44 protein-coding genes and 1 pseudogene (1 of these 45 cut by a window edge) are annotated in these 42397 nt (G+C 22.5%); 16 read left to right on the plus strand and 29 right to left on the minus strand.

Translation table 4 applies throughout. From position 1 onward, the window contains the following. Together SPIRDC1_RS03475 and SPIRDC1_RS03480 are read left to right on the plus strand one after the other, a co-directional pair. Positions 1–175: the 3' portion of a hypothetical protein gene (locus SPIRDC1_RS03475; protein ID WP_174480443.1), read on the plus strand. The gene continues 92 nt to the left of window position 1, outside the view; only the last 175 of its 267 coding nucleotides appear in the window; its start codon lies beyond the left edge, outside the window; it ends in the stop codon at positions 173–175. Between the two features lie 280 nt (positions 176–455). Then, positions 456–1109 (plus strand): type II toxin-antitoxin system death-on-curing family toxin, encoded by a 654-nt coding sequence (locus tag SPIRDC1_RS03480; protein ID WP_174480555.1) that lies wholly within the window; start codon positions 456–458, stop codon positions 1107–1109. A 667-nt stretch (positions 1110–1776) separates the two neighbouring features. Here the strand turns inward: SPIRDC1_RS03480 and SPIRDC1_RS03485 are convergent. The 12 genes and pseudogenes from SPIRDC1_RS03485 to SPIRDC1_RS03550 form a co-directional block, all read right to left on the minus strand. Next, positions 1777–2676, minus strand: coding sequence for a hypothetical protein (locus tag SPIRDC1_RS03485; protein WP_174480556.1), 900 nt, complete (start codon positions 2674–2676; stop codon positions 1777–1779). Positions 2677–3010: 334 nt separating this feature from the next. Then, positions 3011–3364, minus strand: a complete 354-nt coding sequence (locus SPIRDC1_RS03490) for a hypothetical protein (protein WP_174480557.1) — start codon at positions 3362–3364, stop codon at positions 3011–3013. A 1193-nt stretch (positions 3365–4557) separates the two neighbouring features. Beyond that, positions 4558–4706, minus strand: a pseudogene (locus SPIRDC1_RS09995) (transposase); the annotation flags it as partial. A gap of 1232 nt (positions 4707–5938) precedes the next feature. Next, entirely contained in the window at positions 5939–7300 is a 1362-nt protein-coding gene (locus SPIRDC1_RS03510) for a hypothetical protein (RefSeq protein ID WP_174480560.1), read from the minus strand. Positions 7301–7302: 2 nt separating this feature from the next. Then, positions 7303–8772 carry a phage terminase large subunit gene (locus SPIRDC1_RS03515; RefSeq protein ID WP_174480561.1) on the minus strand — a complete coding sequence of 490 codons (1470 nt, stop codon included), beginning with the start codon at positions 8770–8772 and terminating at the stop codon, positions 7303–7305. Positions 8773–8776: 4 nt separating this feature from the next. Then, positions 8777–10681 carry a hypothetical protein gene (locus SPIRDC1_RS03520; RefSeq protein WP_174480562.1) on the minus strand — a complete coding sequence of 635 codons (1905 nt, stop codon included), beginning with the start codon at positions 10679–10681 and terminating at the stop codon, positions 8777–8779. Between the two features lie 43 nt (positions 10682–10724). Then, positions 10725–11072, minus strand: a complete 348-nt coding sequence (locus tag SPIRDC1_RS03525; RefSeq protein WP_174480563.1) for a hypothetical protein — start codon at positions 11070–11072, stop codon at positions 10725–10727. Positions 11073–11075: 3 nt separating this feature from the next. Continuing rightward, on the minus strand, positions 11076–11555 hold the full coding sequence (locus tag SPIRDC1_RS03530) for a hypothetical protein (protein ID WP_174480564.1): 480 nt from the start codon (positions 11553–11555) through the stop codon (positions 11076–11078). An 8-nt stretch (positions 11556–11563) separates the two neighbouring features. Continuing rightward, positions 11564–12475 (minus strand): hypothetical protein, encoded by a 912-nt coding sequence (locus SPIRDC1_RS03535; RefSeq protein WP_174480565.1) that lies wholly within the window; start codon positions 12473–12475, stop codon positions 11564–11566. Beyond that, complete coding sequence (locus tag SPIRDC1_RS03540; protein WP_174480566.1) at positions 12475–13272, minus strand: hypothetical protein; 798 nt, start codon at positions 13270–13272, stop codon at positions 12475–12477. The genes SPIRDC1_RS03535 and SPIRDC1_RS03540 overlap by 1 nt, the downstream gene beginning before the upstream one ends. Then, positions 13241–13528 (minus strand): hypothetical protein, encoded by a 288-nt coding sequence (locus SPIRDC1_RS03545; RefSeq protein ID WP_174480567.1) that lies wholly within the window; start codon positions 13526–13528, stop codon positions 13241–13243. Before SPIRDC1_RS03545 ends, SPIRDC1_RS03540 begins: the two co-directional genes overlap by 32 nt. 2 nt (positions 13529–13530) lie before the next feature. Continuing rightward, a partial coding sequence (locus SPIRDC1_RS03550; RefSeq protein WP_233214965.1) for a hypothetical protein occupies positions 13531–14217 on the minus strand: 687 nt, incomplete at its 5' end. 436 nt (positions 14218–14653) lie between these two features. Here SPIRDC1_RS03550 and SPIRDC1_RS03560 point away from each other — a divergent pair. After that, positions 14654–15796 carry an Mbov_0401 family ICE element transposase-like protein gene (locus SPIRDC1_RS03560; RefSeq protein ID WP_174480570.1) on the plus strand — a complete coding sequence of 381 codons (1143 nt, stop codon included), beginning with the start codon at positions 14654–14656 and terminating at the stop codon, positions 15794–15796. Between the two features lie 358 nt (positions 15797–16154). On the opposite strand, the gene SPIRDC1_RS03565 is transcribed toward SPIRDC1_RS03560, so the two are convergent. Continuing rightward, positions 16155–17066 carry a DUF3137 domain-containing protein gene (locus tag SPIRDC1_RS03565; protein ID WP_174480571.1) on the minus strand — a complete coding sequence of 304 codons (912 nt, stop codon included), beginning with the start codon at positions 17064–17066 and terminating at the stop codon, positions 16155–16157. Positions 17067–17207: 141 nt separating this feature from the next. Here SPIRDC1_RS03565 and SPIRDC1_RS03570 point away from each other — a divergent pair, with 141 nt between their 5' ends. After that, entirely contained in the window at positions 17208–17486 is a 279-nt protein-coding gene (locus SPIRDC1_RS03570) for a SemiSWEET family sugar transporter (RefSeq protein WP_174480572.1), read from the plus strand. 6 nt (positions 17487–17492) lie between these two features. On the opposite strand, the gene SPIRDC1_RS03575 is transcribed toward SPIRDC1_RS03570, so the two are convergent. The 5 genes from SPIRDC1_RS03575 to SPIRDC1_RS03595 all read right to left on the minus strand — a co-directional run bounded on the left by SPIRDC1_RS03575 (position 17493) and on the right by SPIRDC1_RS03595 (position 20749). Next, positions 17493–18266, minus strand: a complete 774-nt coding sequence (locus tag SPIRDC1_RS03575) for an alpha/beta hydrolase-fold protein (protein ID WP_174480573.1) — start codon at positions 18264–18266, stop codon at positions 17493–17495. Between the two features lie 16 nt (positions 18267–18282). Then, entirely contained in the window at positions 18283–19026 is a 744-nt protein-coding gene (locus tag SPIRDC1_RS03580) for a hypothetical protein (protein WP_174480574.1), read from the minus strand. A gap of 207 nt (positions 19027–19233) precedes the next feature. Beyond that, positions 19234–20067 (minus strand): hypothetical protein, encoded by an 834-nt coding sequence (locus tag SPIRDC1_RS03585; protein ID WP_174480575.1) that lies wholly within the window; start codon positions 20065–20067, stop codon positions 19234–19236. Continuing rightward, a complete protein-coding gene (locus SPIRDC1_RS03590) occupies positions 20042–20305 on the minus strand; it encodes a hypothetical protein (protein ID WP_174480576.1) in 264 nt (87 codons plus the stop codon). Before SPIRDC1_RS03590 ends, SPIRDC1_RS03585 begins: the two co-directional genes overlap by 26 nt. A gap of 156 nt (positions 20306–20461) precedes the next feature. Beyond that, positions 20462–20749: a hypothetical protein gene (locus SPIRDC1_RS03595; RefSeq protein WP_174480577.1), complete on the minus strand. Its 288-nt coding sequence runs from the start codon at positions 20747–20749 to the stop codon at positions 20462–20464. A 109-nt stretch (positions 20750–20858) separates the two neighbouring features. Between SPIRDC1_RS03595 and SPIRDC1_RS03600 the strand changes: the two genes are divergently transcribed. The 4 genes from SPIRDC1_RS03600 (at position 20859) to SPIRDC1_RS03620 (ending at position 24131) form a co-directional block, all read left to right on the plus strand. Continuing rightward, entirely contained in the window at positions 20859–21047 is a 189-nt protein-coding gene (locus SPIRDC1_RS03600; RefSeq protein WP_174480578.1) for a hypothetical protein, read from the plus strand. A 471-nt stretch (positions 21048–21518) separates the two neighbouring features. Further along, positions 21519–22703, plus strand: a complete 1185-nt coding sequence (locus SPIRDC1_RS03610; protein WP_174480580.1) for a hypothetical protein — start codon at positions 21519–21521, stop codon at positions 22701–22703. A 14-nt stretch (positions 22704–22717) separates the two neighbouring features. After that, the gene (locus SPIRDC1_RS03615; RefSeq protein ID WP_174480581.1) at positions 22718–23077 is read left to right on the plus strand and encodes a hypothetical protein; all 360 of its coding nucleotides are present in this window, start codon (positions 22718–22720) and stop codon (positions 23075–23077) included. Positions 23078–23135: 58 nt separating this feature from the next. Further along, positions 23136–24131: an IS3 family transposase gene (locus SPIRDC1_RS03620; protein WP_174479968.1), complete on the plus strand. Its 996-nt coding sequence runs from the start codon at positions 23136–23138 to the stop codon at positions 24129–24131. A 132-nt stretch (positions 24132–24263) separates the two neighbouring features. Here the strand turns inward: SPIRDC1_RS03620 and sepF are convergent, their stop codons facing one another. From sepF to SPIRDC1_RS03655, 7 genes are all read right to left on the minus strand, one after another. Further along, complete coding sequence (gene sepF, locus SPIRDC1_RS03625; RefSeq protein ID WP_174480582.1) at positions 24264–24548, minus strand: cell division protein SepF; 285 nt, start codon at positions 24546–24548, stop codon at positions 24264–24266. 6 nt (positions 24549–24554) lie between these two features. Next, positions 24555–25709, minus strand: a complete 1155-nt coding sequence (gene ftsZ, locus SPIRDC1_RS03630; RefSeq protein ID WP_174480583.1) for a cell division protein FtsZ — start codon at positions 25707–25709, stop codon at positions 24555–24557. A gap of 35 nt (positions 25710–25744) precedes the next feature. Next, positions 25745–27025 (minus strand): cell division protein FtsA, encoded by a 1281-nt coding sequence (locus SPIRDC1_RS03635; RefSeq protein ID WP_174480584.1) that lies wholly within the window; start codon positions 27023–27025, stop codon positions 25745–25747. A gap of 21 nt (positions 27026–27046) precedes the next feature. Next, on the minus strand, positions 27047–27997 hold the full coding sequence (gene rsmH / locus SPIRDC1_RS03640; protein WP_174480585.1) for a 16S rRNA (cytosine(1402)-N(4))-methyltransferase RsmH: 951 nt from the start codon (positions 27995–27997) through the stop codon (positions 27047–27049). A 5-nt stretch (positions 27998–28002) separates the two neighbouring features. Beyond that, the gene (mraZ, locus tag SPIRDC1_RS03645) at positions 28003–28434 is read right to left on the minus strand and encodes a division/cell wall cluster transcriptional repressor MraZ (RefSeq protein WP_255495907.1); all 432 of its coding nucleotides are present in this window, start codon (positions 28432–28434) and stop codon (positions 28003–28005) included. Between the two features lie 303 nt (positions 28435–28737). After that, positions 28738–29085: a BspA family leucine-rich repeat surface protein gene (locus SPIRDC1_RS03650; RefSeq protein WP_174480587.1), complete on the minus strand. Its 348-nt coding sequence runs from the start codon at positions 29083–29085 to the stop codon at positions 28738–28740. 216 nt (positions 29086–29301) lie between these two features. Further along, on the minus strand, positions 29302–30297 hold the full coding sequence (locus SPIRDC1_RS03655) for an IS3 family transposase (protein WP_174479968.1): 996 nt from the start codon (positions 30295–30297) through the stop codon (positions 29302–29304). Positions 30298–30913: 616 nt separating this feature from the next. On the opposite strand from SPIRDC1_RS03655, the gene SPIRDC1_RS03660 reads away from it, so the two are divergent. From SPIRDC1_RS03660 to SPIRDC1_RS03685, 6 genes are all read left to right on the plus strand, one after another. After that, positions 30914–31909, plus strand: a complete 996-nt coding sequence (locus SPIRDC1_RS03660; RefSeq protein WP_174480588.1) for an IS3 family transposase — start codon at positions 30914–30916, stop codon at positions 31907–31909. A 108-nt stretch (positions 31910–32017) separates the two neighbouring features. Next, a complete protein-coding gene (locus SPIRDC1_RS03665; RefSeq protein ID WP_174480589.1) occupies positions 32018–32608 on the plus strand; it encodes a hypothetical protein in 591 nt (196 codons plus the stop codon). A gap of 136 nt (positions 32609–32744) precedes the next feature. Then, positions 32745–33515, plus strand: coding sequence for a ParA family protein (locus tag SPIRDC1_RS03670; RefSeq protein ID WP_174480590.1), 771 nt, complete (start codon positions 32745–32747; stop codon positions 33513–33515). A gap of 2 nt (positions 33516–33517) precedes the next feature. After that, a complete protein-coding gene (locus tag SPIRDC1_RS03675; protein ID WP_174480591.1) occupies positions 33518–33838 on the plus strand; it encodes a hypothetical protein in 321 nt (106 codons plus the stop codon). Positions 33839–34108: 270 nt separating this feature from the next. Then, positions 34109–35446: an FAD-binding domain-containing protein gene (locus SPIRDC1_RS03680; protein ID WP_174480592.1), complete on the plus strand. Its 1338-nt coding sequence runs from the start codon at positions 34109–34111 to the stop codon at positions 35444–35446. A 379-nt stretch (positions 35447–35825) separates the two neighbouring features. Continuing rightward, positions 35826–36578 (plus strand): hypothetical protein, encoded by a 753-nt coding sequence (locus SPIRDC1_RS03685; RefSeq protein ID WP_174480593.1) that lies wholly within the window; start codon positions 35826–35828, stop codon positions 36576–36578. Between the two features lie 55 nt (positions 36579–36633). On the opposite strand, the gene SPIRDC1_RS03690 is transcribed toward SPIRDC1_RS03685, so the two are convergent. Both SPIRDC1_RS03690 and SPIRDC1_RS03695 read right to left on the minus strand, forming a co-directional pair. Next, positions 36634–37629, minus strand: a complete 996-nt coding sequence (locus SPIRDC1_RS03690; protein WP_174479968.1) for an IS3 family transposase — start codon at positions 37627–37629, stop codon at positions 36634–36636. A 58-nt stretch (positions 37630–37687) separates the two neighbouring features. Beyond that, complete coding sequence (locus SPIRDC1_RS03695) at positions 37688–38335, minus strand: hypothetical protein (RefSeq protein WP_174480594.1); 648 nt, start codon at positions 38333–38335, stop codon at positions 37688–37690. Positions 38336–38434: 99 nt separating this feature from the next. Between SPIRDC1_RS03695 and SPIRDC1_RS03700 the strand changes: the two genes are divergently transcribed. Further along, positions 38435–38995, plus strand: coding sequence for an inorganic diphosphatase (locus SPIRDC1_RS03700; protein WP_174480595.1), 561 nt, complete (start codon positions 38435–38437; stop codon positions 38993–38995). 46 nt (positions 38996–39041) lie between these two features. On the opposite strand, the gene SPIRDC1_RS03705 is transcribed toward SPIRDC1_RS03700, so the two are convergent. Continuing rightward, entirely contained in the window at positions 39042–40037 is a 996-nt protein-coding gene (locus SPIRDC1_RS03705; protein ID WP_174479968.1) for an IS3 family transposase, read from the minus strand. 424 nt (positions 40038–40461) lie between these two features. On the opposite strand from SPIRDC1_RS03705, the gene SPIRDC1_RS03710 reads away from it, so the two are divergent. After that, on the plus strand, positions 40462–40767 hold the full coding sequence (locus SPIRDC1_RS03710) for a hypothetical protein (RefSeq protein ID WP_174480596.1): 306 nt from the start codon (positions 40462–40464) through the stop codon (positions 40765–40767). 144 nt (positions 40768–40911) lie between these two features. Here the strand turns inward: SPIRDC1_RS03710 and SPIRDC1_RS03715 are convergent, their stop codons facing one another. Then, positions 40912–42114, minus strand: coding sequence for an IS256 family transposase (locus tag SPIRDC1_RS03715; RefSeq protein WP_174480607.1), 1203 nt, complete (start codon positions 42112–42114; stop codon positions 40912–40914). Between the last annotated feature and the right edge of the window lie 283 nt (positions 42115–42397).

Raw genomic sequence — 42397 nt, forward strand, 5'->3', positions numbered from 1 at the left:
TGGAGATTTTACTTTAAATTTTAAAAGTTTGCATATTGATAAAAATAATATTGAAGAATTTGAAGAATTATTAAATGATTATAATATTAATAGAAAAATTTGAGAAAAAATAGAAAAATGTAAACAATGTCATCATCATAATTCTCAAATAGAAATTGATGATGAAGATGAATAAATTAACTAATTTATCTATATTTAATATAGAAAATATGATATAATTAATTTATAAAAATAGGTTTCCGTATATTAAATCGTAAGTTAAGAATTCGGTGAGCGTAATTAACTCTAATGTAATAAATAATGAAATATTTTCCTAATTTTTAAAGAAGATAGCCGTAGAAATAAATTTTTAATTTTATTTTGTAGAGCGGTGATATATGATGAATTTCATGTCTTCTTTTTTTTATTTTTTTAATTTATAATATTAAATATAAAAAAAATAAAGGTGGTTAAAAATGAAAAGATATTTTATCTTTGGAATAGCTAATAAAACAAAAGATAAAATAATACATGAAATTGCTTTTAATCGTTCAAGAAATTTAATGTCAAAAAAAGGTAAAAATACAGTTATTATTCATACTAATAATTATTCAGATATAAAAATAAATATTGGTGAAATAAAAATTAATTTTGATAAAGAATTTCATGAAAATTTACTAAAAATAGTAACTGAAGCAATATATTTAGTTAAAGAAACTCATACTTCTTATGGAATGGAAAAATGTGATTACAGAGAAAGAGATAAAGGTGGAATAAGTTCTACATTATATAGTTTGACTACAATATGGTATCATAATAGAAAAAATATTGATATATTAGACTTAGCAATTGATTTATTAATTAGAATATGTACAGGACATTTAATTTTTAATGGAAATAAAAGATTATCTGTAATTACATGTAGTATATTTTTAAATTCAATGGGATTATATTTAAAATGAAGTAGTGAAACACATGCTTATTTAAAATATTGAGAAGATTTAATGACCAATATTGCAGATAATAAATATGGAAAAGATATAAATGAAATAAAAGAAAATAAAGAACTTAATATTAAAAATTTATTTTTAAATTCTATAATGATAAGTAATAAATGAATTTGACAATAAATTATTTAAAAAATGATATAATATATACACATATAAAAGTAAATAGGTGGTTTTAATGACAAAAAGAAAACAATTTAAATATAATGAAAAAATAATACAAAATGCAGTTAAAAATGCTTATGAAGATGAAAAATTAATTAAAATAGTAAAAAGATTAGAAAAAAAGTAAAAGTTACCAATAAGGTAACTTTTTAATTAGGTGCCAACCTAACAACAGAACAGTAAGAACTTTTTATTTCATATACTTACATAAGTAAGTCTCTTAATTATACATTATTTAAGATTGTGGGGAAATATTATTTTGGTTAGATTTTCTTTTAAAATGTATTTTAAATGTAAATATTTTTTTAATTTTATTTCAAAAAGTTTTTCAAAATCTAAATTCTGGATTTTGATTTTTATATAATAAAACACAACCTATTACAGTACCAATAATATTTAAAGAAATAGTTAATAATAATATCCCAAAGGGATTATTATTTTTACATTTTATTACACCAAAAATTAATGTTAAAATTAACACAACGATATATATATATATTGATATTATAATTCCTCCAATTAGTTCTGGATTAATATTATTAGCATATTTCATATTTTATTCCTTTACAAATTATTTTAATTGAATATAAAAAAATTATAACAAAAATAATACTAAAAATATAATTTATCTAGAATTAAACACAATTTTTGAAATGGTTAATTTATATTTTTTAACTAATATATTTTTTTCTACTCAAGTAAATCCCTCTGGTTGAATTTGAAAATCTGCTCCTTGAATTTGATTTATTATTGGAAATAATTGTATTTTTCACTTAAAATCTTTATCAGATAAATCATAAAAACCTAAATAAGTAGAATTTTCTGAATTCATATTTATATTTTTATCATAACTATAATTAACTTGAGAATATAAACTATTTTTTGAAATTTCATATAAATTATTAATATTATTTGGTATTAAACCTATTTTTGAAACCCCAACATATTGATTAATCCTTGATGATACTTGATAATATTCTATTTTAAAATCTTCAAATACTTTCATTTTATTTTCTTTAGTGTAATAAAATAATTCACTTAAATTATATGATTTAAATAATGTTTGACTTTTATTAGGAATAAAATTTTCAGTTGTTATTATATTATCATAAATTATTTTTGGTCATTCTTCTGTTTCATATTCATAATGTAAATATACATCTACACTTTTATAATATCTTTTTAAATCATTAAAAGTTTTGATTAATAATGTAGGGTCTAAATAATATTTAAAATTAATATTTATTTCTAATGGTTTTATTAAAGGTATGTTATTTTTAATTCAATTTGTATCATCTTTATAAATTTCTTGATTATTATGCATTAAAATATTTCAATTTTGTAATATTATTTCAACACTTGGATTTGTTGGAATTATTACAATTTGTTTTGCTATATTTTGTGGACTTGGTGGTAATATTTTTGCTGGATAACTAAATGTTGTTTCTTCACTTTCTGAATATTCATCATGATTTAATTTATATAAAGTTGTTCAATTAAAATCATTACCAGTCAAATAACCCATATTATTATATCTAAACTGAGCAACTGATATTTCATTATAATCACCTTGATAAGTAAATGGATTATCACTATAAAATGTATGTCTTTCTTCACCTTGATGTAATGATTGAGTTACAATTGTATCAATAATATAAGCATAATTTGAACCATCAATAACTCCATTTGCTGTTGGATTTCATTGACATTAAAAATGAACATTGCCTATTCAAAATTGAAATACAGCAATTGCTCATTTTATGATAAAATTTGAAGACAGAATTAATCTGAACTAGTACTTTGTAAAACAAAGAAACACAGATTACTAAAAAGCCTCTATTTAAGATTGTGGGGAAATATTATTTTGTTTTATTTATATCTTCAATCATACTTATTAAATCTTGTTTATCTTTAGAATTAATATTTATTTCTTTTCATGATCTACCTTTATTTTCAATTTTTAACAAAATATTATCTTTATCATATTCTACAGTAAAAAATCTTTGCTTAAATAATTTATATTTTTTATTTTTAATATTACTATCTTTATTAGCTAATAAAGACTCATTTAAATCTGGCATATAAAATCATCCTTTATGAATTAAATGATTATTTTTTTTAAAATTAATTTTTATTCATTCATTATATTTAGTTTTTCATTTTACTTTTAAATTATCATTGTGATAAATTACGGATAATGTTTTTTTTTTCATTACTCTATTTCCTTTCTTTTTGATAATAAAAACATTATAGCAATATTATCTTGCATTTAATACTATTTTATAAATTTTTGCATTACCATTACTAATATATTTTATTCCATAAGCATTTTCAAGACCTGTTCTTCTATATTCTCCTTGAATCTTACCTTGATTAATAAAAACATTAATTTTTCAGTTCAAATTATCATTTGAATTACTTAATATATCAAATCCAATAGCATTATTATTAAATTTAAAATCAGAATATTGAAATAAACTAAACTCATAATTCAATAATTGGTATTGATATTTTTCTTTATAATATGCATAACTATGACCTCCATCATTATTAATCATTGGTATAAATTTTTGCTCTTTATTAATACTAGGTATTGAGTTTGAAAATATTAATTCTTTTAGATTAATTTCTATTGAGCTATTTAATTCTTTTGATGGATTAAAACTTTCTGTAGGATTAAAGTTTGAATCATTATTATTGTTGATTTTAGTAATTGTTTCAATATTATAACTATAATATATAGTTACACTTTTATAATATCTTTTTAAATCATTAAATGTATTAATTAATAATGTTGGGTCTAGTTTTGATTTAATATCAATATCGATATTATTGGAAACTGGATTATTACTATCAAATCATTTTTGAATATTATTATAATTACCGCTACCGTCTCATTTAATTAAAGATACATCATTATAATTTAATATTACATTTATGTCTGTATTAAAAAATAATGTTTTTGCAATATTTTGAGGACTTGGTGGTAATATTTTTGCTGGATAACTAAATGTAGTTTCTTCACTTTCTTCATATTCATCATGATTTAATTTATATAAAGTTGTTCAATTAAAATCATTACCAGTCAAATAACCCATATTATTATATCTAAACTGAGCAACTGATATTTCATTATAATCACCTTGATAAGTAAATGGATTATCACTATAAAATGTATGTCTTTCTTCACCTTGATGTAATGATTGAGTTACAATTGTATCAATAATATAAGCATAATTTGAACCATCAATAACTCCATTTGCTGTTGGATTTCATTGACATTCAGTATCTTCATTAGTTAATGGTGAAGCAATATCTAAAAATTCAGTATCTTCTGCTAAAATATAAACTTTATTATTTTTCTTTTGTGATAAATCAACTGTACTTATTTGTTCTTTTACTTCTNATGCATAATTGATGTTCAGTTTTAGGATAAACTGATTGTATTGCCTCTGACATGCCTGTTAAATTATCACTACAAGCAATAAGAATATCATTTAAGCCTCGATTTTTCATTTCTGTAAAATTATTTATATTTCATTCACTATCTCAAAAGAATTTTGCTTTACCAATAGCATCACCATTACTTTTAATTGCTAATTCTTTATTACATGTTAATATTCCTTGAAAATCTTTTTGAGCTAACATATCAAATTTTCTTGCTTCTAAAAATTTTTGTCNCACCATTACTTTTAATTGCTAATTCTTTATTACATGTTAATATTCCTTGAAAATCTTTTTGAGCTAACATATCAAATTTTCTTGCTTCTAAAAATTTTTGTCATGTATCATAATGAGTAAATCCAGTTGGTTTTGCGTCCATAATATTATAAAATGTAGTTTCTGGATGACTACTTGTTGTTATTTTATCATTTATTCCAGCAAGTAAACCACCATTATTTTTAACTTCAGTTGTAGATTTTTCATTATTACCAGCAATAAATAATCTTCTTGAAGCAAATACTTTACTTTCAAATATTTCTTCATTATTTTGTTGTATTGGTTCTTGACCTTGAATTATTGGTCTTCCATAATAATAACAACTTGTTAATAATTCTAATCCATAACTTTGTCTATGACTATATCTTACACCAATATCACGCATTAAAGTACGATTTAAAGTTACTTTTCCTTGTTGAATAGTTGGGAAAGCATAACCACTACCTGGGCTTGCATATTGTACAAAATCAAGTGTATTTTGACCACTAGAAACTACTCTATCATTTAAACTACTAAAAGTTAATACTTGCATACTAAATGCACCATTATAAGGACTATAATAATTTGTTACATTTGAAATATATAATAATTGTCTATCTTGATTTTTACCACTATTACCACCAATATTTTCATTTTCATCATTAAATACACAAAAAAATTGTAAATAATCATCAATTGTAATATGTTCTTCAAACATTACTAAAGTATATTGTCTTTTTGTTTGTACTGTTTTAAATATTTGATTATTTGGTAAATTACTAAAATCAACACCACTTGTATCATCAATTAAATAAGCATTTCAATAATCTCCTATTTTATATTGTTTTGTATAAAATTCATCTTGACCATTAACTTTATGTGTTTCTTCATTAATTTTACCTTTATTTTTTTGATATATTTTTGTACTATTTTTTCAAATACATACAACTGGAGTAGTACCAGTTAATATTAATTCATATTGTCCAAAATCACTAATTTTACTATTAATTGGTTTATAACCAGTTTCAGTTAAAGGAATTGCTCCATTATTAATAACAAATGGAAATATTTTTCAATAACTACATCTTTTAATTAGCAATTGTTGTCTTTTTAATTGAAGATGTAGATGTTTCATTAATTGAATTTGTTGATGTATCATTTTCATTTTCTCCTAATAATTTTATTTCTTCTTTATCTTCTTCCATTATTTCTTTATAATGTTTTTTTGCTTGTTGTTTTGTTACTTCATCTAATTCAGCAATAGCTTGTGTATATGACATTGTTCTATCTGCTAATCTTTGACTAATCATTTCTTGTTTTAATAATTGGTCAGTCATTGCTATAGGTAAAAATTTAAAACTATAAGGTCTATCACCCTTACCATTTCATAATTTTTCATAAATTAATAACATATCAAAAAATCTATAAAAATAATATGAATAATGACTTATTTTAGTTTCTGTTGTTTCCATATCATTTTTATTATTAAATAATGATTTAGTTTTATTTTCATAATTTACACCAGAAAATTCATTATAATCATATCCAGCACCATTTCATATATCTTTACCTAAATCATCTTTATCTAAAATATAATTACTAGCTTTAAAATCACCTTGTATAACTTCCATACCACCAGCACCAGATTTATTATAGCCAGCAGTACCAACATTAACTACAATATTTTTTTTAGGATTATCAATAATTTTTCCATGTTCAATCATATTTTTAACAGTTTCATTATCAAATGCACCAAATAAAGTAGTAACATTTAATTCTCTATCAACATTTCTTTGAGTATAAGATTTATGATAATATTCAATTAAATTTCAAACTGGATAAGTATCTGGATATGCATTTAATGTTGTTGAATTACCATAAAAATTAACCATTGGTAAATTTGTTATTTCTAATATTGGTAAATAATTTCAAGGATTTTTAATTTCATAACTATATTTTGGTATTAAATTAGGTTTTAATTTTGTATGTGCTGTTCCTAAAATAATTTCTTTTTCATTTTTATTATCATTTTTATAAGTTTCAAATCTTATTTTTCCATTTTCAGCAATTACTCAAGTTAAAGTTGCACTATCTGCTTGTTCATTTATAAAAAAGAATTCTGCACATTGTTCTTCTTCATTATATTTAGCAACTCTACCAGCAAATGAATTAGGTAATACTTTTAAACTTGTACTATTATCTTTATAAATAATTGGCATTATATATACTTTTCCAAGTAAACTTTCTTGAATTCCAAATTTATATAATTTTTCAAATCATTTATCACTAATAATTTTATTAGTAAAATATTTTAAAATTTCATCTTTTTCACTATCAAATAATAAACCTTTACCTAATCATAATTTAGTTGATTTTTGAGCAATTCTCATAGGAATATCACTATATCATTCTCTTCTATTACAAGAAAGATATTCTAATGGATTATTCATTTTTATCACTCTCCAAATTTATTTTTATTAATTAATAATTCATTATTAATATTATTAATTAATCATTTCATTTTATGCATTGAAGCATACATTCTTGCATCTCAACAATTATCATATAAATCAAGCATTTGTGGTTCATTGTTTGAATTTTCTAATTTAGATTTTGCTAATCATTGCATTTTTGATAATTCTTCATGTGTATTAGAACATCTTTTTCAATTAATACTTAATATACCTTTAATCATACAAATAGTATCTCAATCAATTCTATCTCTTAAATACATTGTAGTTTTATCTACTGGAGTAAAATTTAATCAATTTATTTTTCTTTTTTCTACTTCTTTTTTTAAAATATCAATAACTGCTAATCCACCACTACCATAATCAACATAACAAGTAAATCCAAATTTCATTGCTTGAAATTTAATACTTTCATCTAAATAATAATCAATAATATTATTTGCTAATTCATAAGTATCTTTAAATTTCATAATAGCATTACTATGATAAAATTCACTTTCTTGATGTATTCTTCTAGTTTTTTCATTTTCACCAATAAAACATAAAACAGCAACAGTAGGATGTGCTTGTGAACTTGTAGCAAAACCTAAATCTAAACCACCAACTATTTCATTAACATTAAAATCTAATTCAGTTTTAAGTTTATCTAAATATCTTGCAAATATAGAACCAGTTAAAACACTAGGTACACCATAATATCAACTTTGTGCTTTAATAGGGTCTAATTCTTTTAATTCTTCTAAATCATTAATTTTATCTTGTTTTAAATTATGTTCATTTAATTTTCAATTTGAATAATGAAATAATTTAAACATTTGATTTTCTTCTATTGATTTAATTTGTTCATTATTTTCTTTCATTAAATCTAAATTAAAAGGTACACGTTTATTCATATATTCAATAAAATATTGATAAATATTATCTGGATTACAACTTCTAATTTTAATAGTTTTTTTAGCATTACCTAATGCAAAAGTAATTGCTTGAAATTCTGCTTGACTAAATTCATTTGCTTCTTCACATCATTCAATTGCTAAATCAAAACCTTTTATTTCACTTCTAGAAAGCCCTTTAAGTGGTATTCTATCATTACTATTACTATATACACCCATAACTCTAATAAATGATTTACTACCTTTAAAACGAAAATCTGCTTGTTTATTTGGATATTTTAAAGTAAAATCTTTATAATCAAAACCAATATTAATTAATGCTTCATCAATTTCTTTTGTTAATTCATTAATATCTTTATTTAATTTTCTAAAACAATATATAGCAATTGATTTATTAACTTTAATTGAAATTGCTATTAATATTGCTATTTCTTCTGCAATACTATATGTTTTACTAGAATATCTGCTACCACTTAAATTATATTCACTATGAGTAAAATCACTTTTATTTAATAATCAATAACTAATTTCATGCAAATAAGTAAATTCTTTATTCATAATATTATTCCTGTAATTCTTCTAATTTTAAAAGTTGGCCAAATCTTGTAGGGTCACTAACGATAGCAATGGTATCATTTTGCATTTGTAAAGAAATTATTATTCTATCATTAACTTTATCTCAATCCAAAGTTTGAACCTCTTTATTTAACTCACCATATAAAAATTCTTTACACATAAAAGCAAATTTTTTATTACTTGATTGACTTTCAAAATTATAATAAATTTTATATTTAGTATTTGATTTAAAAGTATATTTAATATGATTTATATTAATTTTTGTTCCTACTTCTTTTCATTTTGGAATACTTGGAATTGGATTATTTTTTAATTCAATATCTCAACAATTTTCTTCAATTTCATTTGTTTCTAAATTATTAGAAATAATTTTTATTGGTTTATTCATATTAATTTTATTTGGTGAAATAATATTTAATGTATTACTAGTAATTTTATAAATATTTTCATTATTTTCTTCTAATTCTTCTAATTTTCATAAATTACCGTTTCTTGTATTTCCAGCTAATCAAGTAAATATTGGAGTATTTGTTCTATTACAAATTAAATAAGGTTGAGAATGATTTATATCAAATGTTAATTCAGTATTACTTCCTTTTGAATAAATAAATTCTTCATAAATATAAATATCAGATAATATTAATGTTTGTCTTCTAATACCATAATTAAATCATATACGATATCTTTTATTTTCTTTACAATCATATGTAATAGTTTGATTAACTCCATTTATAACACTTGTAGCAACTATTAATCACTTTTCTTTATCTTGCTTTTTATCTAATAAATTATCAACATATTGTTTTGTAGTTGCATCTTTTTCTTGTTCTGGTTCACCTATATCAACAATTCTAGTATTATTTGAAGTAATAATTCTTTTTTCTTTAGGTTGAATAATATTTGGACTATTAGGGTCTACTTCTCATAATGATTCACTACTACCACCAGTAGCACTAATAGTATTAGTTTCTTTATCAATAGTAATATTTTCACCAGCAATTAATTTATTTTGTTTTTTATCTAATAAATTATCAACATATACTTTAGTTGTAGCGTCAGTTTCAAAAGTAGGTGTTCCAACATCAATAAGTCTTCTACCATTAACATCAATACCTTTATCATCTTTTGGCTTTATAAAATTAGGATTATCTTTATCAACTTCTCATAATGATTCATCACCACTACCAGTTGTACTAATAACTTTCTTTTCTTGACCTTCTTTACCATCAACTAATTTCATAGTATCATTACTAAAATATTTAGTAAATAATTCAATTGTTGTTAAATTATCAAATGATTTTATACCAGTAGTATCAATTCATACTTCAGTACCAATTAAATGTTTAGGATGTTTAAGATATATTTTTACTCTTGTATCATTTGTCTTTAAATTTATTAATTCTAAATATCTTGTAAAAGGACTATCTTCACCATAATTACTATAAAAATTACTAAAAAAATCATTTCTTTTAGGTAAAACATCTAAATTAAATCCAGTAATATTTGGATATTCTTTAATTTTTCTTAAACAATTAAATACTTCTGGAACAATATAATAAGGTTCATTAGGATTATTTTCACTATAAGTCATACCACCTTGACTAATACTTGATTGACCACGAATATAATTACTATCTTTTGTTAATAAAAACCTAACATAATATGCAGTTGCAGTTTGTATTTCATCAGTAAATTCTGTTAATGTAGTTTCTGGTCATTTTTTTGAAATCGAATGTCCACTTAAATAATCAATATTATTACTTGCAACTGAAATAGCAAATCAAATTTCATTATCTGGTGTTGTAGTATCATCAAATTCTAATTTATTAAAACCTTTTCAATTTTTAAATTCTTCAATTGTAATAAACATTAATGGGTCTTTAATAGCCATAATAATTTACTCCTTAATGTAAAATAAAGGGTATTTAAACCCTTTAAATTCCAACTTTAGTTGCTTTTTTCTTATCTTTTTCTGATAATTCTTTACGTTTTGCTCTTTGACTAATAATAGTGTTTTTAAATACTTCACTTTTTTCATCATCATTATTAAAACTATCAAGTAATTTAGCAATTGATGTAGTTTCTAATTGTAATTGAGAATTTATTTGTTTAATATTTTCAATAATAAATTGAATTTCTTTATCTCTTTTTAATTCTTTTGCTAATTTATTTTTCTTTGATTTTTTAATTTTTTTACTAGATAAAGCTAATCCTCCTGATACAGCTATTCCAGTAGCTATTGCTCCACATATTGCTGATATTCATTCTATTGAAAAATTCATTTTTTATTCCACCTTTTCTTTTTTTATTTTTCTTATTTCTTTTTCTATTTTTGGTAAATATCAAATAATAATTAATATTAAAATTGGTATTATTTTAATTATTAAATTTAATATAAATTTAATTCTTGGTGGTGTTTTATTTGGTAAATGATGTAATCCAAATCCACCAATACTAGGTATAATTGTTAATCAAATTGCATTACCTCAATTATTTTTTCAATCTACATGTTCCATACCTAATTTAGTAAATGATAATCATTTAGGTAATATTATTGTTTGTGGTAATGTACTTCATAAAGTAATAATTAAAGATATTAATATAAATGATAATAAATTAATTGAATCTAATTGTTTTTTTCTTAATTTTTGAATATCATTTAATAAACTAAAATCATATATTTTTCTATCTTTAATATAATCTCTTCTACCACGAGTAAAAGGAATTAAATAACTAGTTTTTCACTCTGGTTTTTGAATTTCCATTCAATCACCTACTTTCATGTTTTATAAAAATTAGAATTTCTTTTAATTTTTATATATTTTCTTTTATGTAAAGAATTTTTTAATAATTGTTTTCTTTCATATCTTCATTGATTACTTCCTATTTCATTTTTAGATAAATTTTTATATTCTTTTAATTTAAAAAAACCTTTTTCTAATCTATTAATAAAATGCATAGTTTTTTGTACATTAATATTATTTGGATAAATTACACTAGTATCTTGAGACCCATAATATTTACCTTTTTTAGCTAATTCACTTTTAACATATTTTCTTAATTGACTTGGTAATCATTTTCTATTTCAAAATTTTCAAAATATTGTTCCAGCACCAGAACCATTTTTACCTTTTGCTTGTGTCATTAATATTCATATTTCTTGTGGAAATGTTGGATAAGTATATGGACCATATCATATTTGTCTTTTATCATTATCACTTTGAAATAATGTTGTTAAAGTTCCAATTTTTAAATTTTTATTATCAACAATAAATCTTCCTTTTTTAAATCATGAACTTGATAATACTTCTCATGCATTTTCTGGTATTTCTTCTTCATTTTCTTTAAATAAATTATCAAATTTATTTACATAATTTTTAACTATTCTAATTTCTGTTGGCATAATAGAATTTTTAAAACTATTTATTGGATTTTTAAATTTATTAATTTCATTTTGTAATATAGATAATTCAGTTGGTTTTAATATACTTGTTAATTTTTTAAGTATATTGGGATTAAAAACACTATATGGTTGATGTATTTCTTTTTCACTAATATTTTCATTATCAAATACTGCTTTTAATGATTGATTTTTATAATAAGTTTTTAAAGCATTTATTAATGCTAATTTAATATCATTACTTACTAAAGCATTGTATATTCATTCAATAATTAAAGGATTCATTATAAACTCATGTGATTATAATCTCAATTTAATGAAGCATTATCATGATTTAATGGCACTTCGCTCATATTATCACTACCATAATATTGACTTGCAGTTTCACTATTAATAGTAAATCTATTATCATTAATTAATCTTGCAGTTTCATTATTAAATGCTGTTTCTTGCATTTCTTCAACATTATGATTTGTTTCCATAGGTAATAAATTATGAATAATTTCAGATGCACCAGCAATAATAGTTGGAACTGCATAAGCATTATTAAAATCATTATTAATACCCATAGCAACACCACTTGAAATTAAACATCCACCAGTTGCCATATTACATATTTTTCTTATTACTTCAAATCTATTAGGTATTAATTCACTTAACCCACCAATTAGATTTGATATACCATAAATATTTAAACTAATATATGTATCTCAATCCATTAAATTATTATCATTATTAGTAGTTAATAATAAATCATCTGGAAATGGATTAGGATTTGGATTAATTGAAGAATTAGTAAATTTTGCATAATTAACTAAACCAATAGTCCCTAATCCTAATAATATTTTTTTACTTGAATTTAATATTTTCTTTTTAGTACTTGGCATTTGATTTAAATTTCATATATCTAAACCTAACTTTTTACTAAATAATAAAGCATTAATACTTCCTAATATTGGATTACTAATAATTTGACCATAATAAGCACTTGTACCAATCATTGCTGATAATGGACTTATTCCAGTTCTTATTAATTTCAATAAAGTATAATTATTTGATTGTACATTGGTGTCATTTGGCATTTTCATTTACTCCTTTTAATAAATTAGTTTGTTTTTCTATTTTAATAATTACTTTACCTTCACAATGTATATTATCTCCTACACATATTGCATAACTATCATGTACATCACTTACTATAAAATAATCATTTCTTAATTTAGGATATTCATCTAATAAAATTGCTCTTATATCATTACTACTTGTTAAATCTTGTGGTTTAGCAGAATAAATAATAATATGTGATTTTTCATTAAAATATTTATATATAAATTCCATAATTATTTTTTAGTAAATTCTAAATTTACTACTCCATAATATTCAGTATTATTACCAGTCATAGTAGCACTTGTGGATTTAACATCACTAAATGTTGCTTTACCTTTTTCATAACCAACATTACCAGCATTTAATATTGCATTTTCTAATTCATCATTAGTAGGAGTTGTTCCTGCCATAGTAATTTTTCCTAAATTTCTATAATAAATAACATCTTCTAAATTTAATTTATTAATATCATCATATAAAGTTGATTGATAAGTTGCATTTTCATTTTTAGGATTAGTTAAAAAATCTTTTGCTCTTGCTTCTTTAATTTCTTCAACTGTAGGCATAGTTGGTCTAATTAAATACATTAAATTTGGTCTAATAGCACTTGGTAATGCAAATAAACATTTACCAATAATTTTAATATTATCTGTATCATTATCTAATTTTTGTCTTATTTTAGTAAATGAAATAGGCATACCTCACATATATCTATTAACTACAAAACCATGTGTATTTTTTAAACTATAATCTTTTTCTAAATGCATGGCTTTTTCAGTATCATGAATAAATTCTTGTTCTAAATAAAAACTTTCTCAAAATTCCATACCAGCAATTAAACTTGTATATCTTCTACCATATGCTAATGTATCTGCTGAAATTTGACTATAATTTAAAACAGTAAATGCTTTTGATAAACCNCTTGATTATCTATTAAATCATCAAACATCTCTCTATGATTTGTTCTTAAATAAGCTCATTCATATTGAGGTACTTGTGTAACATTTTTTAATCTTGCAATTCCTATTTTAAGACATGCTTTATCATACTCTTTAACAAAATCTTTTTGTCATTTTGTCGACCTTCTTCGGCAATCAAATATATATTTATTATCCACATTTAAAATATAATTTAATTCTTGTTTAGTACATTTTTTTAAATTATCTTTATTTTCTCTTAAATATTCTTGTATCTTTTCTTTATAATTACCTAATTCTTTTCTTTTTGCTGGCATATTTATCACCTATATTCAATAATTTATATACTAATTATAACATTTTCATAAAATCATATTTCACCACTTTAATAATAATTATTACTATAATCAAGTCATAAATTAAGAAAGGAAATAATATTATGAATTTTCTTAACAATGAACTTAATTATGATGAACTTGATAATCAAATTAAAAATAATGGTTTAAATTATTTAACAAATTTATTAAAATCATATGATGATTTTTGACATCAAAATATATATGATAAAACTAAATATAAATATGTTAAAACTGCTCCAAGAAGTCCAAATACTCAATATGGTAAAATAAATAATTTTTATCGTAGATGTTATTTAATATTAGAAACTAATGAATATTATTATCCTTTAGATAATTATATAAAAATTAAAAAAAGAAAAAGAACACTTACAAGTTTAGAACATACAATAATAAAAAATTCAGGTAATGGTAAAAGACAAAGTGATGTACAAGATATATTAAAAAATAGTAATTTTTCAAAAACATATATGACTAATGTAATGAAAAATGCAATAATAGAAGTTGAAGAAATAAAAGAGAAAAAAGTAGTTTTACCAACTGAAAAATTATTTGTAAATATGGATGATTGTTTTATAAGTTCTTTATTTGATAATAAAAAGCAAAAAAATCGTATTCGAACAATTAGTGCAAATAAAGGTAAAGATTTAGAAAAATCTACTAAAAGTAGAAATGTTTTAAAAGATAAAAAAATTACTTATATGAAAACTAAAAATGGTCAAAGAATTAAAAGACAAGAATTAATTGATAAAATTTATGAATTTCTTAATTTACAATATATTTATTTTAAAAGTAGTTTAGTATTTATTGGTGATGGTGCGCCTTGAATTAAAACTACTGCTAAAAAAGAAAATATTCCTTATGTAATTGATAGACATCATGCATTTAAAGCACTTAAAAAAGGATTTATTTTTAATAGAAAAGTAGATAATAAAAAATTAACAAATGCATATAATTTATTTATTAATGGTGAATATTATCAATTATTAGATTTTTTAAAAGAAAATAATGTTAATGAAGAAATATATAAATATTTTAAAAATAATAAAGAAGGTGTTATAAATCAAAAAGAAAATTGAAATCAAGGAGTATGTGCTGAAAGTGATGTATCACATTTAGTTAAATCTTTAAAAGGATATGGTGCTAAAATTTATAATGATAAAGTTCTTGATACTATGCTTATAATTAATTCAGCAAGAATTAATAAATTAAATCTTTTACTTTAATTTTTTAAAACTTAATAAATCTGAACCTAAATAGTTAGGAATTTTTACTTTATATTATTTAAAATAATATTCTAAAATACTTGATTATTTACATAAAAAGGTATATAATATAACCAACAATTAATAATTTAAAATTGTCTTTTATTTAAAGAAAATTAAATTATAACTATTAACTTTACTCACCCTCAATAATTTGAATTTTTTGTTTGATATTTAACTTGTTAATTACTAATGCTATTTGTTTAATTTTATCCATTATTAAAAATCCTTTCATGTCAAAATTAGTGTTAATTGTATAACACAATTGTTTTTCGAATACATTCAAGTTTTTTTTAAATTAATGGTCTAGTAAAAAGGGCTAAGTAGCAAGTAGCGAACTATTATCAGAACCAATATTCATATAAGGAAACATTAGAGTGATTTGATTTTTATTAACATAAATACGTGGTATTTTTTCTTGTGCATTTGCTAAATCAACCATTTTGCTCATTACTTTCGGCGCTAATAACTTTCTTAACTTAATTGGATCACTATAATCAAGAGCAAATAACTTTTCAAATGCTGCTGATTCAAGTTGATCACCACGATTTGAACCCATAATTCTTGAACCTAATGTTTCAGGAACAATCGTTGTTATTACATCTTGTATATCAATTAAACACGTAAAATAAAGATATCGATTATATGTAGTACTAGTAGTTGTAGTTTTTCCTGTCTTGTAAGTTCTAGTAATCTTTTCTAACGTTGTTCCACAATTAAAATTTTTATCATTAATACTACCAATAATAACTTTTTCAGTTCAAACACGATGATTAAAATCACTACCAATAACTAAGAATTTTTGTGGTACAATGGTAAAATTATTAGTAACATTAGTAATTTCAACTGCTTTAAAAGTAGAATTAACTGCCATTTTTAAATAATTAATATTATATTCTAAAAATTCTCGTTTTATTTTTTTAGAAAAAGTTTGTCCAACTGTTACTAACAATGTTCCAACTAAAATAAAAATAATACCAATAATAACTATTACTAAATAAAATGTGCTAGACACTTTTTCAGGTAATAAACTAGTCAGAAAAATTATCCCTAACATAATAGTAAAAAAACCTAATGCCAAAATAATATAAGCAATAATTTTATATACATTGCTTATAAACATTCGCTTAAAGGAAGTATTTAAAATCTTGTTATAAATTGAATGTATATTTTCTTTAATAATTTTTAATTCATTCTCATTAAACTTTATAATACTATTATTTCTGCTCATTTTTCCTTCCATATATTAATTTATTTAATTTATTAAAATAATTATACTTAAAATTATTATTTTTACTATCAACTTAACCATTAATATCTTATAATAACATTTAGAATAATAAAATATAGTAAGAATTTAGGAGAGAAAGATATGGAACTTACAATTAATATTTTATCTTGGATTGGAGCAATTTTAACTAGTATTGTTTTAATTCCTCAAAGTTTTAAAATAATTCGCACCAGAGATACAAAATCATTATCATTATATATGTATATTATTTTTGTACTATCAGCAATAACATGAATTATTTTTGCAATATTGTCTAATCAACTTGCTATTATTACAACTAATACTATTGTATTATTTTTTGCAAGTATTATTTTAATTCTAAAAATTAATAATATTTTTAGAAAAAAAGAAAAACCATAGTTTCAATTAGGTAATAAGAATTAAAGAATTTTCATTAATATATTTAATTCATCATTTAAAACCATGACTACCATTTTCATCAATTACTAGATTAGTAGTAATTTTTCTATTAGTTAATATTTTTTTTAATTCAATAGTATTACTTTCATAATTTGTTACTAATTTGCCTTCAAAAAACTTTGGTTCTTTTTTTCCTACCCATAGTTCAACTGTTAAAGGTTGATTATTATTTAAAACTTTAGTTTTTAAATCTTCAATAATTTGTGAATTAAATCAAATTGCTGGCGAAAATAATAATAATTTTGTAAATTGTAATTTTGATAAATATAACATTTGTAAACAAAAATATGCTCCCAAAGAACAACCAATGGCATTTAAATTTTTAATTTTTAAATTAAACTTTTTAATAACAAATGGTATAACCTCATTAATAATAAATTCTAAGTAATTTTTACCATTACCACCAAGAAAAGCAATGTTACTTTTTTTTAATTCAGGAAAATATTTTGTCATTAATATTTTTACATCATCATTGGTATAAGTTGCTAAATCATTAAAACGAGTCATATTATTGGTACTACCAATACCAATAAAAATACAATTACTATTATTTTCAAATAAAATATTACTATTAAGTAACATATCTTTACCATCAAAAACTAAATAAACTTCATAAGCAATATTTTGATCATAAATAGAAGGTAAAGCAATAATAATATCTTTATTAATGTTTAAAAATTTACTTTTAATATTTTCAACTTTTATATCATAATTATTCATATTTTTTCTCCTTAATTTATTGATAATTTCCTAACAAAGAATAATTCATTATTCTAATATAAAAATTAAAATTAGTTTGTTCTAAGCGCATAGCACATTTAACCAATTCATCTAAAATTATCAACTTATTAGTAAATAAAGTTTCATATGAAAAAAAAGCTTTTAAATTTAAATCAGTACTATCTTTTGTCAGCAATGTTTTTCTAGTTTCTAAATCCAACAAATAAAATAACATTAATAAACTTCCAAACTCAAAATTATTTTTTATGTTTGTTTCATTCTTAGTTAAATTAATAAAAATATTACCACTAATATTTACCAATCTTTTAATTATTAGCAAACTTTCTTTTTTCAAATTAGAATTATTTACCAAAAAATCAGGTAATACTACTTTTGAAGTATCATCAAACCAAACTTTTATTTGATCTTTACATCCAAGTAATAATAAAAGTTCCTTGGCATTTTGATAATCATCTAACTGTTTTTCTTGACGCTTAAAAGTAGGAATTAAAGCAGAAATAGTTAATATAAAATTTGCAACTAATCTTAAATATTCTTTATAAGAAATTTTATTGAAATATAAATAAACACTTATTATTTTCATAAACATTAAATTTTGATTACTATTAAATATTAAGTTATAAGTATTACGATAATCTTTTGCTTTTAAATGACCTAATTTTTTTTTAATTTCGCGTTTAAAAAAATAATTACTTTTTAAAAGCAAAAGATGGTTAAATAATCGATATTCGGGAATCATTTTTTTACTTCCAATCTAATTATATATTTTTAAATTTAATCTTAAAATAATTATAACATTGAAATAAATAAGTAACATTATGTACTTATTTATTATATTTAATTGCCAATAATATCATTGATAATTAATTATATTTAATATATAAAAATAAAAAGTTATTTTAAATAATAACTTTTTAAATTCATTTTTAACTAAAATCTTTTTTTCTTATAAATAATTTATTGATTTCAAAGAAGAACTTAATTTTTCTTCTGCTTTATCTTCATTTGGCAAACTAAAACAAGATTGATTTTTTTCAATATCTGTTTCAAAACCAAGATCACTATATTGACTATTAACTCTTGAAATTAATTCTTTTTTACTAGAAAAAGGATTGTCTTCATCAAATTGCTTTGATATTTCATTTTCTGAAATAAAATTTAATTTATCAAAAATTTCTTCATTTTTTTCATTTGTAATTTTATTAATCAAACTGACTTGTAAATTAATAATATTTTCAAAAATATTTAATTTTAAAACTTTAAGTCGTTTAATATTTTTTTCATTTTTATTTATTTCTTCTCTTAAATTTCTTGTTTTCAATTTTATTTCTTTAATTTCTTTATTAACTTTTTTGTTTCTAACATATTTAAAAATACCAAAAGTAATAGTATTTACAAAAGTTATTTGTCAATTTTTTTCTGCTTTTTTTTCTCTTAAATCTTGAATATCAATTTCAAGTAAATCAATTTTATTTAATATTTCTTTATTTTTTTCTTCAAAATCAAATATTTTTTGTTCTAAATCCTTGATTTGAATTACTGAGAAACTAATACTATCAAATAATTCTGTATCACCATCTTCTTCAAAAGGATTTTTCTTAGATGGATATATAGAATGTTCTAATTCTTCAAAGTTTTTATTTTTTAAAATAAAATCTAATTGTTCAAATATTTCTTTATATCTCTTAACTTTATTTTCATATAACTGACGTTGTAAATCAATAATTTCTTTTAAAATATTTAATTTTGAATTTTTAAATGGTTGTGCATTTTTTTTCATTTTCATCAATTTCTTCTATTAAAGTTTTTATATTTAATTCTGTTTCTTTAATTTGTTTATTAATATTTGAAAATAGTTGTATTTTTTTTGATTTTTTTAGTTTTTTTAAACGTTTAATTTTATTTTCTAAAGATTCAATTTGCTCAACTATTTCTTCACTTTTTTTCTCAATAAAAAATATTTCTTTATCCAAGTTTTCTTTTGCTTTTTTTAATATATTAATTTTTTCAATTAACATTTTTTTCTCCTTTAAAAATTAAAAAAACCTATTTACTTATATAAATAAAGCAATAGGTTAAAAACTATATTTAGTTTATAAACTAAATTATACTTACTTTTTTATTTTTAATTATTATTTTTATTTTTTTCACTAATATATTTTAAAAAAAGTATTTTAACTAGTTAAAATACTTTTTTGTAAAATAGGAGGTACTGTAGAAAAACTTTTCGCGAAATTATTTATTAAATTTTGACTAAAACAACAACTTCCAAATATTTTAGCATCTTCTTCTTCCACTGATTTAGAAATTACTTCAAAAACAAATCCAATAAAAAACTGTGTTCCATAAACTACTAAATTTCATAAAATAGTAGTAAAATCATCAACCGGACTTCCTATAAACATAGTTCAATAATCAACTATACATTGATGTATTTTATTGTAAATTTCTAAAACACTCATACTTAACACCTACCCAAACAATGACCTAAAAACAAATTTAATACTACGATAAATAAAATTAAAAAATACACCTAATACAGCAAATAATGGACAAAATTTATTAGATAGTATGCAATATGAAGTTGCAAATGATTTAGCAGATAAATTGGCAATTGATGATACACAAGCAATTGCAAAATTTGCTACTAAAATAGATATTGAAGATATAACACCAGTAGGTTATTTAAAATCAATGTTATCTGCTTGAAATACTTTGTTTCAATTTAGAAACATTGCAAATAGTAAAGAGGCTTTTTAGTAATCTGTGTTTCTTTGTTTTACAAAGTACTAGTTCAGATTAATTCTGTCTTCAAATTTTATCATAAAATGAGCAATTGCTGTATTTCAATTTTGAATAGGCAATGTTCATTTTTTTGTGATATTTTCAATTGCTAAGTNACAAGAAATAGAAAATAAAGTTAATGAAGCAGAAAATAAGTTAAATAAACTTAATCAAGAAATTAAAGAAAAAGAAATGATTAATATATTTAAAAAATATCAAGTTAAAACTGAATTTTATGATTACTTAAAATTTAAAACAAATAATCTAGAAAATTCAAAAATTGAAGAAACTATTAAAAAAATGATTAAAGAACAACCAATATTTAAACAAACAATTAATACAGGTGGCAATAAACAAATAATTATTAATAATAAAGCAAATGATAAAGAAAATTTTTTAATTAATTATAAAAAGAAAAATTATTTATAAACGAAAGGAAGAAATAAAATGTCAGTACCATTTAATCAAAATTTAGACAATACAGAGAGATTAGTAGAAGCACCAGAATTTATAGAGTTTTTTAAAATTTCAAATAGTCCATGGGCAAACTTTTTTCCTACTGAAATTGTTGATTCAGTAAATATTGAATTTATAGTTAAAAAACCAAAAGATCCAAAAGTTAAAATTATTGCTTGGGATGATAAAAGCAAAAGATATGAATTACCATATGTTGATACAGATAAAATTAGTAAAAAAATAACTAAAAAATATCTTGCAGGAGAAATTATTACAGATGTAGATTTAAAAGCAAATAATGGACAAAATTTATTAGATAGTATGCAATATGAAGTTGCAAATGATTTAGCAGATAAATTGGCAATTGATGATACACAAGCAATTGCAAAATTTGCTACTAAAATAGATATTGAAGATACAACACCAGTAGGTTATTTAAAATCGATGTTATCTGCTTGAAATACTTTGTTTCAATTTAGAAATATTGCAAATAGTAAATTTTTTATTACTAATGGTCTTTATGATAGTTTAGTTTATTTAGCAGATAATAAAGGTTTAATTACCGATAATCAGTTGGCACAACAATTACGTTTAAATGGAAATAATTTATATGTAAAAGGCGTATTATGTGAAATCGTTCTTGATGACTATATGATTTTTACTAATGATAAAAATGAACAACAATTAATGACCTTTATTTTAGCAACACCAAGAGCAATGAAAAGATACATGATAGAAAATACAGTTATTTATGTAGATTTTATTAAAGATGATAAAGCAGGAAGAGCATATAAAGTTGCTGGTGAAGTTGTTGGAGAAGCAATCCCATATATTTCTAATAATGAAACAACATCAAGATGAATGTTATGTGGAGTTATTAAAACAGAAAAAACTGATTTAAAAACTAAAATTACAGTTTTAACAACTGATATTACTGCAAATGTTAATAACAATAATAGTGAATTAAATACACAAATAAAAAGTACTAATGAACTTAAATCATTAAATCCAAATTTAACAAATCCAACTATTAAATATTTTAGTGATGCACAAGGAAAAACTAATGTAAGTAATCAAAAACAAAAAGCGGGTCACTTATACATAACTATTAGTGCAAACGTTAATGATTTAAATTATAAAGGTTCAACAAATCCAATTAAAATAACTCTTAAATAAAGGAAAATAATGTCATGCCAATCGGTACAACTAGTACAGCAATACTTTTAAACATAAATAAACCAAAACATACTAGAACAAGTAACCAACAAGAAAATAAAAGTTTTTGATGAGAAATTTTAGAAATGATTGGTGTACAAGTTATAGCAGTAGCACTTGCTCCTTTTACTGGTGGATTAAGTGAAAGTGTAGCCCTTGGATTAGGTGCAAGTGATTTAGTTGCTAGTATTAGTGCTGTTGGTGTAGAGTTTTTAACTGATTTTACTGTTAATCAAGTTTATGATTATTTAAAAGGAAATGTAACAAAATTAAATACTTTCTTTAATATACTTGCTACTTGCTACTTAGCCCTTTTTACTAGACCATTAATTTAAAAAAAACTTGAATGTATTCGAAAAACAATTGTGTTATACAATTAACACTAATTTTGACATGAAAGGATTTTTAATAATGGATAAAATTAAACAAATAGCATTAGTAATTAACAAGTTAAATATCAAACAAAAAATTCAAATTATTGATGATAGCAAAAACCAATATTCAATTAGATATCTTTGCCAACATCTTCAACTAAACCGATCAACATATTATTTTGTAAAAAACAAACAAAACCCTATTAAAAAAGAAAAAAATCAAATTAGTAATTGTACACATAAATATCAAGAATTATGCCAACTTTTACTTGAATTTCATTTTACAAGAAAAGGACAAATTTATGGCTATTTACGAATTTTTTCAGCATTTAAAGAATGATTAAAACAATACAAACATATTATTTTAAATCTAGAATTATCAACAAAACAAATGCGAAAAATTATGAAAGATCACAATCTTCAAGGATTAAAACAAACTAAAAATAACTATCCTAAAAACAAAAAAAATCCAAATAAGTGAATACCTACAATGGATAAAGTAAACAAAGATTATAAAAGTACAACCTCTTCAAATCAAATTTGATCAATGGACACTAAACAAATAAATACTAAAGAAGGTTGATTATATCTTTTTGTAATTATTGATTTTTATTCAAATAATATTGTAAGCTATAATACATGTTCAAACAAATCCTATCAAGATTTAATCCTTCCTGCACTTGAAAAAATAAATCAACAATTCTCTTGAAACCAAGTAAAAAACGTTATTTTACACTCAGATAACGCCAACGAATTTTATTGTCAAGACATCACAAATTGAGCTGCTGATAAGCAAATAATTTTAAGCAAAAAACAACCTTATGATATTGGTGGCAATGTAATATCTGAAAACTGATTTTCTCATTTATCTCAAGAATGACTACCTAAAGGTTCAAATCAATATTTTTCTCTCAATGAAGCTATAAATGATGTAAACCAATATATTATGTTTTATAATTACGAAAGAATACATTCTAAATTTCTAAAACCACCAATTTCACAAATAAAAATTTAAAACTGTCTATCCAAAAGTGGTCCAGTATTTAGGGCTAACCACCACCACCAAAATTAATGTAAGAACAATTTAAAAAATAAATAATTTTATTTCTTTATTATTAGAAAGAAATAAAAACCTATTTGTTCAAGATTAACTTAATTCATTTTTAAATTCATAAATATGAATATCAGTTTTATCAACAACAAAACCAATAACATACGAAATACCACAAAGAAAATCAATAATTCTTCTTCGATCATTTTCAACAGTTGTTGTTAAATTAACTTTAATTGGTTTTTGTAAAATCATAGCATTAGCAACTGATTCAATTTCTTGATAATTTTTAGGAGCAAATTCTTGTATTTGTTCTTGAAAACTGGTTTTATAATTACTATTTTCATCATTGTCTTTATATTTTTTACTTCTTCATCCCATAATTAATTAAACTTCCTTTCGTCTTCGTAAAAATGATGGTAAATCATCATCTGCTTCCATTGCTGCTTCTTGGACTAAATTTTGTTGTTCTTCTTCTTTTTTCTTTGTTTGTTCTTTAATTTCTTCACTTAAATATTGAGTCTTATTGGTAATAAATTCATGATTATCAACTTTTGAACTATAAACAAAATTATTAGCATTAGCACCTTCTTCATCAAAACCAGTGGCAATAACTGTTACAATCATTTCATCATTTAAATTTTCATTAACAGCAACACCAAAAATGATATTAACATCATTACCCGCAGCATCACGAACTAAATCAACAGCAATATTAGCATCAGTTAATGTCATTGTTGTTCCACCAGTAACATTAACAATAGCATTTTTAGCACCCTTAATTGTCACATCATCAAGTAAAGGAGAAGAAATAGCTTTTGTTGCGGCTTGTTTAGCTTTATGTTCACCCTTTGACATTCCAATACCAAATAAGGCATTACCTTTATTTTCAATAATAGTACGAACATCAGCAAAATCTAAATTTATTAAAGCAGGAACAGCAATTAAGTCAGTAATAGTCTGTACACCTTGACGTAAAATATTATCTGCTTCTTTAAACGAATCTTTAAGAGGGATATTACCAATTACTTGTAATAATTTATCATTAGAAATAATAATAATTGCATCAACTTGTTTCTTTAAATTTTCAATTCCAACTATAGCATGAGCATTACGATTACGTCCTTCAAATTTAAATGGTTTAGTAACAATAGCAATTGTTAAAGCACCACATTCTTTAGCAATTCTTGCAACAATTGATGCAGCACCAGTACCAGTACCACCACCCATACCAGCAGCAATAAAAACCATATCTGCACCATCTAAAGCGCGTTTAATTTCTGCTTCACTTTCAATTGCGGCTTGTTTACCAATTTCAGGATTAGCTCCTGCTCCAAGTCCCTTTGATAATTCTTTGCCCAAAATAATTTTATTTTCAGCTGGTGATGCATTAACTACTTGTGCATCAGTATTAGCAACATAAAAATCAACACCTTGTACCTCTGCTTCAATCATTCTATTAACAGCATTATTACCAGCACCACCAATACCAATTACCCGAATTGATGCTATTGGTTTAAATTGTGAATTATTATGTTCCATTTTATTTTCCTCCTAAGTAATCAAATTGTCTTCTTCTATTTACTACCATCATTATACTGATAATTTGGTTGAAAGGGGGAATTATAATGCTTATTATCATGATTATTAGAATGCGTATAATGATTTAATTTTGATACAATTTCTGGTTTATGTATTGATGAAATATAATTATTACTAAAAACGTTTACTAAATGTTGGTAGTGAGTATTACCGATTAAAGTAGTTCACTGATAACTATATGCACCAAGAGTTTGACTGAGCATATATTTTACTTCTTTTAGTTTGCTATTATTTTTAAAATAGTTGGCAAAACCACATAAACCAATAGTAATTCCCGTAAAAATAATTTCCATATCTGAACTATTATTATCACTAACTTCATCAAGAAAATATTCAATACAAGAAATAATTTCATTAATTTGTTTTTTAACTATTGCTTGTAAATCAGTTTTTGTTAAACGAACAATAGATTTTGTTTGGTCATCAACATACTTATCAACAACAACATCGCATAAATAATTACTACTTATATTAATAATTTTTTGTAAATATCTTTCAGCTTTATCATAACCACAATGCATTTGCTTCATTAATGATTGAATTATTTGATTTCAACCAATTTTAATATTAGTTGTTGCAAATAATACTGAATTACTAAAAACACTAATCTTAGTACTATTAATATTTCAATCAACTAAAACTGTATTACGATTAAAATCAGTATTTTTAATATTACACACTAATGCAAATTGATCTAAAGTAACCGTTAACAATTCTGTTTCGGCATTAGTTAATACTTCGAGGTGAGAATTATATAAACTTTTAGGTAATGAATAAACTAAAGCATCAACATGCATAACTTGTCCTTTTTTAGCAATTGGTAATTGTTCATTACCAATTACATGATCAACTTTAAAATTGTATGGTTTAGTTAAACAAATAATTTCACTATTATCAATAGTAATGTTTTTAGCCATTTCAATCACTTTACTACAATCTTCATCAGTAATAATGTGGTTAGCATCTTTAAAATCAAGTGATGCTTGTGATTGATAAATTCTTAAATTATTTGAAGGTAAAGTTAAGGCAATACGTTGTACTTTTATATTTAAAGTATTATTAATTTTATTAATAATTTGCCTTAATAACTTACCTGTAGCAATTGAATTAATAATTACACCATTTTCAGAAAACTGTTCAGTATCAACAGTTTCTTTATATAAAACCTGAATTTGATTATTAACATAATTATTAACCATAACTTTTAAACTAAAATCTTCAATTTGACATACAACATATAGTTCTTGAAAATTCATATTGCTCACCTCCAAACATTTTTATGAATCAATATAAGTAATAACTCTTAGTTTTGCACTTCGTGCTCTTGGATTTTTATTTATTTCATCAGGCTTTGGTGTAATTGGTTTTTTAATTATTAACTGATATTTTGTTTTTCAATTATTTTGAACTGCTAATTTAGCATATAATTGTGCTTGTGGATCAATTAAAACTTCATTAAAAGTTTGTTTAACAATACGATCTTCTAAAGAATGAAAACTAATAACAACAATTCTACCATTAGATTTTAATAATTTCAAAGATTGTTTTAAAGAAGATTTTAATGTTTCTAACTCATTGTTAACAGCAATTCTTAATGCTTGAAAAGTCTTTTTGGCAGGATGATGATGCTTATTTAATACTCTTACTGGTAATGATTTTTTAATAATCGTAACCAATTGTAAAGTGGTATCAATTGGTTGAAAAGTTCTTGTTTTAATAATATTTTTAGCAATACTACTAGCAAATACTTCTTCACCATAATTTTTAATAATTGTTTTTAATTGCTCATAATTATAATTATTAACAATATCTCACGCATTTAATTTTTGACTTTGATCCATACGCATATCTAACTTAGCATCTTTCATATAACTAAAGCCTCTAATATCTTCATCAACTTGTGGTGATGATATACCTAAATCATATAATATACCATCAACTTTAGTAATATTTCTTTTTAAAAGCTCAGATTGAATATTTGCAAAATTACTTTTAATTATTTCATATTTATCTTTAAAATCTTTTAAAATAATTTTACTATTATCAATAGCCATTTGATCTTGATCAAAAGCATATAGTTTGCCAGAGGTAAGTTTTGATAGTATAACTTTACTATGACCTGCTCGTCCTAATGTACAATCGACATAAATACCATCAGGTTTAATATTTAAGAAATCAATTGCTTCTGTTAACATTACAGAAATGTGTCTTGCATTGATATTATTCATAATTTTTATATCTCATCTAGAACTGCTGCCGCTGACTCAAATTTATCCTTGGTATCTTGATTAAAACTATTTCAATTAGTTTCTGATCAAATCTCAATTTTATTGGATAGTCCAATCATAATTACTTTTTGTTTAATATCAGCTAGTGTCAATAATGAATGTGGAATATTAATGCGACCTTTGCTATCAATAGTTAATTCTTCTGAATTAGCAAATACTTGTCTTGCTAAAATTCTGGCTTCTTTCTGACCTTCGGATTGTGATAAGATTTTATCTTGTCATTTAATAAATTCAATTTCGTTACGAATAACTAAACACCCTTCAAAACCTTTAGAAACAATAACAATCTCATTGTTATGAAAATAACTTCTAAACTTAGAAGGAATTATCATTCGTTTCTTTTCATCTAATGTTGACAATGATTGTCCTAGTAGCATAATATCACCCACACTTTCCCACTATTACCCATATTATATAACCTTTGGCATATAATTGCAATTGATTACTTTAAATGTATGACTAGTCAGTAAAATAAAAGAGCATACAATAATAAAAATAAAAACTCATTTACTTTAAAAAATAAAGAAATGAGTTAAAACTTTTTAAACTTACCGTTTGTCAATATTATATGCTTTTATAAAAAACAAATATAATATTTTATTATACTATTCTAAGTTTTATTATAGTGACTTTACTAATTAAATAAAATGGCACAAAAAAATATTTATTATTTTAAAATTTTAATTTTTAAATTTTGGTCATTTGTTAGGATCATTTTCAAATTCTGAATTTTTAGCAAATCATCCATGTCATAATACTTCATTTACATTTCATTTTGATAAGTCTTTATTAAATAAAGAAGCTTTATAAAACATATAACCCATATCGACCACTTTTGAACTATCTCACTTTGAAATATCTTGATTAAATGCTAAAGTATTGGCAAATGTACCAACCATATCTTCTACTCTAGATACATCTCAAGTTGATAAATCTTGATTAAATTGTGAAGCACCCAAAAACATAAAATTTAAAGAAGTTATTTCTGATGGTAATTTGTCAGGTACTTCTTTAATTGTTTTTGGCATTCTAACAACTTGAATTTCACCTTGTTTGTTTTTATAAAAACCAATTTGAGTAATTTTGGTAGTTTTTATATTTGATAAATCTCTTTTATTAGTTGTTTGTTCTTTTCCATCTTTATCAATGTAAATTGTATCTTGTTGTGTTTTATTATGTAAAAGTTCAATTTTTTGTGGAGGGTGGTTAGCCCTAAATACTGGACCACTTTTGGATAGACAGTTTTAAATTTTTATTTGTGAAATTGGTGGTTTTAGAAATTTAGAATGTATTCTTTCGTAATTATAAAACATAATATATTGGTTTACATCATTTATAGCTTCATTGAGAGAAAAATATTGATTTGAACCTTTAGGTAGTCATTCTTGAGATAAATGAGAAAATCAGTTTTCAGATATTACATTGCCACCAATATCATAAGGTTGTTTTTTGCTTAAAATTATTTGCTTATCAGCAGCTCAATTTGTGATGTCTTGACAATAAAATTCGTTGGCGTTATCTGAGTGTAAAATAACGTTTTTTACTTGGTTTCAAGAGAATTGTTGATTTATTTTTTCAAGTGCAGGAAGAATTAAATCTTGATAGGATTTGTTTGAACATGTATTATAGCTTACAATATTATTTGAATAAAAATCAATAATTACAAAAAGATATAATCAACCTTCTTTAGTATTTATTTGTTTAGTGTCCATTGATCAAATTTGATTTGAAGAGGTTGTACTTTTATAATCTTTGTTTACTTTATCCATTGTAGGTATTCACTTATTTGGATTTTTTTTGTTTTTAGGATAGTTATTTTTAGTTTGTTTTAATCCTTGAAGATTGTGATCTTTCATAATTTTTCGCATTTGTTTTGTTGATAATTCTAGATTTAAAATAATATGTTTGTATTGTTTTAATCATTCTTTAAATGCTGAAAAAATTCGTAAATAGCCATAAATTTGTCCTTTTCTTGTAAAATGAAATTCAAGTAAAAGTTGGCATAATTCTTGATATTTATGTGTACAATTACTAATTTGATTTTTTTCTTTTTTAATAGGGTTTTGTTTGTTTTTTACAAAATAATATGTTGATCGGTTTAGTTGAAGATGTTGGCAAAGATATCTAATTGAATATTGGTTTTTGCTATCATCAATAATTTGAATTTTTTGTTTGATATTTAACTTGTTAATTACTAATGCTATTTGTTTAATTTTATCCATTATTAAAAATCCTTTCATGTCAAAATTAGTGTTAATTGTATAACACAATTGTTTTTCGAATACATTCAAGTTTTTTTTAAATTAATGGTCTAGTAAAAAGGGCTAAGTAGCGAGTTTTATTTAAAACAGTATTTAAAGTTCCAATAGATGTCCCAAATGTTAAAACACTTAGTGCAGTAATCAATGTTTTCATATTGAAAACCTCCCTTTTTATTTTATTCAATAACTTTTTATTAAATCTATAAGTTATTTATATCTTAGAATGGTTTTTAAGATAATGCAATAACAAATATTTATACTCCCACAAAACACTACTTTTAGCATAACGTTAACAAATCAAACAATAACAATCACTAGCAACAATAAAGATGCTAGTAATTTTTTATTATTAAATTTTAAAAATCTATTTAAATAAATTTAACAAAAAACTATTACTAATTAGCAACAAAAACTGAATTAACAGAGTTTAATGAAGATGAATCATTATCAATATTTGTTTCATTACATCTTATCTTAAATTCTTCATCGCTACTTGCTACTTGCTACTTAGCCCTTTTTACTAGACCATTAATTTAAAAAAAACTTGAATGTATTCGAAAAACAATTGTGTTATACAATTAACACTAATTTTGACATGAAAGTATTTTTAATAATGGATAAAATTAAACAAATAGCATTAGTAATTAACAAGTTAAATATCAAACAAAAAATTCAAATTATTGATGATAGCAAAAACCAATATTCAATTAGATATCTTTGCCAACATCTTCAACTAAACCGATCAACATATTATTTTGTAAAAAACAAACAAAACCCTATTAAAAAAGAAAAAAATCAAATTAGTAATTGTACACATAAATATCAAGAATTATGCCAACTTTTACTTGAATTTCATTTTACAAGAAAAGGACAAATTTATGGCTATTTACGAATTTTTTCAGCATTTAAAGAATGATTAAAACAATACAAACATATTATTTTAAATCTAGAATTATCAACAAAACAAATGCGAAAAATTATGAAAGATCACAATCTTCAAGGATTAAAACAAACTAAAAATAACTATCCTAAAAACAAAAAAAATCCAAATAAGTGAATACCTACAATGGATAAAGTAAACAAAGATTATAAAAGTACAACCTCTTCAAATCAAATTTGATCAATGGACACTAAACAAATAAATACTAAAGAAGGTTGATTATATCTTTTTGTAATTATTGATTTTTATTCAAATAATATTGTAAGCTATAATACATGTTCAAACAAATCCTATCAAGATTTAATCCTTCCTGCACTTGAAAAAATAAATCAACAATTCTCTTGAAACCAAGTAAAAAACGTTATTTTACACTCAGATAACGCCAACGAATTTTATTGTCAAGACATCACAAATTGAGCTGCTGATAAGCAAATAATTTTAAGCAAAAAACAACCTTATGATATTGGTGGCAATGTAATATCTGAAAACTGATTTTCTCATTTATCTCAAGAATGACTACCTAAAGGTTCAAATCAATATTTTTCTCTCAATGAAGCTATAAATGATGTAAACCAATATATTATGTTTTATAATTACGAAAGAATACATTCTAAATTTCTAAAACCACCAATTTCACAAATAAAAATTTAAAACTGTCTATCCAAAAGTGGTCCAGTATTTAGGGCTAACTAACCACCAAATAAATATTGAAGATTTTGAATTATATTTTAGTCATAAATCTAAAAGGAGTATAAAACAATGGGTGAATTAGAAAAAATACTATTTATTATAAATCGTTGGGGATATTTAAATTTAGAACAAATTGCTTTGTTATTAAATAAAAATATCAAAACTATTCAACTACAAAAAGAACAATTAATAAAATTAAAAATGCTTAATGTAGATACATTACCAAAGAAAAATTATTTTACTTTAACAAGTAAAGCACAAAGCCATTTAGGAAGAGAACACAAAAAAAGCATTCAAGTCAATTATTATGAACTAGTTCACCAAAATTTACTTATTAAATGACTTTGTCAACAAACTGACATACTTTCTTATAAAACTGAACGTGAACTAAAAATAGAAAATGGAAATCTTAATGCTTACCCTGATTTAATTATTACTAAAAATAATAATAATGAAATTTATGTAGAACTTGAATTAACTAGAAAATCACCAGAACGCTTTAAAACAAAATTAATTAATAGTCGACAATGACTTGTTGATGGTGGTAAAATTCACTGAATTACCAATTCACAAACACTTGCCAATTGAATCGAAAATCAAATCAACACCATTGAAGCATATCCTAAACAACACAGTTATGAAATTTTAAAAAAAATTTAATTATATACATTTATATATTTAAAAATATATAAATGTATATATAAAAATATTAAAATATATAATAATACATTAATTAATTTTAAAATATGTTAATATATTTTTATATATTTATACCATAGAAGGGAATAACAATCTTATGAAAATTATTACTATTGTGGCAAGAAAAGGTGGAGTTGGTAAAACTACATTTGCATATTTAGAATCAACATATTTGGTTCAAAAATTAAATAAAAGAGTTTTATTAATAGATGGAGACCCCCAAGCTTCCTTAGGTGACTGTTTTTTTGACGTTGACCAAGAAAATTTACTAGGAGATTTATTTAGTGGAATTAAAAATATAAATGAATTAATAAAAAATACAAGCATAAAAAACTTAGATATTATTACTTCAAATATTTTATTAGATGATTTTAATCAAATATTAGTTTATAAACCAGCAAGAGAAAAAATACTATTTAATCAATTAAAATCTCATTATAGCTACTTACAAAATAATTACGATTATATTTTGATTGACACAAATCCAAGTTTAAGTTTAATTAATCAAAATTTAATGGCTATTGCTAATGACATAATCATTATTTCTGATAGGTCAAAATTCTCTTTAAAAGGAATAATGACTTTGGGAAATGCATGAAAATCAATATGTGAATCATTAGAATTACCTTTTAATATGAATACTATTTTATTAAATAAAATTGGAAATCAAGTTACTTCAAGAGATTTTATTGAAATAGTAAATAATGCTTTCCCAAAACAAGTATTAAAAAATCATATTAAAGAATATACAATTATTGAAAAAGCTGTTATTTCTAAAAAAACTATAATAAATTTAAAAAGATTAGAAAAATTAGGTAATCCAATTCAAAAAATCAATGAAGAATTAATAAAAAAAGGAGTGATTTAATAATGGGTAAAAATTTATTTGAAAAAACATTAAATGTAGACCGCACCGAAATAAATTTTAATAAGATAAAAGAAAATAAATTAAATCAAACATTAAATATTAATAATCCTTTTATACAAGAAAGTAAATCTCATATAAATCATTATGATGTTATTATTGAAAATTCTGAAAATCAGAAAGTTAAAAATGTTAACATTACTTTATACGAAAATGATATATTAAAGATGAAATTTATAACACAAATGACAGGTGCTAAACTATCAAGTTTTGTTAGAAAATGTATTAATGAAGAATATCAAAAAAATATTAACAACAAAAAATAAATTGTAATGTCAAAATAAAAATATTATTTATAGTTCACTAACTAATATATTTATTGTACAATTATCTAGTTACTGGTGTGGCTTCCAAGGTGGCATCAGTAACGATTTTTTATTTTAATTTTATTTTAATTGTCAATATCGAGTGAAAATTTCCCAAAGAGTGAGATTAAATAAAAATTTATAAATGAAAACTAGCAATTTTCAAAACTCAAATAATAAATATTCTTTAAAAATAAACTTTTATTAATAAAAAAAGGTTATAATAAAAAAATGAATATTTTTATTTTACATCGAGACTTTCGTATACATGATAACAAAGGTTTAATTGCTTTATCAAAAGAAGAAAAAGAAATTTATTTAATTTTTATCCTAACAAATGAACAAATTAAAAATAATAAATTTTTTAATTTAAAGTCATTTCAAGCAATGATTTTTTGTTTAAAACAATTAAATAAAATAATTCATATTAATGTTTTAAAAGCAGAAAACGAATTAAACGCAATCAGAAATTTAGTTAATCAAGGAATAATTATTAATAAAATTTACACTAATAAAGATTTTAGCCCTTATGCTCTAGAAAGAAGTCAACAATTAAAAAATTTAGCAAAAGAAATTGGTTTTATTTATCGTGAATTTCATGATTATATGCTTTTTGATCCGCATGAAATAAAAAAAGATGATGGTAGTTTTTATCAAATTTTTACTCCTTATTGAAATGCAATTAAAAAAAATAAATTTAATATTACAATATCAAAAACTCCAAAATTTCGAGCTATGAAACTACCAAATTGTGAAGATATTAAAAACTTAAAAGATAATGATTTTAATTTACCATTAACAAGAGAAAAAGTAGAAATTATTGTTACTCGTTTATCAAAAGATTATCAAAATCAACGTGATAAAATTGATTTAATTAAAAACAGTACTTCTCATATTAGTACAGCCATTAAATATGGAATAGTTTCTATTCGTGAAGTTCATTTTTGAGCAATTCAAAGATTTGGTTATTTTGATAATAGTTTTTCTAGACAATTGATATGAAGAGATTTTTTCTATCAAGCAACTTATAATGCTATGATAGAAAAAAAATGAAAATTTGGAACAAATTGAATTAATAACATGAATGATATTATTTGAGATAATAATATACAAAATTTTAAAAAATGATGCAAAGGAGAAACTGGTATTCCTTTAATTGATGCTGGGATGAATGAATTAAATAATTATGGTACTATGCATAACCGTGTACGTATGATTTGTGGTTCTTATTTAGTAAAAAATTTAAATATTGATTGAGGATGAGGAGAAAAATATTTTGCTCAAAAATTAATTGATTATGATCCAATTGTTAATCAATGTTCATGACAATGAGTAGCAGGAACAGGATTTGATGCTCAACAATATATTAGGATTTTTAATCCTTATTTACAACAAATTAAATATGATCCTAATTTTGTTTATATTAATCATTTTTTATCAAGAACAAAAAATATAGAAGAAATTGTTGATTTTAAAAAATCAGTTCAAGAAGCTAAAAAAAGATACCAAAATTTAAAAAGTAATATTCAAATTTATAATATTAAAAATAATAAATCACAAAAAATGTAAATATAATAATTACTTCAAAACTGCACAATTGTGCAGTTTATTTAGCAATTTTGTTTTTTCTTTTATAATTTTAATAAAAATATTTAACATAAATAAGTGTTAAAATATAAAATAAAAGTGTTATAATTAAATTGTTCTTATTTTTTATAGAAAAAATAATTTTAAAAAAAAATGAATATAAAATTTAAATAAACATAAATTCAAAAATTCCAAATAACCGCTAAAACTTTAGTTCCAAATTTTTATTTGTGAACTTTTTTTTAAAATATTTTGTATAATCAATTTATAAAAATTTAATATAAGTTTTTAACTCATTGTTTTCTTGTTAAAAAGCAAATGAGTTTTTATTATTGAAATATTATTGAAAGAAGATGAAGTTATGCCAATTGAAAAAAAAGAAATTATTTTTAATGATTATATTAATAATTTTATTAATATAAATGAATTAAAGAAAAAAATTAATGAAGAATTAAAAACATTAGAAAAAAAATTTAAAAAACAAAAAGAAATAAAAGAAAATATTACTAAAATCTTATTCAATTTAAAAAATAATGCTGTTGAAATTAAAGAAAATCTTAGATCACTTAATGTTATATATAATAAAATAGAAAATTTTTATAAAAACCCCATTGAAAAAATTGAATGTGAAAATAAAAATTTAATTTTTAGAAACAGATGATATATAAATAAAAATATAAAAGAAATAAATGAAATAATATCAAAAAATAATCGATATATTACATTTTTAAATTCAAAAAAAATTAGTAAATGAAAAAATAATTTACTTATAATTTTTACATTTGGTTTTTATAATAAAAATAAAAATTTAATAAAAAAAATTGAAAAATACAAGAATAAAAAAATAGAATTTGAAAATATTTTATTAAATTTAAAAAATAAAAAAAATAATAATCAAAATATCATTAAAAATAATGTAACAACATTAAAAATTGTAAAACAAGAATTTGATTTAGTAACAAAATCGTTAAATAGTTGTGTATTTTATTTTACTGAAATTCAAAAAAATCAAATACAAAATGTTTCAAATCCAATAGATATGATTAAAAATATAAATTCATTTCAAGAACAAATTTCAGCTGGTAAATATAAAATACCAAGAATGGTAAAATAATAAGGCTATTAGGGTGGTTAGCCCTAAATACTGGACCACTTTTGGATAGACAGTTTTAAATTTTTATTTGTGAAATTGGTGGTTTTAGAAATTTAGAATGTATTCTTTCGTAATTATAAAACATAATATATTGGTTTACATCATTTATAGCTTCATTGAGAGAAAAATATTGATTTGAACCTTTAGGTAGTCATTCTTGAGATAAATGAGAAAATCAGTTTTCAGATATTACATTGCCACCAATATCATAAGGTTGTTTTTTGCTTAAAATTATTTGCTTATCAGCAGCTCAATTTGTGATGTCTTGACAATAAAATTCGTTGGCGTTATCTGAGTGTAAAATAACGTTTTTTACTTGGTTTCAAGAGAATTGTTGATTTATTTTTTCAAGTGCAGGAAGGATTAAATCTTGATAGGATTTGTTTGAACATGTATTATAGCTTACAATATTATTTGAATAAAAATCAATAATTACAAAAAGATATAATCAACCTTCTTTAGTATTTATTTGTTTAGTGTCCATTGATCAAATTTGATTTGAAGAGGTTGTACTTTTATAATCTTTGTTTACTTTATCCATTGTAGGTATTCACTTATTTGGATTTTTTTTGTTTTTAGGATAGTTATTTTTAGTTTGTTTTAATCCTTGAAGATTGTGATCTTTCATAATTTTTCGCATTTGTTTTGTTGATAATTCTAGATTTAAAATAATATGTTTGTATTGTTTTAATCATTCTTTAAATGCTGAAAAAATTCGTAAATAGCCATAAATTTGTCCTTTTCTTGTAAAATGAAATTCAAGTAAAAGTTGGCATAATTCTTGATATTTATGTGTACAATTACTAATTTGATTTTTTTCTTTTTTAATAGGGTTTTGTTTGTTTTTTACAAAATAATATGTTGATCGGTTTAGTTGAAGATGTTGGCAAAGATATCTAATTGAATATTGGTTTTTGCTATCATCAATAATTTGAATTTTTTGTTTGATATTTAACTTGTTAATTACTAATGCTATTTGTTTAATTTTATCCATTATTAAAAATCCTTTCATGTCAAAATTAGTGTTAATTGTATAACACAATTGTTTTTCGAATACATTCAAGTTTTTTTTAAATTAATGGTCTAGTAAAAAGGGCTAAGTAGCCTGGCCTAACTAATAATAAATATAAAAGCAAAACTGAAGTAAATTTAATTAAATTAAATGGTACAAATACAATTCAAATCTTATCTTTAAGATCACCAGCACCATACATGTCTAAAATAAAAGCTCAATTATAAAAACCACTAATTAATGATACTAAAATACAAGTAATAACAACTGTTGGTATTTCAATAATCATTAATCGTTTTCAAGAATTATTAGATTGCGTTTTTCAAAATGGTAATTGCTTAAATAATAATTTAAAACTACTATATAATAACAATAAAGTAATGGTACTTAACATATAAGCAAATTCATCAATTGGTTCAGCATTACCAGAAGGAAAATGAGGTAAGATTAAACTTAGTCAAGGAACAATAATGGCAATTAACAAGCTATAAGGAAGTTTAATAATTAACAATGCAATTAAATTAATAGTATTACCAAAATCAATTTTTAAAAAAGGTAAAAAAATAGGTGGTGTTTCTAATAAGGTCATTAATGTCGTAACTGCCAATAAACTACTAATTAATGCTATCCTATGAGTAGTTAATTTTAAAGAATTATTAATATTACTTTTAAATTGTTGTCACTTTTTCTCATATTTTAAACTCATCTTTTACTCCTTAAAATACATTTATTATTTTAATTATATATAAAAAAACGTTTATTTATTATATAATAAAATTAATTTTTAAAAGGAGATGAAGTATTAATGAATAAAAGTGAAAATAACATTGTGCAAATGGTAGTTGAAATTCCCAAAGGATCAAGTAATAAATATGAATATGATTGAAAATCTAAAACTATGATATTAGATCGTGTTCTTTATGGTGCTAATTTTTATCCCGGTGAATATGGATACATTCCTGAAACTTTAGATTACGATGGTGATCCTTTAGATATTATTAGTTTAATTACTTATCCAACTTTCCCTAGTTGCTTAGTAGAAGTTAGAGTTTTAGGAATGATTAAAATGATTGACGGTGGTGAAGTTGATACTAAATTATTTGGTGTTGTTAATTCTGATCCACGCTTTAATGAGTATCAAGATCTAAAAGATGTACCCCAACATTTACGTGATGAAATTGTTAATTTCTTTTTACAATATAAAGAATTACAAAAAAAGAAAGTCATAATTGAAGGTTGAGGTAACTTAAAAGAAGCATTAGCTGAACTTACAACATGTAAAAATATGTTTAAACAATATCAAAATGAAATGAATAATTTACCAAAAGCACAATTAGTGTCATTATTAAACAAAAAAGGTGGTTAGCCCGGTGGTTAGCCCTAAATACTGGACCACTTTTGGATAGACAGTTTTAAATTTTTATTTGTGAAATTGGTGGTTTTAGAAATTTAGAATGTATTCTTTCGTAATTATAAAACATAATATATTGGTTTACATCATTTATAGCTTCATTGAGAGAAAAATATTGATTTGAACCTTTAGGTAGTCATTCTTGAGATAAATGAGAAAATCAGTTTTCAGATATTACATTGCCACCAATATCATAAGGTTGTTTTTTGCTTAAAATTATTTGCTTATCAGCAGCTCAATTTGTGATGTCTTGACAATAAAATTCGTTGGCGTTATCTGAGTGTAAAATAACGTTTTTTACTTGGTTTCAAGAGAATTGTTGATTTATTTTTTCAAGTGCAGGAAGGATTAAATCTTGATAGGATTTGTTTGAACATGTATTATAGCTTACAATATTATTTGAATAAAAATCAATAATTACAAAAAGATATAATCAACCTTCTTTAGTATTTATTTGTTTAGTGTCCATTGATCAAATTTGATTTGAAGAGGTTGTACTTTTATAATCTTTGTTTACTTTATCCATTGTAGGTATTCACTTATTTGGATTTTTTTTGTTTTTAGGATAGTTATTTTTAGTTTGTTTTAATCCTTGAAGATTGTGATCTTTCATAATTTTTCGCATTTGTTTTGTTGATAATTCTAGATTTAAAATAATATGTTTGTATTGTTTTAATCATTCTTTAAATGCTGAAAAAATTCGTAAATAGCCATAAATTTGTCCTTTTCTTGTAAAATGAAATTCAAGTAAAAGTTGGCATAATTCTTGATATTTATGTGTACAATTACTAATTTGATTTTTTTCTTTTTTAATAGGGTTTTGTTTGTTTTTTACAAAATAATATGTTGATCGGTTTAGTTGAAGATGTTGGCAAAGATATCTAATTGAATATTGGTTTTTGCTATCATCAATAATTTGAATTTTTTGTTTGATATTTAACTTGTTAATTACTAATGCTATTTGTTTAATTTTATCCATTATTAAAAATCCTTTCATGTCAAAATTAGTGTTAATTGTATAACACAATTGTTTTTCGAATACATTCAAGTTTTTTTTAAATTAATGGTCTAGTAAAAAGGGCTAAGTAGCAACCACCATTTGTGGTGTTGTACCTAACAATGTTGCTATAACAAAACTACTTGCAATAATTTTTTTCATAATAATAGTACCCCTTAAATTTATTTTTATAAAATCTAAAATCTAACTTTGATATTACAACTTTTGAAAAGTTAAAGAAAAAATATGATTATGTTATGTAATTTTATTATATAATCTTAAAACGCTCATATTTGCTGTTTTTAGCGATGTTTAATAATATGAATGGTTTTTTATATTCATATTATTAAATTCAACGATTTTAATTATTCAAACACTATATATGCTCAACTTTTAAAATTAGAAGAATTACAGGAATAATATTATGAATAAAGAATTTACTTATTTAAATGAAATTAGTTATTGATTATTAAATAAAAGTGATTTTACTCATAGTGAATATAATTTAAGTGGAAGTAGATATTCAAGTAAAACATATAGTATTGCAGAAGAATTAGCAATATTAATAGCAATTTCAATTAAAGTTAATAAATCAATTGCTATATATTGTTTTCGTAAATTAAATAAAGATATTAATGATTTAGTTAAAGAAATATATAATGCTTTAATAACAATTAGTTTTAATGATTATAAAGATTTGAGAGATTGTCAAAAATCCGGAATAAATTAAATCTTATATAGTCTTATTATATTTCAGACAAGAAATAATTTGGATTTTTATGAAATTGTACACTCATATTACTATTTTTTTAAATTTATTGCAACTAAAATACGAGGCTTTTTAGTAATCTGTGTTTCTTTGTTTTACAAAGTACTAGTTCAGATTAATTCTGTCTTCAAATTTTATCATAAAATGAGCAATTGCTGTATTTCAATTTTGAATAGGCAATGTTCATTTTTTTGTGATATTTTCAATTGCTAAGTAAAAAATTTTAAAAACTGCCATATCATTAGGAAAAACTTTTTTATTTCTAATAACTTTTCGTAATTGGCTATTAACAGATTCAATAGCATTTGTAGTATAAATTACCCTTTTAATTTCTGCTGGATAACTAATAAAAACCATTAAATTTTCTCAATTTTTATATCAAGATTTAGCAATTTGTGGATATTGTTTATTTCATTTACTTTCAAATGATTCTAAAGCTTGCATTGCTTGTTCTTCACTACATGCTGTATAAATTGGCTTTAAATCGATAACTAGAGACTTTCGATGTTTGTATGAAACATATTTTAAGCTATTTCTAATTTGATGAACTATGCATAATTGATGTTCAGTTTTAGGATAAACTGATTGTATTGCCTCTGACATGCCTGTTAAATTATCACTACAAGCAATAAGAATATCATTTAAGCCTCGATTTTTCATTTCTGTAAAATTATTTAATCAGAATTTAGCACCTTCATTTTCACTAATTCATAAACCTAAAACATCTTTTTTACCTTCTAAATCAACTCCTAAAGCTATATAAACTGATTTGTTAATAATACGTTTATCCTGACGTACTTTAACTACGATACAATCAAAATAAATGATTGGATAAACACTATCTAATGGACGATTTTGCCATGCTTTGACATCATCAATGACATCATCAGTAATTTGACTAATTACGCTTTCGCTAATATCTGCGCCATCATATAACTCTTGCAACTGCATTCTAATATCTGATAAAGTCATACCTTTTGCATATAGTGAAAGAACTTGTTGATCAAAACCATCAAATCTTCTCTGTCTTTTTGTGATTATTACTGGTTCAAAATTACTATTACGATCTCTTGGTACATCAATTTCAATTTTACCTTGTTGAGTTATTAATTTTTTTGATGTTGTACCATTACGAACATTGTCATTATTACTGCGTTGATTTCTTTCGTGTCCTAAATAATTTTGCATCTCAGAATTCAACATTTTTTCTACCAATCGTTTAGTTAATTCTTTATATAAGCCTCCCTCTTTAAAAACTGTTGTTAAATCCTCAGTATTTTCTAATAATAAATCTACTGCTTTTGATATTGGATCATTGTTATTAAGATTATCTTTTTAGCCATCTGTAACTCACTCTTTCTAGATATATAAATTATATTTACTAGAATTAATTAAACATAGTTATTTTTGTAAGTCACACAGATTACTAAACATTCCCTTTTAGTAGTTTAAATGATAGAGTACTTTCTAGTGGTCAAAATACACTTGATTTTGTACAATATGCAAGCCCAGGTAGTGGTTATGCTTTCCCAACTATTCAACAAGGAAAAGTAACTTTAAATCGTACTTTAATGCGTGATATTGGTGTAAG

It is taken from the genome of Spiroplasma endosymbiont of Danaus chrysippus (assembly GCF_902809815.1).
Classification (GTDB): Bacteria; Bacillota_I; Bacilli_A; order Mycoplasmatales; family VBWQ01; genus Spiroplasma_E.